51 protein-coding genes and 3 pseudogenes (1 of these 54 running past the window's edge) are annotated in these 57,671 nt (G+C 32.1%); 18 read left to right on the top strand and 36 right to left on the bottom strand.

The window, feature by feature from the left end; translation table 11 throughout:
- From proB to P5P89_RS18955, 8 genes are all read right to left on the bottom strand, one after another.
- A protein-coding gene (proB, locus tag P5P89_RS18990) for a glutamate 5-kinase (protein WP_278009720.1) crosses the window boundary here: on the bottom strand, positions 1–100 show its start. It extends 662 nt beyond the left edge of the window; 100 of the gene's 762 nt are visible here — the first part of the coding sequence; it begins with the start codon at positions 98–100; its stop codon lies off the left edge, out of view.
- Between the two features lie 95 nt (positions 101–195).
- Positions 196–1,389: a glutamate-5-semialdehyde dehydrogenase gene (locus P5P89_RS18985; protein ID WP_278009719.1), complete on the bottom strand. Its 1,194-nt coding sequence runs from the start codon at positions 1,387–1,389 to the stop codon at positions 196–198.
- 38 nt (positions 1,390–1,427) lie between these two features.
- Positions 1,428–2,624 (bottom strand): aspartate aminotransferase family protein, encoded by a 1,197-nt coding sequence (locus P5P89_RS18980; RefSeq protein ID WP_278009718.1) that lies wholly within the window; start codon positions 2,622–2,624, stop codon positions 1,428–1,430.
- A gap of 156 nt (positions 2,625–2,780) precedes the next feature.
- A complete protein-coding gene (gene argC / locus P5P89_RS18975) occupies positions 2,781–3,758 on the bottom strand; it encodes an N-acetyl-gamma-glutamyl-phosphate reductase (RefSeq protein ID WP_278009717.1) in 978 nt (325 codons plus the stop codon).
- A 43-nt stretch (positions 3,759–3,801) separates the two neighbouring features.
- Positions 3,802–4,224, bottom strand: a complete 423-nt coding sequence (locus P5P89_RS18970; protein WP_278009716.1) for a hypothetical protein — start codon at positions 4,222–4,224, stop codon at positions 3,802–3,804.
- A gap of 38 nt (positions 4,225–4,262) precedes the next feature.
- On the bottom strand, positions 4,263–5,456 hold the full coding sequence (locus tag P5P89_RS18965) for an argininosuccinate synthase (RefSeq protein ID WP_223678069.1): 1,194 nt from the start codon (positions 5,454–5,456) through the stop codon (positions 4,263–4,265).
- 62 nt (positions 5,457–5,518) lie between these two features.
- Entirely contained in the window at positions 5,519–6,157 is a 639-nt protein-coding gene (locus P5P89_RS18960) for a GNAT family N-acetyltransferase (protein WP_223678068.1), read from the bottom strand.
- 467 nt (positions 6,158–6,624) lie between these two features.
- Positions 6,625–8,895 carry a M1 family metallopeptidase gene (locus P5P89_RS18955; protein WP_278009715.1) on the bottom strand — a complete coding sequence of 757 codons (2,271 nt, stop codon included), beginning with the start codon at positions 8,893–8,895 and terminating at the stop codon, positions 6,625–6,627.
- 185 nt (positions 8,896–9,080) lie between these two features.
- Between P5P89_RS18955 and P5P89_RS18950 the strand changes: the two genes are divergently transcribed.
- Positions 9,081–9,932 (top strand): aldose 1-epimerase family protein, encoded by an 852-nt coding sequence (locus P5P89_RS18950; RefSeq protein WP_278009714.1) that lies wholly within the window; start codon positions 9,081–9,083, stop codon positions 9,930–9,932.
- A gap of 71 nt (positions 9,933–10,003) precedes the next feature.
- On the opposite strand, the gene P5P89_RS18945 is transcribed toward P5P89_RS18950, so the two are convergent.
- From P5P89_RS18945 to P5P89_RS18925, 5 genes are all read right to left on the bottom strand, one after another.
- Positions 10,004–10,846 carry a DUF2911 domain-containing protein gene (locus tag P5P89_RS18945; RefSeq protein ID WP_278009713.1) on the bottom strand — a complete coding sequence of 281 codons (843 nt, stop codon included), beginning with the start codon at positions 10,844–10,846 and terminating at the stop codon, positions 10,004–10,006.
- 71 nt (positions 10,847–10,917) lie between these two features.
- Entirely contained in the window at positions 10,918–11,580 is a 663-nt protein-coding gene (locus tag P5P89_RS18940) for an HAD family hydrolase (RefSeq protein ID WP_278009712.1), read from the bottom strand.
- Between the two features lie 72 nt (positions 11,581–11,652).
- The gene (locus P5P89_RS18935; RefSeq protein WP_163395605.1) at positions 11,653–12,369 is read right to left on the bottom strand and encodes a tRNA threonylcarbamoyladenosine dehydratase; all 717 of its coding nucleotides are present in this window, start codon (positions 12,367–12,369) and stop codon (positions 11,653–11,655) included.
- A 26-nt stretch (positions 12,370–12,395) separates the two neighbouring features.
- On the bottom strand, positions 12,396–13,064 hold the full coding sequence (locus P5P89_RS18930) for a TatD family hydrolase (protein WP_278009711.1): 669 nt from the start codon (positions 13,062–13,064) through the stop codon (positions 12,396–12,398).
- Entirely contained in the window at positions 13,064–13,660 is a 597-nt protein-coding gene (locus tag P5P89_RS18925) for a DUF1684 domain-containing protein (protein ID WP_278009710.1), read from the bottom strand. Before P5P89_RS18925 ends, P5P89_RS18930 begins: the two co-directional genes overlap by 1 nt.
- Positions 13,661–13,759: 99 nt before the next feature.
- Here P5P89_RS18925 and P5P89_RS18920 point away from each other — a divergent pair, with 99 nt between their 5' ends.
- From P5P89_RS18920 to P5P89_RS18905, 4 genes and pseudogenes are all read left to right on the top strand, one after another.
- Positions 13,760–14,977 carry an MDR family MFS transporter gene (locus P5P89_RS18920; RefSeq protein WP_278009709.1) on the top strand — a complete coding sequence of 406 codons (1,218 nt, stop codon included), beginning with the start codon at positions 13,760–13,762 and terminating at the stop codon, positions 14,975–14,977.
- A gap of 162 nt (positions 14,978–15,139) precedes the next feature.
- Positions 15,140–15,511, top strand: coding sequence for a BlaI/MecI/CopY family transcriptional regulator (locus tag P5P89_RS18915; RefSeq protein ID WP_278009708.1), 372 nt, complete (start codon positions 15,140–15,142; stop codon positions 15,509–15,511).
- Between the two features lie 7 nt (positions 15,512–15,518).
- Positions 15,519–17,242, top strand: a pseudogene (locus P5P89_RS18910) (M56 family metallopeptidase).
- Positions 17,243–17,323: 81 nt separating this feature from the next.
- On the top strand, positions 17,324–17,464 hold the full coding sequence (locus P5P89_RS18905; protein ID WP_278009707.1) for an SsrA-binding protein: 141 nt from the start codon (positions 17,324–17,326) through the stop codon (positions 17,462–17,464).
- Position 17,465: 1 nt separating this feature from the next.
- On the opposite strand, the gene P5P89_RS18900 is transcribed toward P5P89_RS18905, so the two are convergent.
- The 4 genes from P5P89_RS18900 to P5P89_RS18885 all read right to left on the bottom strand — a co-directional run bounded on the left by P5P89_RS18900 (position 17,466) and on the right by P5P89_RS18885 (position 22,385).
- On the bottom strand, positions 17,466–17,981 hold the full coding sequence (locus tag P5P89_RS18900) for a DinB family protein (protein ID WP_278009706.1): 516 nt from the start codon (positions 17,979–17,981) through the stop codon (positions 17,466–17,468).
- A gap of 12 nt (positions 17,982–17,993) precedes the next feature.
- Complete coding sequence (locus tag P5P89_RS18895) at positions 17,994–20,579, bottom strand: phosphoenolpyruvate carboxylase (RefSeq protein WP_278009705.1); 2,586 nt, start codon at positions 20,577–20,579, stop codon at positions 17,994–17,996.
- Between the two features lie 94 nt (positions 20,580–20,673).
- The gene (locus P5P89_RS18890; RefSeq protein ID WP_007805990.1) at positions 20,674–21,153 is read right to left on the bottom strand and encodes an Lrp/AsnC family transcriptional regulator; all 480 of its coding nucleotides are present in this window, start codon (positions 21,151–21,153) and stop codon (positions 20,674–20,676) included.
- Positions 21,154–21,230: 77 nt separating this feature from the next.
- Positions 21,231–22,385: a M14 family metallopeptidase gene (locus P5P89_RS18885; protein WP_278009704.1), complete on the bottom strand. Its 1,155-nt coding sequence runs from the start codon at positions 22,383–22,385 to the stop codon at positions 21,231–21,233.
- A gap of 81 nt (positions 22,386–22,466) precedes the next feature.
- Here P5P89_RS18885 and P5P89_RS18880 point away from each other — a divergent pair.
- From P5P89_RS18880 to P5P89_RS18855, 6 genes and pseudogenes are all read left to right on the top strand, one after another.
- Positions 22,467–22,872, top strand: a pseudogene (locus P5P89_RS18880) (helix-turn-helix domain-containing protein).
- Between the two features lie 299 nt (positions 22,873–23,171).
- Positions 23,172–23,836: pseudogene (locus P5P89_RS18875) on the top strand (spermidine synthase).
- Positions 23,837–23,842: 6 nt separating this feature from the next.
- Positions 23,843–24,520 (top strand): peptidoglycan DD-metalloendopeptidase family protein, encoded by a 678-nt coding sequence (locus tag P5P89_RS18870; protein ID WP_278009703.1) that lies wholly within the window; start codon positions 23,843–23,845, stop codon positions 24,518–24,520.
- 6 nt (positions 24,521–24,526) lie between these two features.
- On the top strand, positions 24,527–24,997 hold the full coding sequence (locus P5P89_RS18865) for a hypothetical protein (RefSeq protein ID WP_278009702.1): 471 nt from the start codon (positions 24,527–24,529) through the stop codon (positions 24,995–24,997).
- A gap of 16 nt (positions 24,998–25,013) precedes the next feature.
- Positions 25,014–25,538, top strand: coding sequence for a hypothetical protein (locus P5P89_RS18860; protein ID WP_278009701.1), 525 nt, complete (start codon positions 25,014–25,016; stop codon positions 25,536–25,538).
- A 48-nt stretch (positions 25,539–25,586) separates the two neighbouring features.
- Positions 25,587–26,057 carry a nuclear transport factor 2 family protein gene (locus P5P89_RS18855; protein ID WP_278009700.1) on the top strand — a complete coding sequence of 157 codons (471 nt, stop codon included), beginning with the start codon at positions 25,587–25,589 and terminating at the stop codon, positions 26,055–26,057.
- Positions 26,058–26,132: 75 nt separating this feature from the next.
- Here the strand turns inward: P5P89_RS18855 and P5P89_RS18850 are convergent, their stop codons facing one another.
- The 6 genes from P5P89_RS18850 to P5P89_RS18825 form a co-directional block, all read right to left on the bottom strand.
- Positions 26,133–27,395 (bottom strand): nucleoside permease, encoded by a 1,263-nt coding sequence (locus tag P5P89_RS18850; protein WP_278009699.1) that lies wholly within the window; start codon positions 27,393–27,395, stop codon positions 26,133–26,135.
- 66 nt (positions 27,396–27,461) lie between these two features.
- Entirely contained in the window at positions 27,462–28,154 is a 693-nt protein-coding gene (cmk, locus tag P5P89_RS18845; protein WP_278009698.1) for a (d)CMP kinase, read from the bottom strand.
- 35 nt (positions 28,155–28,189) lie between these two features.
- Complete coding sequence (locus tag P5P89_RS18840) at positions 28,190–28,789, bottom strand: murein L,D-transpeptidase catalytic domain-containing protein (protein WP_278009697.1); 600 nt, start codon at positions 28,787–28,789, stop codon at positions 28,190–28,192.
- Between the two features lie 9 nt (positions 28,790–28,798).
- Positions 28,799–29,803 carry a type IX secretion system protein PorQ gene (gene porQ, locus P5P89_RS18835; protein WP_422851769.1) on the bottom strand — a complete coding sequence of 335 codons (1,005 nt, stop codon included), beginning with the start codon at positions 29,801–29,803 and terminating at the stop codon, positions 28,799–28,801.
- A gap of 204 nt (positions 29,804–30,007) precedes the next feature.
- Complete coding sequence (locus tag P5P89_RS18830; RefSeq protein ID WP_278009696.1) at positions 30,008–31,108, bottom strand: BT_3928 family protein; 1,101 nt, start codon at positions 31,106–31,108, stop codon at positions 30,008–30,010.
- A gap of 84 nt (positions 31,109–31,192) precedes the next feature.
- On the bottom strand, positions 31,193–31,735 hold the full coding sequence (locus P5P89_RS18825) for a DUF1599 domain-containing protein (RefSeq protein WP_223682850.1): 543 nt from the start codon (positions 31,733–31,735) through the stop codon (positions 31,193–31,195).
- Positions 31,736–31,887: 152 nt separating this feature from the next.
- Here P5P89_RS18825 and folP point away from each other — a divergent pair, with 152 nt between their 5' ends.
- Positions 31,888–32,712, top strand: a complete 825-nt coding sequence (folP, locus tag P5P89_RS18820) for a dihydropteroate synthase (protein WP_278009695.1) — start codon at positions 31,888–31,890, stop codon at positions 32,710–32,712.
- 165 nt (positions 32,713–32,877) lie between these two features.
- Positions 32,878–33,348: a hypothetical protein gene (locus P5P89_RS18815; protein ID WP_278009694.1), complete on the top strand. Its 471-nt coding sequence runs from the start codon at positions 32,878–32,880 to the stop codon at positions 33,346–33,348.
- On the opposite strand, the gene P5P89_RS18810 is transcribed toward P5P89_RS18815, so the two are convergent.
- A complete protein-coding gene (locus P5P89_RS18810; protein WP_278009693.1) occupies positions 33,338–34,153 on the bottom strand; it encodes a M48 family metallopeptidase in 816 nt (271 codons plus the stop codon). The two genes, P5P89_RS18815 and P5P89_RS18810, sit on opposite strands and share 11 nt — an antisense overlap.
- 325 nt (positions 34,154–34,478) lie before the next feature.
- Here P5P89_RS18810 and P5P89_RS18805 point away from each other — a divergent pair, with 325 nt between their 5' ends.
- Both P5P89_RS18805 and P5P89_RS18800 read left to right on the top strand, forming a co-directional pair.
- Positions 34,479–36,638, top strand: coding sequence for a tetratricopeptide repeat-containing sensor histidine kinase (locus P5P89_RS18805; protein ID WP_278009692.1), 2,160 nt, complete (start codon positions 34,479–34,481; stop codon positions 36,636–36,638).
- 17 nt (positions 36,639–36,655) lie between these two features.
- Positions 36,656–37,297 (top strand): response regulator, encoded by a 642-nt coding sequence (locus tag P5P89_RS18800; protein ID WP_278009691.1) that lies wholly within the window; start codon positions 36,656–36,658, stop codon positions 37,295–37,297.
- A gap of 109 nt (positions 37,298–37,406) precedes the next feature.
- On the opposite strand, the gene P5P89_RS18795 is transcribed toward P5P89_RS18800, so the two are convergent.
- The 9 genes from P5P89_RS18795 to P5P89_RS18755 all read right to left on the bottom strand — a co-directional run bounded on the left by P5P89_RS18795 (position 37,407) and on the right by P5P89_RS18755 (position 50,541).
- Positions 37,407–38,390 carry a hypothetical protein gene (locus P5P89_RS18795; RefSeq protein ID WP_278009690.1) on the bottom strand — a complete coding sequence of 328 codons (984 nt, stop codon included), beginning with the start codon at positions 38,388–38,390 and terminating at the stop codon, positions 37,407–37,409.
- A 292-nt stretch (positions 38,391–38,682) separates the two neighbouring features.
- On the bottom strand, positions 38,683–39,339 hold the full coding sequence (locus tag P5P89_RS18790) for a hypothetical protein (RefSeq protein ID WP_278009689.1): 657 nt from the start codon (positions 39,337–39,339) through the stop codon (positions 38,683–38,685).
- Positions 39,340–39,732: a hypothetical protein gene (locus P5P89_RS18785; protein ID WP_278009688.1), complete on the bottom strand. Its 393-nt coding sequence runs from the start codon at positions 39,730–39,732 to the stop codon at positions 39,340–39,342.
- A 276-nt stretch (positions 39,733–40,008) separates the two neighbouring features.
- Positions 40,009–41,178: a hypothetical protein gene (locus tag P5P89_RS18780; protein WP_278009687.1), complete on the bottom strand. Its 1,170-nt coding sequence runs from the start codon at positions 41,176–41,178 to the stop codon at positions 40,009–40,011.
- Positions 41,179–41,928: 750 nt separating this feature from the next.
- A complete protein-coding gene (locus P5P89_RS18775) occupies positions 41,929–43,758 on the bottom strand; it encodes a tetratricopeptide repeat protein (RefSeq protein WP_278009686.1) in 1,830 nt (609 codons plus the stop codon).
- 89 nt (positions 43,759–43,847) lie between these two features.
- Positions 43,848–44,897 (bottom strand): hypothetical protein, encoded by a 1,050-nt coding sequence (locus tag P5P89_RS18770; protein WP_278009685.1) that lies wholly within the window; start codon positions 44,895–44,897, stop codon positions 43,848–43,850.
- 188 nt (positions 44,898–45,085) lie between these two features.
- Positions 45,086–45,358 (bottom strand): T9SS type A sorting domain-containing protein, encoded by a 273-nt coding sequence (locus P5P89_RS18765; protein ID WP_278009684.1) that lies wholly within the window; start codon positions 45,356–45,358, stop codon positions 45,086–45,088.
- Between the two features lie 251 nt (positions 45,359–45,609).
- Positions 45,610–48,207: a T9SS type A sorting domain-containing protein gene (locus P5P89_RS18760; protein WP_278009683.1), complete on the bottom strand. Its 2,598-nt coding sequence runs from the start codon at positions 48,205–48,207 to the stop codon at positions 45,610–45,612.
- 144 nt (positions 48,208–48,351) lie between these two features.
- On the bottom strand, positions 48,352–50,541 hold the full coding sequence (locus P5P89_RS18755) for a glutamine synthetase III family protein (protein ID WP_278009682.1): 2,190 nt from the start codon (positions 50,539–50,541) through the stop codon (positions 48,352–48,354).
- Positions 50,542–50,969: 428 nt separating this feature from the next.
- Between P5P89_RS18755 and P5P89_RS18750 the strand changes: the two genes are divergently transcribed.
- From P5P89_RS18750 to P5P89_RS18740, 3 genes are all read left to right on the top strand, one after another.
- A complete protein-coding gene (locus tag P5P89_RS18750) occupies positions 50,970–51,986 on the top strand; it encodes a glutamine synthetase beta-grasp domain-containing protein (RefSeq protein ID WP_071636940.1) in 1,017 nt (338 codons plus the stop codon).
- Between the two features lie 213 nt (positions 51,987–52,199).
- Positions 52,200–53,168: a TerC/Alx family metal homeostasis membrane protein gene (locus tag P5P89_RS18745; protein WP_278009681.1), complete on the top strand. Its 969-nt coding sequence runs from the start codon at positions 52,200–52,202 to the stop codon at positions 53,166–53,168.
- 65 nt (positions 53,169–53,233) lie between these two features.
- Positions 53,234–54,934: a T9SS type A sorting domain-containing protein gene (locus tag P5P89_RS18740; protein WP_278009680.1), complete on the top strand. Its 1,701-nt coding sequence runs from the start codon at positions 53,234–53,236 to the stop codon at positions 54,932–54,934.
- Between the two features lie 64 nt (positions 54,935–54,998).
- On the opposite strand, the gene P5P89_RS18735 is transcribed toward P5P89_RS18740, so the two are convergent.
- The 3 genes from P5P89_RS18735 to P5P89_RS18725 all read right to left on the bottom strand — a co-directional run bounded on the left by P5P89_RS18735 (position 54,999) and on the right by P5P89_RS18725 (position 57,456).
- Positions 54,999–55,508, bottom strand: coding sequence for a hypothetical protein (locus tag P5P89_RS18735; RefSeq protein ID WP_278009679.1), 510 nt, complete (start codon positions 55,506–55,508; stop codon positions 54,999–55,001).
- Positions 55,509–55,596: 88 nt separating this feature from the next.
- On the bottom strand, positions 55,597–56,463 hold the full coding sequence (locus P5P89_RS18730; RefSeq protein ID WP_278009678.1) for an alpha/beta hydrolase: 867 nt from the start codon (positions 56,461–56,463) through the stop codon (positions 55,597–55,599).
- Positions 56,464–56,583: 120 nt separating this feature from the next.
- A complete protein-coding gene (locus P5P89_RS18725; RefSeq protein ID WP_278009677.1) occupies positions 56,584–57,456 on the bottom strand; it encodes an AraC family transcriptional regulator in 873 nt (290 codons plus the stop codon).
- Positions 57,457–57,671 lie beyond the last annotated feature (215 nt).

Here is a 57,671-nt window from a genome sequence, read left to right as displayed (position 1 = left end):
TCTGAACTCCAAGATCTTCAATCTTTCCCCGTGAAATATGATTGGTTTCTTTGGTTAAAGTATTACTCCCTATTTTTAATAAAATCCGTTTTTTAGCCATTTTTTCTAAAAGATGCTAAGGTTCTAAGACGCTGAGATTCTAATTTTTCAGAATTTTCAAATTATCTAATTGCCTCAATTTTCACATTATCTCACTTACCTAATCTGTCCTTCTCCGTAAACGTACCATTTATTGGTTACCAAATGCTGTAAACCAATTGGACCTCTTTGATGTAATTTATCGGTACTGATCGCTAATTCTCCGCCAAGGCCGAATTGCCCGCCGTCTGTAAAACGGGTTGAGGCATTTTGGTAAACCGCTGCTGCATCTATCGATTCCATAAACTGTTTGGCCACTTCATTATCTCTTGTAATAATCGCTGCAGAATGACCTCCGCAGTATTTATTAATCATATCAATAGCATGATCCAGAGAATCGATGGTTCCGATTACTATTTTATAATCTAAAAACTCCTCGTACCAAATATCTTCGTTTTGAAGTGTTTTGGTATTTTCGAAATTTGCTAAAGATTTATCTACAATAACTTCCACTTTTACTTCTATTAAAGCTTCAATCAGCATTGCTGTGAAGCCTTCAAAATTGGGTAGTTTAGAATCTATTAAAACTTTATCCAAAGCATTACAAGCCGATATTTTAGCTGTTTTAGCATTTAAAATTACTTTTAAAGCCAAATCTGTATCTGCTTTTTCATGAACGTAAACAAAATTATTTCCTCGTCCGCTTACAATAACTGGACAGGTGGCATGCGCTTTTACAAATTCAATTAATTTTTCTCCGCCTCTTGGAACTATTAAATCGACTTTTTGAGTTGGTTTTTCTAAGAAGGCCTGAGTTTCTGTTCTGTTATAATTCAGATATTCCACCCAGTCTTTCGAAACTCCGTTTTCTTCTAAAGCTTTGTGCCAAAGGCTTACGATTTTCAAATTTGATTTTAATGATTCTTTTCCTCCTTTTAATAAAATCTTATTTCCGGATTTAAAAGCAATTCCACCAGCTTCAATTGTGACATCTGGACGAGATTCATAAATAATTAAAATCGTTCCGAATGCCGCCGTTTTATTTATGACTTTTATTCCATTATCATGCGTAAAATGAAAACGCTCAACGCCAACAGGATCTTCCTGAGAAGCCAATTGGTTTAATGATAAAATCATTTCGTCGACTTTTTTATCATCTACTTTTAGGCGTTCTTCCATCGCTAAATCTGAGCCGTCGTAATCGGCAAGATCTTCCTGATTGGTCAAGATAATCTGACTCCGCTCCTGCTCGACCAGCTTTGCCATAGACCGCAAAACCAGATTGCGTTTTTCAATTGATAATGGATTCATAATTTTGTAGTTGGTTGGTTGTTTTTTGTTGTTTCTTTTTATCGAAACTTATTGATCCCTAACAAGTTTTGGAAACCTGTTAGGATAATTGTGTGTTTAGTTTTTAATTCTTCTAAACTTTCTTTTAAGGCTTTTACAAACGTATCAATATCAGTTTTTTTCACAGTTAATGGAGGTAAAATTCTCAATAGATTTTTATTGTTTGCGCTTCCTGTAAAAATGTGTTTTTCGATAATTAATTTCTTTCTTAACGCTGCTACATCAAAATCAAATTCTAATCCAAGCATTAATCCTTTTCCTTTTACTTGTTTGATGCCGTCAACTTCTTTGATTTTCTCTAAGAAATATGCATAAACTTCGTTTACATTCTTTTGTAAATCTAATTTTTCAATTACATCAAGAACTGCAATTCCTGCAGCACAAGATAAATGGCTTCCGCCGAAAGTAGTTCCTAATAATCCGAAACTTGCTTCAAATTTTGGAGAAATCAAAATCGCTCCAACCGGGAAACCATTCCCCATTCCTTTTGCAACTGAAATAATATCAGCATTAATTCCGTGATGTTGAAACGAGAAAAATTTTCCGCTTCTTCCGTATCCTGACTGTACTTCGTCTAAGATTAAAACCACATCGTGTTTTTTACATGCTTTTTCCAATGCCTGAAAAAATTCCGTTGTTCCTTGGTCTAAACCTCCAACTCCCTGAATTCCTTCAATAATTACAGAAGAAACATCTCCTTTTGCTAATTCCGCTTCAACTAATTCGATTTGGTTTAGAGGTAAAAAAGTAACTTCCTGCTGTGCATTAATTGGCGCAACAATCTTTTTATTATCTGTAACCGCAACAGCTGCAGAAGTTCTCCCGTGGAAAGAATTATGAAAAGCCACAACTCTTGATTTTCCGTTATGGAAAGAAGCTAATTTTAAAGCATTTTCGTTTGCTTCAGCTCCAGAACTGCATAAAAATAATTCGTAATCTTCTAAACCAGAAAGCTTTCCTAGTTTCTGAGCCAATTCAACCTGCAAAGGATTCTGAATCGCATTTGAATAAAATCCTAAGTGATCTAATTGGTTTTTCAATTTAGCCACATAATCCGGCTGTGTATGTCCGATGGAAATCACTCCATGTCCGCTGTATAAATCTAAATATTCTACTCCTTTGTCGTCAAAAATTGTGCAGTCTACTGCTTTTACTGGAGTAATGTCATATAATGGGTAAACGTTGAATAAGTTCATTTTGTTTTGTTTATTTTGTTTCAGGTTTAATGTTTCAGGTTATCCGCAGAACGTGCAACTTGAAACTTTAAACTGAAAACTAGTTTATCTTTCTTTATATTTTTCAGGTTACGTAGAGAACTTAAAACCTGAAACTAAAAACTTGAAACTAAAAAATTAAAATCCGCTTGGTTTCAAATGTAAACCTGTGGTTTCTTCCAATCCGAACATTAAATTCATGTTTTGGATTGCTTGTCCTGAAGCACCTTTGGTTAAGTTATCTATAATTGATGTTATGAGAACCCGGTTTCCTTTTTTCAATAAACTAATGATACATTTGTTCGTTTGAACCACTTGTTTCATGTTGATGTTAGTAGTTGTAACGGTTACGAAAGGCTCATTTTTATAAAACTCTTCATATTTTTCAACTATTTGCTCCAAACTATCATCGCATAACGTGTATAAGGTTGCGAAAATTCCTCTTGGAAAATCTCCTCTATTCGGAATAAAAAGCAATTCACTGTCAAAATCATCCTGCAACTGAACCAAACTTTCTGAAATTTCACCTAAATGCTGGTGTTCAAAAGCTTTGTAATGCGAAAAATTGTTGTTTCTCCAACTGAAATGAGAAGTTTCTGAAAGACTTACTCCTGCTCCTGTACTTCCTGTTGTTGCATTAATATGAACATCATTATTCAGCAACTTGTGCTCTGCTAAAGGCAATAACGCCAACTGAATAGCAGTTGCAAAACAACCTGGATTGGCGATGTAATTTGCTTTTTTAATTTCAGATTTATTGATTTCTGGCAATCCGTAAATGAAATCTTTTCCTTCGAAATGAGCGTCTTTATTCAATCTGAAATCATTTCCTAAATCAATGATTTTAGTATGACTCGCAAATTGATTTTCTTTCAAAAATGAAATTGATTTTCCGTGACCTAAACACAAGAAAACAACATTCACATTCGGGTTTATTTCGGCTGTAAAATTCATTTCAATATCGCCCATCAAATCGTGGTGCGCTACAGAAAGTGGTTTCCCGGCGTTTGTTGTACTGTAAACAAAATCTAATTTGGCATTTGGGTGATACATCAGGATTCTAATTAATTCTCCTGCTGTATAACCTGAACCACCTATTATTCCGATATTGATCATAATTTTATTTTTTAAGATTCTATAAAGAAATCTTTTGTTTTTATTATTCTGCAACAATAAATTTAGCAGATACAAACTTTACATAAAATGCCTTTATCTGTTCAGGACTCAGTAAATTTGTCTCATGAGGAGAAACAACATCATATACTTCTGTATAACTAGAGTTAGCACCAATATGAATATAGGAGTCTTCATCAATAATTTTTTTTATAGGTGTCAATACTACTCCGTTATAATCCAATGTTATAGAAGCTGTCCCTTTAATCGCTAGCTTGTTTGGGTTGGTGAATTTTATATTATATCTTAAACGAGAAGAGCCATTACCTGTGTCAGCAGTAAATTCAAACAAAACAACTTCGCAAGTAATTTCTTTTAAAGTCTCATTATCAGATGATTTTACGTCATCACTTTCACAAGCTAAAAACAATAAAAGAATTGGAAATAAAAAAAATACTTTTGCTTTCATAAATTAAGTATATATATCTAAAAATACCAAACAACTAACTATTCAAATTTTTCATTATTTACAGATGAAAATATATTTTGAGCATTTCCTAAAATCTTAATAAATCCTTTTGCATCGTCTGATGTCCAGGCATTGTTCATTTCTCCATATTGACCGAAACCTGTATTCATCAAATCATTTTTAGATTCGATTCCGTCAAGCGAAAAATGATATGGTTTTAATGAAACAGTTACTGTTCCGTTTACTGTTTTTTGAGTGTCTTGCAGGAAAGTCTCAATGTTTCTCATAACAGGATCTAAAAACTGACCTTCGTGAAACAACATCCCGTACCAGTTTCCTAATTGCTCTTTCCAATATTGCTGCCATTTTCCTAGAGTATGTTTCTCTAATAAATGGTGCGCTTTGATGATAATTAATGGAGCAGCAGCTTCAAAACCAACTCTTCCTTTAATTCCGATAATCGTATCTCCAACGTGAATATCTCTACCAATTGCATAAGCATTTGCTAGTTTTTCAAGTTTTACAATATTTTTTTCAGGAACATCTTTTTTACCATTCAATGCAACTAATTCTCCTTGTTCAAAATGAAGTGTTACTTTTTCTTCACCTTCTTTTTGCAATTGTGAAGGATAAGCTTCACTTGGTAATGGCTGTCCTGAAGTTAAAGTTTCTTTACCTCCAACACTGGTTCCCCAAAGACCTTTATTGATAGAATATTGTGCTTTTTCCCAAGAATAACTTACACCGTTTTTTTGAAGGTACTCTACTTCTTCTTGTCTAGACAATTTTAAATCTCTAATTGGTGTAATGATTTCGATTTCTGGAGCGATAGTCTGAAAAATCAAATCAAAACGGATTTGATCGTTTCCTGCACCTGTGCTTCCATGTGCGATGGCACTTGCTCCTACCTTTTTAGCATATTTAATTGCTTCAATAGCTTGGAAAACACGCTCTGCACTTACTGATAACGGATATGTATTGTTTTTTAATACGTTTCCGAAAATCAAATATTTTATAGCTTTATCATAATATTTGTCTACGATTGTAAGGTTTGCGTGTTGTGCACTTCCTAATTCGTAAGCTCTTTTTTCAATTGCTGATAATTCTTCTGCGTCGAATCCTCCTGTGTCAACAAGAACAGTGTGAACTTCGTATCCTTTTTCATTTTTTAAATATTTCAAACAATACGAGGTATCTAATCCTCCGCTATAAGCTAATACTACTTTTTTCATTTTTTATAATTTAGGCTAATACTTTCGTATGTAGCAGTTTGAGATTTCTTTTAATTAGTTTTTTAGGTAAATAAAACAGATAAAATTTTATTTAAAAATAAAGCTTGTTTTATTTTTTTTAATCTTTTCAAAACAGCCTCGTTAAAAGGATGTCTTGGCGGATCTTTTGGCTTATCTTTTGGATCATATAACATTCCGGTACACAAGCACATTTTATTTTCTTTACTTTGAAGAATCGGAAAGTTGGTACATGTTTTACAGCCAGCCCAAAAACTTGGGTCTGTTGTTAATTCTGAGAAAGGAACTGGTTTATAACCTAATTCAGAGTTAATTTTCATAACCGCCAAACCAGTTGTAATACCAAATATTTTAGCGTTTGGATATTTTTTCAGGGAATAATCAAAAACTTTTGATTTTATTTTTTTAGCCAAACCTAAGTTTCTGTAATCCGGATGCACGATTAAACCTGAGTGTGCCACGAATTTTCCGTGCTCCCAACTTTCGATATAACAAAAACCTGCGAATTTTTCGTCTACAAGAGCAATCATCGCATCTCCGTTAGACATTTTTTTCTGAATGTATTCAGGAGTCCTTTTAGCAATCCCTGTACCTCTTAACAAGGCAGATGATTCTATAGTATCGCAAATTTCCTGTGCGAATTTGAAGTGTTCTTCCTGAGTAACAACAATAGATATCTTCATTTCAGTAATTGAAGTTTAGCGTTAAATATTAAAACGTATTGTTTGGTTTGAAATTCAAAAAACAAGCTAATAAAATCAAGCACAACAGAAGTAACACCTTCAAGATCAAAAAGTTGACTGAGGTCTTTTATAAAAAAATAAATACTTTTGGTATGTGTTTGCCCGATGGACAACTTAAGTGATTTCAAAATAAAAATGAATATAAATAAATACGCGACGAAAAACTCTTTGAATACTATATAGATAGCATCCGTACTTCGGGAGAAGTACCAGGTGAGATTGTCCGTGACAAAGAAGTTGTATGTAAACTTATTTTATTCATCGGTGCAAAAGTACACTATTTTTTTATTTACAAAACCATTTTTTAAAATTCTAACATTTTTTTAATGGAATGTTATTTTATGAAACAAAAAAAGTCCGATAGATTAGCATAAACCTATCGGACTGAATTATTTAGAAATTTTATTTTAATTTTTAGTAAATGGAATTACTTGCCCATTACCTAAAATAGTCATATCAAAAGCTGTTTTTGCTTCATTAAATTTAAATTTTAAACCTGCTGCATTAGATATAAAAGTATCCTTTTCACCTGCTACAGGTTCAACCGTAAACTTAGGAAAATTTGTAATTTCAACATTTAAAACATTATTCTTTTCAGTTAATTCGATTTTTAAAGGCGCATTTTTTGTAGAATAAAGCCCCAAATAACCATCCAGGATAATATCTTTTTCAACTTTTCCTTTTCCAGCCGTCCAAACATTATTACTTACGTTATTATCCGGAAAAGCATGATCAGGATCTAAAGTTATACTTTCTATTTCCTCTGTAGAATTATGTTTGAAAGACCAGTCATTATTGCGCTGCCAAATTTCTACAGGTAATTTAACTCTTGCCACTTTTCCGCTTTTTGTTTTTACATCCAGAACAATAGGCATTGGCATTTTGTCTAAGTTGGAAACATTCATGATAACTCCTTTTGCAGGATCATTTTTTACATATTTAATCCAGTTAATTGACTGATCAAAACGCCAGTTATTTACATACCAGCTTCTCCAGAACCAGCTTAAATCTTCACCGGCAATATTTTCCATGGATCTGAAAAAATCATCAGGCTGAGGGTGTTTGTAAGCCCATCTTTGGATATAAGTTCTAAATGCAGTATCAAAACGCTCTTTTCCTAAAATCTGTTCTCTCAAAATAATTAAACCTGCACTTGGTTTAAAATAACACAGCATCCCAATATTAGCTTCCTTCATATTGTCAGGAGAACTCATAATGGTTTCTAAGTCTGGTCTTGTAAAGGGCTCTGCCATTTCGTGTAAATCGGTAGGCTTTTCTTTATATTCACCATTATTAAATGCTTCAGTACTCAATAAATTTATAAAAGTATTGAAACCTTCATCCATCCATCCGAATAATCTTTCGTTTGAACCCACAATCATTGGAAACCAGATATGGCCAAACTCATGATCTGTAACTCCCCATAAATCCTGACCTTTTGATTTCCATCCACAGAAAACAATTCCCGGATATTCCATTCCTCCCTCATTTCCTGCGACGTTTGTAGCTGCAGGATAAGGGTATTCAAACCACTGTTTCGAATAATGCTCAATTGATGCTTTTACATACTCTGTAGAACGACCATAACCGTCTTTACCCGAACTTTCAACAGGATAAGCCGATAGGGCCAACGCTTTTTTGCCACTTGGAAGATTAATTTTTGCTCCGTCTAAAATAAAGGCCGGGGATGAAGCCCACGAGAAATCTCGGGCATTCTTAATCTGATAATGCCATGTTTTTTCAGTATTTGTGTTGGTGGCATTTGCTTCGGCTGCGACTTCTTCTGCAGAACGAATAACAACCGTTTTATCGCTTTGAGATGCTTCTTTATAGCGCTTAAATTGCTCCGCCGGCAAAACTTCTGCACCATTTAACAATTCACCTGATCCGACAACATAATGATTAGCCGGAACTGTAAGTTTGACATCAAAATCACCATATTCAAGATAAAACTCAGAAGCCCCCAGATATGGTGCTGTATTCCATCCTCTTACATCATCATACACACACATACGTGGATACCATTGAGCTATAGTAAATATTTTTCCGTTTTTGGTTTCCAATACTCCCATTCTGTCAGACCCTTCAAACGGGGCAATAAACGAAAATTCTATTTTTATTTTTACAGAACCTCCCTTTGATGCTAATTCCTGTGGAAGAAAAATCTGCATTCTGGTATCTGTAATTATATATTTCGCTTCAGCCTCTGTTTTTTTCTTATCTCCTAAAGTTACTTTAACTGATTTTATTTTATTTCCTCCGTCAAAAATTTGCCCCTGTGCTCCATTACGACTTCCTGTTAAAGGTACAACTGCATTTCCACGTGAGTCATTTTTGAATAAATTCTGATCTAAATTCAGCCATACGAAAGAAAGTTTATCCGGACTATTATTTGTGTATGTAATTTCATCGGTACCGACTATTTCATTTGTAGTAGCGTTTAATTTTGCCGTAATCTGATAATCTGCCCTGTTTTGCCAGTATTCAACACCTGGCTGCCCGCTTGCTGAACGGGTTGGGGTACCATTTTTTGTGTAAAAATGCGGTGCGAAGGCATCATGATAATTGTAATTATTAACTGGATTTCCTGCTGTTACCGGTGCCTGCTGAGCAGTAACAGAATAAATTCCTACAAACAAAGCCGTTAACAATAAGGCTTTAGCGAATTTTCTTTTCATATTTTATACCTGTTTATATAGCAAATTAATGAAAAAAAATACTATTCACAGAGAAAACTCAAAGCTTATATTCAATTTTAGCAAAATATTATTAAAAAAGTAATTTAAATCATTTCTCTGTAAATTAAAATTTATAAGAATTATATTTACATTATAAAGGTTTAATCTCACTTAAAAATATCATTTTGGATACAACAATCTTAAATAAAGCACTAAAAGCTTCTATAAAACATGCTGGAGCTGAATTATTTTCATTAACAAACGATCAAAATAAAGAATACATGTGGAATGGAGACCCTAATTATTGGCCGAAACATTCTCCTATACTTTTTCCAATTGTGGGAAGCTTAAAAAACGAAACTTATACATTTAATAAAAAAGAATATCGCTTACTAAGACATGGTTTTGCCCGTGATATGGAATTTCAATTAATTGAAAAAACAGAATCATCTGCCACATTTTCTTTATCCCATGATGAAGGAACACTTGAGAAATACCCTTTTAAGTTTGAATTGCAGATTATTTACAAACTTGAAGGAAATAAATTAAATATTGGATACAAAGTAATCAATAAAGAAGCAACACAAATTCCTTTTTCTATTGGAGCCCATCCTGCCTTTGCCTTACCTGAAAATTTTTCAAACTACAGTATTCAATTTGAAAAAGAAGAAAAACTGGAATATTCACTTCTTGAAGATGGATTAATTTCTAATACTAATCAGATTTTAGAATCTTCAAATAATACAGTTCGATTACATTATAAATTATTTGAAAATGATGCTTTGGTTTTTAAAACCTTAGAATCAAATTCTTTAACTATACTTGAAAACTCAAAACCATATATTAAGGTTGATTTTAAGGATTTTCCAAGTTTAGGAATCTGGACTAAAGAAAATGCTCCATTTATTTGTATTGAACCTTGGTTTGGTTATTCTGATACACTTGAAAAATCAGGAGATTTATTTAAAAAAGAGGGAATACTGATTCTTGAAGCGAATCAAAGTTTTAATACTTCATTCGATATAGAAATCTTTTAATTAAAAACAATAAAAAACCCATTTTGAGATGAAACAAAATGGGTTTGTACTTTATTATTTTGTATTGCGGATTATCTACTCCATTCTGAAATACTATCCTTGTTCATTTTTACATAATCCTGATTATTCGCAGCTTCTGCAGATGCTAAAGAAATTTTGGCTGTTTCAACTGCTCCCGCTTTATCACCTTGTCTAGCCTGAATTAATGATTTTAATCTTGTAAGATAATAAGGTTTATCAGTACTCAATTCTAATGCTTTATCTACATACTCTCTTGCAAGAATCATATTGCCATTTGACTGGAATAAATATTGGGATGCAGCATAATAATCATTCCATGTTGGACCGGCCAAAGTTTTTTGAATGCTGGCATTAGCTATTTTGGCAGTAGGGACTTCAAATTTCAAGGCCACATGGGAGTTTTCCCAGGCTATTTCCAAATATCCTGAATTTTGATCCAGATTATTAATTCCTATAGTAAAAGTTTCAACAGGAGTTGGCAATGCATCTTCTTTAACAGTTGTTCTCAATGCCACGTAAGCATCGCTCCAGTTTTCAGGCAATCCCCAGTTATCAGTAGAAAGGTAAAAAATTATTTCCCAGCTTTCTATTTTTGGGATAGTATAAATTGCATATTTTCCTTTTTTTAATGTCTTACCATCAATAACAACGTCATCACCAAAATTGATTATTGTATTTTCATTCGCACCTGTTCTCCATAATTTTCCAAACGGAACCAGATTACCAAAAACAGCCCTGCCTCTGGCACCTGGTCTCGAATAGGTAACTTCAACATCTGTTAATCCAACGGTTTGTTTAATATACCCTTTTGGACTAGCCTGAGGTGTTCTTATTTGTGCTTCTGTAGCAAGAGGCGCTAAAATAACGGCTAAAGCAATAAGTAGTTTTTTCATTTTCTATAAGTCAATTTGTTTTTTTCAAAATTACGAATTCAAAAAAGGACAAAAGTTAAATTTTACTTAATTCAAACACTTAACTGTGATATTTTGAAAGCATCTAACTCATTAAAGTGATTAATAATAATATTCGCTTCAGATAAATCCTGTCCTTCTGAATTCACACTTCTATACCCTACACAGAAAATACCTGCTCCTTTAGCTGCTTTTACTCCATTTGTACTGTCTTCTATTATGATACAATTTTCCTTAGGAGCAATAGATAAGGAAGCGGCATGCAGGAAAATAGCCGGATTTGGTTTTGATTGCGGAAAATCTTCACCACTTACAATAGCAGAAAAATACTGATGCAAATTAAATCGGGTAAAAACACGGTCAATAGTTACCTTTGAAGCAGATGAAGCTAAAATTAACTGAATTCCGTTAGCGTACAAATTTTTTATTAAATCCTCTACCCCTTCCAATAAATACAAATCTTCTTTGGTATCAAAAGCATCATTAAAAATACTTCTTTTCCTTTTGATCAAATCCTCAACACCATCTTCTATTGTTGGAAAAAATCCTTTTAATGCCTGAAATGTATTTCTGGTTGAAAATCCTGTAAATGAAGTATACATTTCTTCCGAAACTTCAATATTTAATTCTGAAAATTGTTTGTAATAAGCATAACGATGAACGGGTTCTGTATCCACAATTACACCGTCCATATCAAAAATTACTGTTTTAATCATTTTATTAAGCTACTAAGGTTTTAGATTCCAAGCAATTTGTTTTTTATTATCACTTAGATCCTAAGCATTAAACTATTCTTTTTTAAGCAAGTGACGTATTACGGTCTCTGCGGCGTGTAAGCCAAATAAAGCAGGGATGTAACTATTGGTTCCGTAAAATGATTTTTTAAAATTTTTACCATCTGTCATTCGTAAACTCTTTTTATCAGGAATCTCAGGAGAAAAAACTACTTTTAACTTATAAATTTTTTCTGCTTTTAACCGGCGTCTAATTGTTTTTGCAAATGGGCAATAACAGGTTTTTGAAATATCCCCAACTTTTACTTTTGAAGCCAGCATTTTCCCACCGGCTCCCATACTGCTTATAATTTTTACTTTTTTACGTTTTGCAGCAAAAATCAAATTTAGCTTCGGTGTCACACTATCAATACAGTCCAAAACATAATCAAATTCTGGGGAAACGATTTCAAAAGCACGTTCCGGTGATAAAAATTCCTGTACGCGGGTTAACTTTAGTTTAGGATTAATATCCATCAGTCGGTCACTTACAATTTTAATTTTTGGTTCCCCAACAGTTGAATGCAAAGCAGGCAATTGTCTGTTTATATTTGTAATATCAACAACATCTCCGTCAACTATAGTCATATTACCTACTCCTGCTCTAGCCAAAAATTCAGCTGCAAACGATCCTACCCCTCCTAAACCCACAACCAAAACATTGGCATTCTGCAGGTTATCTAATCCTTCTTTTGTAAATAAAAGCTCGGCTCTTTCTGTCCACTCTGCCATATACTCCTTTTGTTATTTTAATTTGTTTACTTCTTCGTTTCAGAATGATTGATTCTGAACACATCTTTATAATTATTTGAGATTACTGCTTGTAATTCTTGATTTTTTAATTCTTTATAATTTGAAGCTAATTCATAAACCTCTTGAATATTTTCTTCAATTGTGTCTGTTTCCAAAAAGAAGCGATCATTTGGTATATTTTGAAAAACTGTTTTTAAATCCGGATTTCGTAATAAAAATTTTCCAAACGAAAGATAAAACCCTTCCTTAACAAGCTGATTCGCAATCTGATGACTCTTTGAAAAACCATGAATGATCATCGGAACCGAAATATTCAACTTCTTTTTTATTGAAATCACTTCCTGATATGCTGCAACACAATGAATAATTACTGGCTTTTTATATTTTTCTGCTAAAAACAACTGCTTTTCAAAAACACTAACCTGCTGTTTAAATGGAATTTCAATTAGCTTATCCAGACCGCACTCACCAATGGCCAGACAATTATATTCTTTTAATTTTTCTTCAATAATTTTTAAGTCGGCATCAATTCTGCCTTCAACAATGTACCATGGATGAATTCCAATAGAATAAAACGGAACTGAAACATCAAAATCCTGCGGATATTGATTCACCAACTCTAAAACATCAGGATTATTGGTAAACTGATGCGTATGAAGATTGAAAAATTTCATTAATGAAACGTTTTTACACCAGCCTTAATGGCAATATTTAAATCATTTTCCAATGGAACAATTGGGCATGAATATTTATGATTATAAGCACAATAAGGATTATAAGATTGATTAAAATCGATTTCGATTGTATTTCCTTTTGGAACTTCCAGGTCAATATATCTTCCTCCAATGTAACTCTCTTTGCCACACGTTAAATCTGAAAAAGGTAAAAACAAATGATTTTTATACTTATCTGATTTAGAGAGTTCCACATCCTGATAAACATTCAATTGTAATGCAACTCCATCAATTGTAAAGAAAACCGTTCCATATTTAATGTATTTCGGTTTTCTTGAAGTTGATGTTTTCATTTCAAATGCTTTTTCATTTTTAGCTTTTACCAGTTTTGCTTTCACAAAATATTTACTGCTTATAGGATAAAAGTCAAGTGATTTAAACGTTTTCAAATCATTAGCCATTAATGGGCTGGTTTTTGCATCTGCATATTCCGCATTAATAGTCTTCTGAAATTTTTCAGCATTATTTTTATTGAATTTAACCTGACTATAAGTCCAATTAAATACCAATAATAAAATAAGTACACTATTTTTCATTATAGAAATTTTGCACAAAAATAGTTTAAAACAAACAAAGCAGCAACCGCTTCACGTTACAAAGTTTCCTAACTTTGTTGAAAATAACTTCTTTTTATAATGTTAAAAAACGCTTTTCACCATTACATCAACAATTTCAGAGGATTTAGAAGAGAAATATGGATACTTGCTATTATTACTTTTATTAATCGTGCAGGTACAATGGTATTGCCTTTTTTATCAAAATATTTAAAAGAAGACCTTCATTTTACTTATAATCAGGTTGGGTGGATTATGGTCGCATTCGGATTCGGATCTATGCTGGGATCCTGGCTAGGAGGAAAATTATCCGATAAAATAGGATTTTATAAAATCATGATTTTTAGTTTGTTTACAACTGGAATTTCTATGTTTTTGATTCAATATATTACTAGCTTTTTCGGACTTTGTATAGGGATGTTTTGTTTAATGGCTATTGCAGATATGTTTAGGCCTGCCATGTTTGTTTCACTTGGTGCATATGCGAAGCCTGAAAACAGAACCCGAGCCTTAACATTAGTGCGTCTGGCAGTAAATTTAGGTTTTGCTTCGGGTCCGGCTTTAGGAGGCCTGATTATCATGGGAATAGGATATCAGGGGCTTTTTTGGGTTGACGGACTTTCCTGTATCATTTCGATTTCAATCTTTGCTTTACTTGTAAAAGAAAAGAAAAAAGTGACATATGAAGATAAAGTTGAAAATTCGGCAGAAACAAAATCGGTTTTTAAAGACAGGATATTTTGGGTTTTCTTATTTGTGAGTTTTGTTACCGCTATGATCTTTTTCCAGCTTTTTACTACCTTACCACTATATCACAATGAGAAATTTGGTCTGACAGAATTTCAAACCGGTCTTTTAATGACCTTAAATGGCTTGCTGATTTTTGCATTAGAAATGCCTACTGTCGGATTTTTAGAAAGAAAAGCTTCACCAAAAATAAAAATCATTATCTGGGGGTCTTTTATTATGTCACTAAGTTTTTTTCTATTATTAATTAATATTTGGGCAGGAATCCTCGTGATTAGTATGATTTGTATTTCGATAGGAGAAATCCTTGCTTTTCCTTTTTCTAATGCCTTCGCATTAAGTCGTGCTCCCCGAGGTCAGGAAGGACAATATATGGCACTTTATACCATGAGTTTTAGTTTAGCTCATATCATCAGTTCAAAAGTGGGTTTTGAAATTATTACACGATTTGGATATCAGGTTAACTGGTTTTTCATGGCCAGTATTGGTGTGATAGCAACCTTTTGCTGTTTATGGATTAAGAATGCTCTTATTTTAGAAAAAACTTCATAAAACAAAACTTTTACAAATCACTTTATTTCAAGTTATTACATTAAATTTGAAATAGCTTTTCTTTTTAAAAATCAATAATAAACTTCTTTTTTAGTTAAATAACTATTTTTATAGTTGCGTAACTAAAAAAATAGTTGTAGGTTTGATTTAAAATTAAATCACATGCAAAAACTAACAAACAAGGAAGAAGAAATAATGCATATTTTATGGAAGCTGAAAAAAGCTTTCGTAAAAGAAGTACAGGCAGAAATCACTGAAGATCAGCCTCATTACAACACACTTTCAACAATCATTAGAAACCTGGAAGAAAAAGGTTTTGTCGGGCACAATGCCTTTGGTAATACGCATCAATATTACCCAATAATAAGCCTTGAAGCTTATAGCAAAAAGTATATAAAAACTGCAATTGATAATTATTTCAACAGTTCTTATAAGAATATGGTTTCGTTTTTTGCCAAGGAAGAAAAAATATCTGCTGCCGAATTACGTGAAATCTTAGCTATGATTGAAAATCCAAAAGAAGAAGAAAAATAATTATTTTATGGAAGCATTTTTCATTTATATCGCAAAATCATCCGGTTTAGTCGTATTGTTTTATTGTTCATATTATTTTTTATTACGCAAAGAAACTTTTTTTAACAGCAACAGATGGTTTTTAATGACTGGATTAGCTACTTCACTAATTCTTCCTTTTGCAGTTTATACAAAAATTGTATGGATTGATCCTATTCCTGTTTCAACAGTTAATTATCCACAAAGTTTTATCCCCCAAACTATTCCACAAGAATCATTTGAAATTAATTGGGATTATATATTTCTTTCTGTTTACTGTATTGGTTTTGTAGCACTCATAATAAAATTCGCTACTGATTTCTATAGTTTAAATTTGGTCTTAAAGGGGAAAAAATACAACAGCAGGCTGATTTTAAATTTGTTGATATATCTGAAAATATTGCTCCGTTCTCTTATTTTGATTACATCGTATACAACTCATCAATGTATACAGAAGCAGAATTAGAAAATATAATTGAGCATGAAAAAGTACACAGCGATCAAAATCACACTATTGATGTATTAGTTTCACGAGTATTTTGTGTATTGTTTTGGTTCAACCCTGTCATTTGGTTATACAAAAAAGCCATTTTACAAAACCTAGAATTTATTGCAGATAACGAAGCTGCTAAAAAAATATCAGACAAAAAAGCCTATCAATATACACTTTTAAAAATAACAACACACGAAAGCTGTGTTGCCATCACCAATCATTTTTATCAATCATTAATCAAAAAACGAATTGTCATGTTAAACAAAAATCAATCAAAAAAGAGAAACTCATGGAAGTATTATGCAATACTGCCAGCTCTGGTAGCTTTTGTATTTTTATTTCAAATTAAAACCATTGCACAAGAGAAAAAGGAAAACCAGGAAATTTCTAAAAAGCCAAATTCTGTTGATATTTATAAAATTAAAAAAAATACAACCGATCAGGAATTAAAAGAATTTACTGAAAAACTAAAACAAAATCATGATGTAGATGTTGTGATATCCGATGTTAAGAGGAATACCAAAAATGAATTAACTGCTATTAAAGTTGATATTCAAAAAGGAACAGGTGAAGATCAAACCATTCAGATTGAAGGCAATGAACCAATTAAAAGCTGTGGAATTGTTGTTACAACAGAAAAAGGATCTAAAAAAATCAATGTCATTACGGATGGCGGTATGGACAAACCAATAGTTGTTGGTGATGATCTTATCCTGAATGAAAAAAGCAGTGCCAAAATAAGTACAATAACAACCATAACACCACCTGTCCCACCTACTCCGCCTTCATTTCCAACGGGACCAATGCCACAAGCTCCGGCACCGGATATGTCAAAAATGCCAAAACCTCCTGTTCCACCTACAAATCCAAAGGACAAAGTAGCTATGAGTAAATTTAAAAAGGAAATGTCCGAATTTGAGAGAAAAATGGAAGCTTTTGAACCTGATATGTCTGCTTATGAAAAACAGGTTGAGGAAATCATGTCTAAACGTGAAGCCATTTTTGAAAAAGAAATGGAAAAATATGAAATAGCAATGGAAAAATTCAATGCTGACATGGAGAAATTTACCGAAAATATTCAAATAAAATACGGTAAAGATTCGAAGGAGTACGAAATAAATATGAAGCAATTTGAAAATGACATGAAGGTATTCGAAAAAAACATGAAACTTCATGAAAAAGAAATGAAAAAAATGGAGAAAGAAAGTCAAAAATCATAAACCAATTTAACTAAAAACACAAAAAAAGACTTTGTTAAATAGCAAAGTCTTTTTTATATCTTTGAAAAAAATTAAATAATTATGTTTAAAATATTAGCCAAAATAAACAAACTTCTTCTGCCTAGTTTTACCAAACAAGGTTTAGATTTAGCCAAAGCCAAAAAATGGCAAATGGCAATTATTGGTTATAGAGCTTATGTTACTAAGCGAGCTTTAGATTAAATTACAAATACCTTTCTGAAATCACTCTTAAATGATGATTCTGATGACCTGTAATAATAAAACCAATTGCCCTTACAGAAATTGGCGTATTCGAAGCCGTCCCCATAAATAAAAGCTGTTCTTCGTTCAGACTTTCAAAAAAACTAATAGTTGCTTTTCTTGCATTTTTATACTCAGCTAATAAACTTCCTAAAGTACGAGAATTAGCAAATGCAAATGGCACATAATCATTTTCTTCGAAACCAGGCAAAGGAGTTTTATCTCCTCTACTGATTCTTAAAGCCCGATAAGCGAAAATACGCTCTGTATCAATCATATGAAGGACAATATCCTTTATTGTCCATTTCCCTTCCGCATAACGATATTCTAATTTATCAGCCGGAACATCTCCTATAAAGTTAAGCAGCTGTGGCAACCCTTCTCTTAAACCATCTAATAATGTTTTATCATTAGCAGCTTTTATATAAGTTGCATTAAAAACAGAATATTCATTTGTTGATAAACCTGAAGCTAACATACATCAATTAATTTAAGCCGAATTTCTACTTGCATTTGTATTTCCGAAAAGAGAGCGTGTTACGATTTTTTCATATACGTTTATCAAATCCTGATTGGCAGTCTTTTCTTTATTCAATTCATTAATTCTTAATAAAGCATATTGCTGTATTGTCAACAATGGCAACACAATACGCTCTCTAATTTGAATTGATGCTTTACCATCTGGATAATTTTCCATAAGTGTTTTATGCCCCGCTATTTTAAGCAAAAGACGTTCTGTTTCTTTGAACTCATCATAAATTATCTGCCAGAATTCACCAAATTCAGGATCTTTTCTCATATAAGCAGTCAGTGGTAAAAATGATTTCGCCAATGACATCATACTATTCTCTAAAAGTGTTTTAAAGAATAATGAATTATGATACAAATCACTTACTTTATCCCACTGGTTAGTTTCTTCAAAATGTTTTAAAGCAGTACCTACTCCAAAGAAACCAGGTACATTTTGCTTCAGTTGACTCCATGAACCCACAAAAGGAATTGCTCTTAAATCAGCAAAATCTAATTGTTCCGACTTACTTCTTTTGGATGGACGGCTTCCAATATTAGTTTTAGAATAGTATTTTAAAGTACTCATCTTTTCTAAATATGGAATAAATTTAGGGTGATTTTTAAAACTTAAATATTTTTCATATCCTAAACCAGCCAACTGAGTCAAAATTGCAGTTTCATCAGCACTCAGTTCGTTTTTATCTTTACCAAAAACCTGATTTGTTACTCCGGCACTCAATAAATTTTCGATATTGTAACGGCAGGAATCTAAAGTTCCAAAATTAGAACTAATCGTTTGTCCCTGAACCGTAATCTGAATTTCGTTGTTCTCGATTTTAGGTCCTAGCGATGCATAGAATTTATGTGTTTTACCACCTCCACGTGCAGGAGGCCCTCCACGTCCGTCAAAGAAAATAGCCTGAATGCCGTATTTTCTGGATATTTGTGTAAGTTCAATTTTTGCCTGATAAATACTCCAGTTTGCCATTAAATAGCCACCATCCTTTGTTCCGTCTGAGAAACCAAGCATTATAGTCTGCTTATTCCCACGGGATTTTAAATGCGCCGCATATTCCGGATTTGTATACAACTGCTCCATTATTGAATGTGCATTTTGTAAATCATCAACCGATTCAAAAAGCGGAATAATATCAACAGTTGGATTTTCCCAGTTGTTTAAGCGAATCATAGCAAAAGTTTCCATTACATTCAATGCACTTTCATTATTACTTATGATGTAACGATTTGCCCCAAATTCACCATTATTCTCCTGAATCGTTTTGATAGCCTGAACAGATTCTAAAGTTAGTCTGGTAATATCGTTTTCAAAATCAGCCGGATTTAGATCTCCTTTTACTTTTGATAAGACAATTAATTTTTCATTTTCAGACAAGTCGAAATAATTTTCCGGGAATATTTTTGAATCTGAATTTAAGTAATAATTTACCACATCATGAAAAACAGCATTGTGAATTTTACTGTTCTGACGTATATCTAAAGTCGCAAAATGAAAACCAAACAAATTAATTTTAACCAATAAAGCCTCTAATTCATCTAAATATAAAGACTGATGTTTTTCGATAATTATGGCTCTTATTTTATTTAACTGAGTAAGCAACTCTTCTAAAGTGATATAAATTTCACCTTTAGAATAAAAAACCGATCTATAAAGTTTATATTCAAGTTCTGCAACCAAAGTATCTACACCTGAAAAAGTTAACTTTCTTTTTAAGTTACGCATTTCAACATAGTAACATTTCAAAATTGAAGTGCGCAGACGCTCAGCAACTTTCAATGTGATATCGGTGGTCACAAATGGATTACCATCACGATCTCCTCCTGGCCAGAAACCAAGTTTTATTAATTGATTTTGAATAGCATCTCCCTGAAGAATGTTTTTTTGCAAATAATGCACTATCTCTCCTGCTGTCTCGTAGAATACATTTTCCAAATACCAAATCAAACTTACTGCTTCATCATACGGATTTGGTTTTTCATTTTGGATAAAAGGAGTCTTTCCTAACTGCGCCAACAGTTGTTTGATTTTTAATAAATCGTTTTGTCTGATCGCTTCAGTCAAATCATTTATAATCCCAAGAACCGGTCCCGGATAAAATTGTGTTGGATGCGCTGTTAAAACAGTTCTGACATTGAAATTTTCAAGAAAGTCGATTAATTCATCATCTTTTTCCTTTGCGTCTGACTTTTCTTTAATATCACGAAGAGACCCCCGTCCTTCCATATTATTTACAACAGGAAAAGCAGCGTCTTCAATAGCATCAAACAATACGATTTGACGTTCGATATACTGAATAAAACGAAACATTAAATCAATCTTTTCTGTCTCAGAAGCGTTATTCAAAAATTTATTTGAAAAAAAATCAAAAATTTCTTTCGGAGTTTCCTGTTTTTTAAAACCTGTTTCGCATGTCTCTGTAAACAAAGGAAGTAAAACTCCGGTATTATCAATAGAATCGAAGGGTAATGTTATAAAAACACTATTATAAATGTGATATTTAGAAAGAACATCCTGATTGAAACGTTCAATTTTTGGTAACGTGTACATAATCCTTATTATAGTTGTTGGTTATTTAGTCATAAAAAAACCCCAAGAAAAACTTGAGGTTATATTTTATTAATATAGCATTCAAGAAAAGATATTACATATTTTTAAAAATAGTATGCATCAAACGCTTCTTATCATTAATACTTTCTTCTAGTGAAATCATTGTTTCAGTTCTGTAAACTCCTTCGATATCATCAATCATGAAAATAACTTCTTTAGCATGCTTAGTATCCTTAGCTCTGATTTTACAGAAAATATTAAATTTTCCTGTAGTTACAGAAGCTACAGTCACAAATGGAATTTGATTAATTCGCTCTAATACAAATTTTGTTTGAGATGTATTGTTAAGAAACACACCTACATAAGCAATAAATGAATACCCTAGTTTATCATAATCTAAGGCTAATGAAGATCCCATTATAATTCCGGCATCTTCCATCTTTTTTACTCTGACATGTACAGTTCCTGCCGAAATCAACAATTTTTTTGCAATGTCAGTAAACGGAACTCTCGTGTTGTCTATTAACATATCTAAAATCTGGTGATCTACTTCATCTAAACGAAATTTACTCATAATTCTTTAATTAATATTACTAATTTGTATTACAAAGTATAAAAATATATATAAAAAACAACAAATTCACATAAAATTTAACTTTTTATCAGTCCGTTAACAAATTTAACGTTTTTATTTAAATAAAAGTTTGCTTTTTGATCTGGTTTCGGAAAATTGGTAAAATCATCTGAATATGCAGCGCCTTTTGCATCATAGACATAATGTCCAAAGAAATTTTCTAACTCCCCTACTTCAACTATATAAGCATTAAACTGAATCTTGCCGTCAATCAATTCTTCTTTGTATTGTGCGACAAAATTCGTAATAATTTCGATACCATCATAATTTATTTTGACATTTTTATACATAAAATCATAAAAAACCACTTTATTTTGTGAAATATTCAAATAATCATTAATCCTATTATTAACTATATCGTTTTCGAAAAGTGCTTTAAAACTGGTAATAAGCGAAAAGAATATAAATTTTCTGGTAACCTCTCTTGAATAATCATTTTGAAAATGACCTGCTTCGAATAAAATTGTTGGAACCCCCAAATACTGAAAAGTATCCCCTATACAATTTATATTGAATGAATCATCAAAACGCCCTACCTGTCCAGGTATATATTTTTGCAGCTCATCATTAATCACAGCAATTAAATTAATTGCCTTTAACCTATTCTCGTTTATTTCCCTTTCCTCATTATAAGAAGGAGCCAAAAACGATACGGTAGCCGGTTTCCCAGTTGTACCAGCTCCAAAAATAGTACGCTGATCATGAAGATTAAAACAAAAATGAGGATTAAAATTTTCAAAAACCTCACGCAAAGCCCTGCTTTCAGGCTGAGTTAGGTTTTTAGAATCCCTGTTCAGGTCAATTTCATTAGCATTGGCACGAGTATACAATTCTGCTCCGTCAGGATTTAATATTGGTATACAGCAAAAAGTAAAAGCTGAAAGCATATTTTGTGCAAACTCTGAACCATTATTCAAAACATTAATAAAGTCAAACAATGCTTTAGTAGTTGTACTTTCATTTCCATGCATTTGCGACCAAAGATAAATCCTGGTTTTTCCTATACCAATTTGATAAGTATGTATAGGCTTACCCAAAACTGATTTCCCAACAACCTTAACCTGATTGTTCGTATTGATTCTTTCTAATATTGGCTGAATATGTTCTAATGTCAAATAACGACCTTCGATCGACGCTTCTTTGTTTTGATTAAATAATTCTTCTAAATTCATGGTGCTTGTTAATTAGTTTACAAAAGTAAATATCTTTATTTTAACAATTGTAAAAACAGAATTTTAAAAAAACAGTTTGCAGTGCTAAACATAGATGAATTTGTAAAAAAGATTAGAAACTGTAATGGATTATTACAGTTTAAACGCATCAGCCTTTGCAGATAAAATTGGTATTCAGCGTTCAAGTATGTCTCATCTCCTATCAGGAAGAAACAAACCTAGCTTAGATTTTGTGATGAAAATTTTAGAAGTCTTCCCGGAAATAGATTTGTACTGGATTTTGACGGGAAAAGGAAATTTTCCAGAAAACAATAATGAAACTTCTGCAGCATTTACACAATCATCTGAATTTAATGGTGAAGAAAAAAAAGAAACCGAAAATTCTTTAGCAATCCAAAACCTGAATTTGAATTTCGAAGATAAAGAAATTGAAAAAATCGTGCTTTTCTATAAAAACGGAACATTTAAAACGTATTCAGCTAAGTAAAAAAGTTAAATGCATTTACTTAATTCATTTCTTCAGCAGCATTGATAATAAAAAATCTTCCATCCAAAACAAATGTAATAGTGTAATCTTTATTAAGCCTTAAGAAAATCCAATGACTCACTTACTACATTTCTGAAATCCCTAAATATAAATCATAATTTATTTCAGCATTTCAATCCAACTATTTTCCAGCTCATTAGCTCTGAAAAAGGAAGTTTATACCATTATCTCTTCATCAAAATTTAAATATACTGTACAGAATAAAAAAATTAATGGTAAATTTGGTAAAAGTGCAAAAAATGATTCGAAAAGTATTTAGTTATTTAATACCAATTAAAATATTTCAAAAAAATCATCCCGTAGTAAAATGATTGAGGTAACATGGGCAAATGGTGAATTGGTTTTGGATTCGGAAAACACCAATTATTCTTACGGGAGTTTACAGCGAATATTAAGATATGGCTTAAGGAATATTGGCTTTAAAACAATTCAGGAAATGAATCACATCTTGGTTTTAGGAGTTGCCGGCGGAAGTGTTATAAAAACACTGATTGATGAAATTCAATTTAGAGGTAAAATAACAGGAGTGGAAATTGATGCAGATATGATTCAGATTGCTAATGAATACTTTAATCTTTCTCAAATTAAGCAATTAGAAATCATTATTGATGATGCTTTTGAATTTGTATTAAAAACTAAAAACCAATACGATCTCATTATCATTGATGTTTTTGAAGATACTAATATGCCCAACTTTTTATTTGAGCGTTTTTTTAGCGAAAGGGTTTTATCTCTATTAAAAAAACAGGGATTTGTCCTTTTTAATACTATGATACTAGATGAAAAACATAACATTAGAAATCGCAAATATATTTCAGAAATTAACGCTGAATTATATTCTACTAAAATGCTGCCTCGTGTAGAGCAGCACAACGAATTAATTATAATTGAAAAAGTTGCTTAGTCTATTATGAACTCTCTTTGCTCTGTATTAAAAAATATCTCCCCTGCTAAGATTATTGACTCTAGTATTGATTATTCAAAATATGTAACTTTAGACTTATCTCTAAATAACCTGGATTTAACCGAAAAAAAATCGGGGAATTCAGATGATTTTGAAAAATACATTAATGATTATTTAAAAAAAAATAATGCAGAAGTAGCCTTCGGCGGTTACATTGAAAAAAGAAATTTGTATCAACGAAGTTCCATTTTTAAAAGCGATATGATTTCGGAACGCAATATCCATCTTGGTATTGATTTTTGGATAAAGGCAGGAACACCCGTTTTAGCAGCTCTGGATGGAAGTATACATAGTTTTAAAAACAACATTGGATTAGGTGATTATGGCCCGACCATAATTTTGGAACATGAAATTGAAAATCAAAAATTTTATACTTTATACGGACATTTATCGTTAGAAAGTTTACAAAGGATTAGTGTTGGGGATTTTTTTAAAAAAGGAGAACATCTGGCAAACATTGGGAATTCTGAAGTAAACGGAGATTACGCTCCGCATTTACATTTCCAAATTATTAAAAACATAGAAGATTATTGGGGCGATTATCCTGGTGTCTGCAACAAAAATGATTTAAATTTTTATATAGAAAACTGCCCCGATCCCAATTTTTTATTAAAAATAATATAAATAGTTATGAAGAAAGCAGGATTGATTATATGTTTGTTGCTATTAATAGGCTGCAAATCTAAAACAGTAAGCAGAAATACTGAAGATCTAAAAATTAAAAAAGTTTTAGAAACAGAAATAAATTCAGGTCAGGAAAACAAAGCTTATTCATTAGGAAAAAGAGTTCTTGAAACGTGCAATACATCAAAGTTCAAACCCTTTAATGAAACAGAAGTAACAAAATCAGTTATGGAGAACACAACTGAAGAACGTTTAACTAAGACTTGTTTAAGATTTCGACAATACTACGGAAGCTTTATTGATTTGAAATTAGAAGGTGTTTATAAATCTAAAAACGAAACCATCTATCGATATCGCGCTTTGTACACAAAAAAGGTCGCCAATAAAGAACTCCGTGTTTTTGTAAACGAAGAAAATTTAATTTCTGCTATAAAATCAATGGACTGGGATGAAAAATTTGACACTAACGCTAATTAAATAACTAGATACACTTATGACTTTAAAATTATCCTTCATTTCGTTTCTTTTAATTTCATTTTTTACGAATGCACAGCAAACCATAAGTGTAAAAGGTTCAAAACCCTTTCCTGCAACTGAAAGTTATACTTTTATTTGTGAGAAATATATTCTCACAGGAGAAATAGAAGTACAGATAGCCAAAACTGATAAAGGCGGAATTCTAAAATTAACGATCGCGACAGGAAATGATAAAACCAAAATTTCAGGAGGCGTATATGTTGATTTAGTCAATGCTGATGTAATTGCATGTGTGGATAAAAATGTTAAAGAGAGTGAAGAAGGAAAAACTACTTCTTACTATTATTTTACTCCTGCAGAATTTTTGAAATTAAAAAAAACGGATATTTATGCCATCAGATTTATACTTACCGGTAATGCTGATACTTTTGGAAATCAGACAGGCTATTTTACAGCAGTGAACAGAAAAAATTATTTTTCGACTGCTTTTGACCAATCGAAAAAAACTTTTGACACCGCTGCAGCAATTAGTCTTTTATAAGTTATCAAACCAAAAAAAATCTTACTTTTATAGTCTAATTTTGTTATAATGAATCCTAACGAGAACTTAATTGCTAAATTTTATACTGCGTTTGCAAATGCAGATGCTAAAACGATGAGTGAGTGTTATCACCCTAATGTACATTTTATCGATCCAGCCTTTGGTCTTCTAAAAGAAGAACAGGTGTCTAAAATGTGGAAAATGTTGCTTTTAAAAAGTAAAGGAGATATTAAAATCGAATTTTCAAATATAAAAGCAGATGAATTTTCCGGATCTGCCCGATGGGTTGCCACTTATAAATTTAGTAAGACAAATCGAAAGGTAGTTAATCAGGTTTCTGCTGAATTTCTTTTTCAGGATGGATTAATTATCAAACATACCGATAATTTTGATGTATGGAAATGGTCGAAACAAGCTTTCGGAATTACCGGATATTTATTAGGCTGGACAGGATTTTTCCAAAATAAGGTAAGAGAACAGGCGCTGCTTTCACTTAAAAAATTCCAAGAGGCTCAATAAAAATCTTATTTTAAATTATAAACAAATAATCCCACCTAAAGAAGTGGGATTATTTGTTTATATATTTCTTTCTAATTAATGTTCTAAATTTTCCAGCTCTTTTGGATCATGTTTGTATTTAAATAAAATTGCAAAAGCTATTGCAATTACAAATGCATAAGCAGCAAATGAAAACCAGACACTTGGCCATTGAATTTTATTAGCAATAGTAAAATAACTTACTGTACGCCCTGCCATTTCACCTCCAATTATGGCTCCTACACCATTTGTCATTAACATAAATAAACCCTGAGCACTTGACCTAATTTTACTGTTTGTTTGTTTTTCCACAAATAATGAGCCCGAAATATTAAAAAAGTCAAATGCCATACCATATACTATCATCGATAATATCAGGAAAATAACTCCGGAACCGGGATTTCCTATTCCAAATAAAGCAAAACGCAATACCCAGGCAATCATACTAAAAATCATTACCTGTTTAATACCGAATCGTTTTAAGAAAAACGGAATGGTCAGGATAAAAAGAGTCTCTGAAATTTGGGATAACGAAATAATAAAAACAGAATGTTCAACCCCAAAAGTACCTTTATATTCAGGATTAGAACCAAAATCTCTTATAAAAGTATCACCAAACATATTTGTTATTTGTAGTGCTGCACCTAATAACATTGCGAAAACGAAGAATATTGCCATTTTCTTCTGCTTAAAAAGTACAAAACTATCTAAACCAAATTTACTCGTTAATGACTGATTACTATTTTTGTTTTCAGCAGGTACATCGGGCAAAGTAAAACAAAAAAGTCCTGTAATAATCATTGATACTGAAGCAAAAACAAACTGAAGTGTGTTTGATTTCCAATCAGTCAGATCCGTTACCCACATAGCGATTATAAAACCTACTGTTCCCCATACCCGGATTGGAGTAAATGTTTTTTGAACATCAAAGCTAAATTTATTCAGAACCGCATAGCTTACAGAATTATTTAATGCAATAGTCGGCATATAAAAGCAGCTTGTAGCAAAAATAACCCAGTACATCTCTGTAGAATTAGTTGCTCTGGTAGCAAAATATATTGCAATTCCGGCAATAATGTGAGAAATCCCCAATACCTTTTGAGCACTCAGATACTTATCCGCAATAATACCTAGTAAAGCCGGCATGAATAAACTCGCCCAGCCCATTGAACCATATGTTCTTCCAATCGATAATCCAATACTACTCCCTTCTAAAGGACCAAAAACCTGTCCCATATACCCTCCTAATGAAATCAACCATATTCCCCATACAAAAAACTGGAAAAAATTCATGATTGTAAGTCTTAGCTTTATATCCATAGTAGTATTTGTCTATTAAATAAATGAAGCGGTAAAACTACCATTAAAAATGAAATCTACAAAGAATTAAACAGTTTTAACAACTTCGTTTACCAACTCTAAAACTGCTGCAAATTGTTCTTCTTTATTTAAATAGGAATTATCAATTTCTATCGCATCGTCAGCAATTACTAAAGGAGAATCTTCACGGTGCGTATCTATGTAATCTCTCTCGACAACGTTTTTTAAAACCTCTTCATAAGAAACATTATCTCCCTTTTGCTGCAATTCGTTAAAACGTCGTTGTGCACGGGTTTCAGCGCTGGCTGTCATGAATATTTTAAGTTCTGCTGTTGGAAAAACTACTGTTCCAATATCTCTTCCATCCATTACAATAGCCTTGTTGGTTCCCATTTCCTGTTGTTGCTCAACTAATTTTGAACGAACTTCAGAAACTTCAGCAACTTTACTAACAAAACTGGAAACTTCAATGGTACGAATTTGTTTTTCGACATTTTCACCGTTCAGGTAAATTTCGGCAAAGCCTAAATCAGCATTGTATTTAAACTCTAATTGAATTTTAGGAAGTGAATCAATTAAAGCTTTCTTGTCAAAAAAATCGGCTTTAATAAAATTGTTATTCATTGCATAAAGAGCAACTGCACGATACATTGCTCCGGTATCAACATAAACATAAGCAAGTTTACTGGCCAATTGTTTTGCTAAAGTGCTTTTTCCGGTTGATGAAAAACCGTCAATAGCAATAGTAATATTTTTCAAGTTGGTAATTTTAGTTAAAATAATTTTATTATGTATTAATAATAAATATCTAAAAGGATGTTTGATTTTGAAGAATCAATGATTTTTTCAATTCTTTTAAAAAACTGTTCGTTCACCATTGGGCAACCATGACTACGGCTGATGTAGTGATCCTGTTCATCGTATGGAACAGCCGAATAATGATGTAAGACAATCGCTCTTTTGTATGCATTACTATTTGTTTCATCCAGTCCGGATAATCGATATGCTTTTCCAAACATTCCATTGTAATTACTTCCAATAGCATACCTTCCTAATGAAGTGCAGTTTGAATTAGGTGCATTGCTAAACTTCAAGTCTCCTTTTATTCCGGTTTCAGAACCACATCCATGAGCTACAAGTCCCTGATCTATTATTTTATTATTTTGAAGATCATAAACGAAAAAACGATTTTTCCCGGATGGAATTCTCATATCAACAAAAAAAGCAATTTTAGAATTGTATTTAGAATTAGCTTTCAGCATTGATTTCATTTCATCAATTCTAAAATTAATTCTTTCTATTTCCATGCTATTAGGTTCATCTTTAAAGTAAGGTTTTGAACTGATAAAAGCACCTGATACTATTAAAACTAAAATCAAATTAAATATTCTCATTTAAAATCATTATTGAAGATTAATATTTAAACCAAAAAGACTTGTATTTGCTGCTAATGTATATTTAGAATATGAATAATTAAATTTTAATCTATTCATTTTTAATCCAAAACCTAATGAAACTCCTGAAAAATTACGCTGTTCTTCAATTCTTAATTCTTCACCTCTTCTAAAATTATAACCTACTCTAATATTGAATGCTTTTTTAGGAAAAAGTTCTACTCCAAAGACTACATGTCTTAAAGCATTATTTACAAAGGAGACTTTCTCCGGCTCAGATGAACCATCAATATTACCTTGTCCACGTACAGGGTTAGAAAAAGAAATATTCCATTGCTGTAAATTTTCCAGAGACAAATGCCATCTGATAGGCACATGATCCAATTCTTGCGAAACACCCGCAATAATTTCCAGCGGTAATTTTTCTTTTATTCCGGAATAAGTAGTAAACTGTGTTCCTATATTTCGTATTGCCAATGCCCAGTTTACATCATTTCTTTCATCAATGAACAAAAAACCTAAATCTAACGCACCACCAACGGAATTGTAACTTTCTAAAGTGGATGTTATCAATTTTGCGTTTGCACCAATATGTATGTCTGTATAGGGAATATTGTATGCATAACCTACCGAAAGAGCTCCCTCACTTCCGGTAAAATCTGAAGTAGCCTGACCATTTTCATCATATCCTTCAAAAGTACCGTAATTTATATAGCTGATTCCGGCGTAAAATGTCTGCAAATGTCTGTCGTAAGTATAGGCATAAGAAGCTGTTCCATAAGAAGCTTCCCCATAATAATTGCCGTAATTCATTGCCAGATGATTGTCCATATCTGCATTTAAAGTTGCCGGATTAAACATGACCTGATTAACATCCTCGTCGTAAATTGTAATCGATTTTCCTCCTAACGCCGCCTGCCTTGGTGAAGTTGTCAAATTTAAAAACTGATAGGCATATCGCCCACCAATTTGTCCATAAGACAGAGAAAAATTCACAAACAAAAAAAACAAAATATTTTTTTCAACATGTATGTTAAGAGCTAGTCTTTATCAGAACGAAAATATGGAGATAAAATTATAATTATGAAACATAAAAATTTTAAAATATAACTTAAAATCTACCTATATTTTGTAATTCCGAACAAAATTACAAAAAAAGAAATTCCAATAACAATTTAATTATGAAACATTTATGAGCATAAATTCGCTTTTCTTACATTATAACTTTAATTCGTCAATATCATTATAATGCACTTTTTGAACGATAATACCATTTTGAACCACCACAATGCTTGGATTGGCCCTTTCTATTGTTTTTAAAGCAGTGGCATCACAAAAATAGAAATCAATGTTTAAGCCGTATTGCTTTTTAGTTTTTGCAATCATTTCGTCATTTGAAGCGGTCATACCAATTACTTTATACCCTTTTGCTTTTGCCTGAGTATTTAGCATTTCTAGCTGTTTCATGCCGTCAGGACTTGATAAAGCCAAATCATATGTTACAAACATCAGTAATTTTGGTTCTTTTAGTAACTCTTCTTTATAATCTGACCCATCTTTAGTCATTGTAAAATCATGAATGGGAGGCACATACCCTTCCGTAATTACCTTATCTTTTCGGTCAACAAAAGTCGCTCCCTCAGGGATATTCATTAAATCTTTTTCAGTAAATTCCTTATCAACACCATTTACTTTATAGATAAAAATCATTTCAACTACAGATTTAGGGGCGCCTTCAGGAATCTCCATTCCTTTTTCGATATTGGTTCCTACCTTATAAGGACGAAAATCTTTGATTGGATTATGATTTAAAACCCACACTGCCATAAAAGCACATAAAACAACACTTAAGTAAACTGCAAAATTAGTTTGCGGTGTTGAAAAGAATGGTTTTATTAATTTCTGATTAAAAAATAAAATCAAAATAAAAAATAATAAAACGACATCTTTTGTGAACGATTCCCAAGGTGTCAAATGCAATGCGTCACCAAAACAACCGCAATCTTTTACTACATCAAAATAAGCAGAATAAAAAGTCAAAAAGGTAAAGAAGACTATTAAAACCAGTAAGCTCCAAATTGTCGTTTTTGTTTTATATCCAACCAACAACATTACTCCTAAAACTACCTCTAAAATCACTAAGAAGATAGCTAATCCTAATGTAAAAGGAGCTAAAAACGGCATATTAAAAACCGGTTCACTAAAATATTCGGTTAATTTATAAGAGAAACCAACAGGGTCATTCAGTTTAATTAATCCGGAAATGATAAAAAGTACGCCGACAAATATTCGGGAGAATTGGGTAATGATGTTTTTCATAAAAATATTAAATTTAAAAATCCCATTTTCAAACTCCAAATTCCAATTTTAAACTTGGGATTTAGAATTTAAATTAGAGGAATTTTATTTATTGATAGGATTTAGTATTAAGGCAAAGACAGCATAATTAATCATGTCCTGATAATTGGCATCAATGCCTTCAGAAACTAATGTTGCCCCTTTATTGTCTTCAATTTGTTTTACACGAAGCAGTTTCTGAAGAATCAAATCGGTTAATGAACTGATTCGCATTTCACGCCAGGCCTCACCATAATCATGATTTTTGGCTTCCATTAAATCTTTAGTCAGTTTAACTTTAGCATCATACAACTCAGTTGCTTTTTCAACGTCAAGATCAGGCTGTTCAACAACACCTAATTCTAACTGAATCAGTGCCATAATCGAATAATTTATAATTCCGATAAATTCCCCTTTTTCATCTTCATCAATTTTTCGAATTTCATTTTCCTGCAAACTCCTGATTCTTTGTGCTTTTATAAAAATCTGATCTGTTAATGATGGCAGTCTTAAAATACGCCATGCACTCCCATAATCTTTCATTTTATTAATAAATAACGTACGGCAAATCGCAATGACATTATCAAACTCTTGAGAAGTATTCTTCATTTATTGGTGTATATTTGCTAAAATTTGTTCAAAAATAAGGATTAAATTAAATAGTTTCAAGTTTAAGGTTTTCTTTGTTTCAAGTTTTTTCTAAACAAATTGTTAATCCCGCAACCTGAGGCTTAAAGCTGAAAAAATAAAACTTAAACAAAATGTTTATTAACTGTAAAGGCCGTTTGATTGATTTGTCGATTCCGAAAGTAATGGGAATTTTGAATGTAACTCCAAATTCTTTTTTTGACGGCGGAAAATATAAAAACGAGTCAGACATTATTTCACAAATCGAAAAAATGTTAACTGAAGGAGCTGATTTTATTGATATTGGCGCTTATTCAAGTAAACCAAGTGCTGAATTCGTTTCTGAACAACAAGAAATTGAACGAATTATTCCTGCTATAGAACTGATACTAAAACACTTTCCTGAAACATTATTATCAATAGATACTTTTAGAGCAGAAGTGGCAAAAGCAAGTATAGAAAATGGTGCCGCAATTATAAACGATATTTCGGCAGGAGAATTAGATAGTAAAATGTTTGACGTAATTGCGCACTTCAACGTTCCTTACATTATGATGCACATGCGTGGAAACCCGCAGACCATGCAAAACCTGACACAATACGATGATATTGTAAAAGAAATGCTGTTTTATTTCTCTGAAAAAGTATCTAAAACAAGAAGTCTGGGTATCAATGACCTGATTCTGGACCCTGGATTTGGTTTTGCTAAAACAACAGACCAAAATTATGAAGTGCTGCAAAAAATGGAACTCTTTAATCTTTTAGAATTACCGGTTTTAGCAGGTGTTTCAAGAAAATCAATGATTTATAAAACTCTGGATATTACTCCACAGGAAGCTTTAAACGGAACAACATTTCTAAATACGATTGCTTTAACAAAAGGTGCGAAAATTCTTCGTGTTCATGATGTTAAAGAAGCTGTTGAATGTGTGAAGCTGTTTAATAAAATAAATTTATAAAAAAATGAAATACTTTATTATACTTTTTGTTTTTGTTCTTTTTTCATGTGAAGAAAAAAAGACGTCTTATTACCAAAATCAAATATTTCGATTGTAACAGATGTACAGGATCACTCACCAATTTATATTTTCTTTAAAACCGAAGGTAAAGATACAATCGCTGAAGTGAACCGAAAAAACAGTATTATTTCAACCAATTGGATTTTCAATATTGACAAACGCCTGCCTTTAAAATTAGTAATTCCTCAAGTTATAAAACTTCAGGAAAAGAAACGTGCAGACAGTGCCCATAAAAATGAAAAGGCGCAGAATTATTATTCCTACGCCGATTCTGTTGGGAAGAATTTAGCTTTTTTACCTTTCACTAAAGTGTATTATAAAACAAAAAAGTCAACTGAAAATGATAAAGTCATTTTTCGCTTTAGAAAAATGAACAATATGGTATCAATTGACAATACTGCTATTCCGAAATCTGAAATTTTAAATTTTATTAATAGAATGGATTACTCTGTAAACCCCAAAATTGTCTTACTATTTGACAAAAACATGAGCTATGAGGAATACATCCAAAATAAAATCCTGATTCAAAAACTTATTTACGATTTCAATAACGATCAGGAAGAATTTATATTCTGATAATCCCCACTTTTGCAGCTGTTTCCCTTGCCTGCGGAATTAAAGATTTAAGGTTGGCAATTCTGGTAGCATCTGAAGGGTGCGTACTTAAAAATTCAGGAGTTCCTGAACCTCCCGATTTAGCAGACATTCTGGTCCAAAATGCTATAGAGTCATCCGGATTGTAACCTGCTATTGCCATAAGAGTTAATCCAATCTTATCCGCTTCGCTTTCATTGCTTCTACTAAAAGGAAGCATCACCCCTACTTCTGAACCTAACCCATAGTACTTTTGCCACATTGCCTGATTCTCGGCACTTTGGCTTCCTGTAGCCACTGCAACACCAACTGCTCCTAACTGCTGCAATTGTGCCGCACTCATTCTTTGGGCACCATGGTTTGCCAAAGCATGAGAAACTTCATGCCCCATAACTGTTGCCAAACCCGACTCATTTTGTGTAATTGGCAAAATACCTGAATAAACTACAATTTTGCCTCCTGGTAAACACCAAGCATTTACTTCTTTATTTTCGACCAACTTATACTCCCATCTGTAATCTTTAAGATATTGTGACTGCCCTAAGTAAGTCAAATATTTTTCAGCTGCCGCTTTGATTTTATAACCAACAGTTTCAACTCTTTTTGCATCAGCTGTTCCTGAAATTACTTTATTCTCCTTAAGAAAAGTATCATACTGCTGGAAAGATGATGGAAATAATTCACTATTAGAAACAAAGTTTAAATCTTTTTTTCCAGTAATAGGATTTGTTGCACATGAGTAAACTAATAGTATTACAAAAGTCGATATAAATAAATGTTTTTTCATGATAAGTATGTTTTTATTACCGTAAAATTAATATCATTCTAATTTTTAATATTATAAAATTCATAACAAAATTACTATAATTTTAATTTTTTTTGGTTCTATTAAACTACTTACATAACTGACATTGATCTGATTTATTTAACTAATTGGGCGTATTTTTTTACATAAAAAAGGATGATTTAAATCCATTTGTGTTAAATTTAGCTGCTTAGAAATAATGAATTTTAAATTATAACGAACAGAAATACAACAACATAAGTTTTTTATTACGTAACCTCATCGCATGATAACCAGTTTCAAATGTCATTTTTTATTCATTTTTGTTATGCTGCCATTCTGTTTGTGTGCACAAATTGACGGAAATAATAAAAAATCTTTTTCGAATGTAAAAAAATCACCTGAAGCTGAAGAAAAAAAAGCTGTTATGGCTTCTTACAATTTATACAACAGCGGAGAGGAAAAAAAAGCACTTAAAAACGCTAAGATTCTTTTAGAAAAAGCTAAATATCCATCTAATACAGCCAGCCTTATTTTATTACAAGCTTACTATTATAATAAAAGAGCCCTATTAGATTCATCGATTTATTATACAAATCGGGCATTAAAATTCCATACAAAAATTGGTAACGACTCGCTAAAGAACAGACTTCTTTCTCTGGGATATAATTTAATGGGGCAGATTTATAAAAAGAAAGGCTTATTTGAGGTAAGCAAAAAATGGCATCTGAAAGGTCTTCAGGCATCCCAAAAATATAAAGAAAACAATTTATATTACACACACCTGCATGGATTAGCCAGTATTTACAAGGCTTTAGGAGATAATGCCAATGCTTTGAAGTCCTATAAAGAATGCTTAGAATATAAAAAAGATGATGAGATACGCTTAGGAAGTTATATTAATCTAGGGGATATATATTCAGATTCAAAAGATTATGATAAGGGTAATTATTATTACAATCTAGGAAAACAACTCAGCGAGAAGACCAGCAATCAGCAGGCAAAAGCAGTGATTGCGCTCAGTATTGGAACGAATTATCAATTACAGCAAAAAATGACTGATGCATTAAAAATGTACCATGAAGTAATTTCCATTGCTGATAAAAATGAATTGAACCAGATTGGCTTAGTTGCCCGTGGCAATATCGGCGATACCTATATTGATTTAAAAAACTACTCAGAGGCAAAACTAATTTTTTCTGACGCTCTTCAAAAGTCCATAGATTTTGGTTATTTAGACAACCAGATTAATTTTTATGATGAGCTTAAAAAAATTGCAGTTTTAGAACAAGACTACAAAAGTGCTTTTGAATACCTGACAAAATCTACTAAAGTAAAAGATTCTATAAATAAAATCCAGAAGACCAAAGAAATCAACGAACTGGAAATCAAATACAAAACTGCGCAGAGAGAAAAAGAAATCAGGTTTTTACAATTTGACAACACTACTAAAAAGCTCAAACTCGAAAAACAGCAGGAAGCTATTGAGAACATGAACCTTCAGGAAGAAATTTCTCAAAAAATAACCGAAAATACCATATTGTTTTTTCAGAATTCGTCTCAAAAAAAACTAAGCGAAATATCTTTGCTAAAAAAAGATCAACAATTAAAATCATTACAAATAAAGCAGGAAAAAGAAACCAGGCTACTGACTATTTTTGGCTTTCTTATTGTGCTAATTCCTATCATTGGGTTATTACTGCAATATTACAAACGACTCAAAACGCAGCGTTTATTAAATACCCAACAAGCTGAAATAAGCACTCAGAATATAAATAATCTTCTAAAAGATCAGGAATTAAAATTAATTAAAGCCTCAATTAGTGGTCAGGACAACGAAAGACAGCGGATTTCTCAGGAATTGCACGACAGCATTGGTGGAAATTTGGCTGCAATAAAACTTCAGTTAAATCATTTAGTAATTTCCAGTTCGCCAAAAATAAAAAATCTTACTGCCTTATTAGATGAAACATATGATCATGTTCGAAATTTATCGCATACATTGATTCCGAAAAAATTTGCACACCATAAATTTTGTGAAGTTTTAGAATCTTATTTTAAAAATATTGGTGAAGCGAGTACTATTAAAACCGATTTCACAGTATATCCTAAGAAAGAAATAGACGCCTTACATGAAGAAATACAGATCGAAATTTTTAAAATAATACAAGAACTTTTGACCAATACAATTAAGCATGCAAAAGCCTCAAAAATGGATTTACAGCTTAATCTTGTCGAAAATCTGCTTAATATTTTATTTGAAGATAACGGAATTGGATTTAATCCTGAGAATTATAAACCCGGAATTGGTATTCTGAATTTAGAAAACCGAATAATCCAATTAAATGGTACTTTTATAATGGATTCAAAATTTAAAAGAGGCACCATAGCAAATATTGAAATTCCCATTTCATCAACTCACACAGGAAATGAAGCAAAAAAAGGAATTAATGTAAAAAAACAACTTGATAACCTGACTAAACTATAACCCAAGCTATAATATCAATGGAAAAATTAAAACTCATTATTGCTGATGACCACACTATGTTTTTACAAGGAATTGTATCCCTGATTGAACATGAATCCGGAATTAAAATAATAGGCAAAGCAGTGAATGGTATTGAGGTTTTGAATATTTTAAAAATTCAAAACGCAGATATGGTAATACTTGATATCAGTATGCCGGAAATGGACGGAATTGAATTAAGCAAAATTTTAAAAAAAGAATATCCTTTTATTAAAATTATAATTGTTAGTACACATAGCAATGCCAAAATAATTTCAAGATTAATCAGAATTGGTGTGAATGGCTACTTACTTAAGAATGCAGAAAAATCTGAATTATTGGAAGCAATCTATAATGTAGCTGCCGGACAAAATTATTTTTCTGAAGAAGTAGAAGAGCAATACCACAATAACAGCCAAAAAATAGAAAAACAAATTTCAAACCTGGTCGAATTGAGTTCACGTGAAAAAGAAATATTGATTTTAATTGCGCATGAATACAATACGGCCGAAATTGCAGAGAAAACTTTTATCAGTTTAAATACGGTTAATACACACAGACGTAACTTATTATCTAAATTAAATGCTAAAAATACTGCCGGACTGGTAAAATATGCAGTTGAAAATGGTCTTGTTGATTAAAGATCGATTTTTTGAGTTTTGTATTAATCATTTAAAACCAATTGGCTTACAATTGATTTTAAATGATTAAAATTCAGTTTTTTTAACTTCAGATTTTATAAAAATTTGCTTATTTTTTTACCACAAAAATGCCTAATGCCCTTTCGGAATTTGTTCCGTCAATTAACAATATTTCTTCATTATTTATCCAAATTTTTGCTTTAGAATTTTCACTTCCGCAAATAAAAAAAATATCATCAACTATAGTAATGTCATCAGCATTACTAGATGTAGACCCTGGACTATTGATAAGTGGCGTTGCAACATTATTCTTCCAATAAACAGCACTTGAAATTCTGTTGCCACTAATTGCTCCTACTGCATAAACATCATTATTATTCAATTGCAAATCCTTAACATACACACCTTTTCCATTTTCTATTGAATATTTTACGGGAGTGTTATTTTTCCAAAATATAGTATTTCTAATATCTGTAATTTCATAACCTGCAACATATACATTATCACCCTGTACACCAATAGCATTTAACATCCCATTATCTACAACCGGATTTGCTATATTATTTTTCCAATACAAAGCGGTAAAATCGTAACTGAACGAACTTTGTGACTGGCCTCCTGCAACATAAACATCAGCACCTTCAATGATAATCTTATTTGCTATTGATCTACCGTTGTTATTTCCTAAAATTGTTTTTATGCCGTTTTTCCAATAACAGGCAACAATATTATTCGATCCGGCCACATAAACATCGTTTCCTATTACTTTTATGTCATTAGCTTCATCCCCTTCAGGTAAATAGGTAACCACACCATTTTTCCAATAGCAAGCTTTATTTTCGATCCTCCCGGAGATATAAACATCATTATTTACTACTACAATAGCGGTTGCCTCACTTCTAGAATCAGGTGTCAATTCTGTAGCTACGCCATTTTTCCAATACATGGCAGTCGTTGATCCATTGGTTAAATCTTTTACACCTACTACATGGATTGTATATTTATCTTGTGTTGATTTTTCTGTTGATTCATCGTTAGTACAACTGCCCAGAATTATTGTCATTACTAATAAAATGTGTTTTAGATTTTTCATGTTGTCTGATTTATAATTTTTTAGTATTTATTTTTTATCTTTTATCTTTTAAATCACAACAAAGTCTTAGCAGAAATAGATTACAGCATGATAAAGACTTGGCAATTCTAGAGATTCTTACTCCTATCCTATATATTTGAATGCAAAAATATATCCTGAAGAAATGTTTTAAATCATCATAAATAATGATTTACCGTTTTGTACTTAATGATTTATCATGAATAGAATTTAAAAAAAGCCATTCTGAATTTATCAGAATAGCTTTTGTACTTTAAAATTGAAAAGAAATGTGCTACAAAACGTTCTCAATCTCTTTTTTGAGTCTTTCTTTTTCTTTATGTGGAAATTTGTAGCCCGCACTTACAGTGATTTGCAGTTCTTTGTTTTCTAAAATTGCAGAATCCGCTTCAGCTATCGAAATTTTGATGTTTTCTATATTTTCTGCCACGGCTTTTTTTCCTAATTCGTCATTTGTCAGCGATTCAAAAATTGATGGAAGGAATTTAATAGTATCTAAAACCAGTTTTCTGTTTTCTTCAGGATAACTATCTAAAATCAGATTGATTTTAGACGTAATCCCTTTTTCTAAGTCTTCTTCAACTTTTTTGGCTGTACGTTTTAATTCTAACTCACTAATTGTAGCATTAGGTTCAAGTATTCTTAACGTTTCATTGGCGTCTATAAAGCTTATCGCTGCCACCTGAGATCCGGAAACTAATGTGATTTCAGGTTTTGGATCCGAATCTGGAATTCCCATCACCATTAATAGTTTTTCAGGTTGGGTTCTGTCATAACCTATGATACAGCCCCGAATGAGGTTTCCAGTATGCAATACCAGTTCAATCTTAGGCAAACTGTAAACATCATCTGCTCTGTCGGCAAAATCAGCAAGTTTTATAAACCAGCCTGGAAATTCTATGAAAAGATTCTTTTTATAAGACGCAATCATTTACAGCATCTTTTCTACGTAATCAGCAATCTGCGAATCTGTTTGTGCACTAAAAGACGTCTGAACTAATTGAAGCGTCAGATAAAGAGTATTGTCGTTTAATTCCATTTTCACTTCATCATTATTTTCTGTGTTAGTCAAATGGATTGTTGTCATTTTTTCTTTTAAAGCTTCTTTTCCCATATCATCAGCACATATTTTTTTAACGAATGATTCCAAATCATCGAAAATAATATCTAATCTTTCAAGCGGATATTGATTAAAAGCTGTAAAAGTATTCCAGTCAATATCTACTTTGATATCATACCCTGCCTTCTCTTTAAGCTTTGCCTCAAATTCAGGAAGTTTTTCAACTTTAATTGATTCTGCTAAACGTTTTTCTGCTAATCCCATGAGTTATTTTTTAGTTGATTATAATTTTATAATGCAAATCTAATTCTGAGTTTTTTAGTAACGCTCACTAGAAATAATGATTTTACTTTTAACCAACAGCAAAATTTATTAAAGAATACTTTTAGAATATTAATAACGAACGGATTGATCTAAAACCATTTTTAATTATAATGAAAGACAGCGAAATAGTGAATTACATATGAAAGTGATGCAGAACTACTCAATAGCTACATCCTAAAAAATATGTTGAGTATTAATTAAAACAGCGTAAAATTTTTATTTTTTGGTTCTGTAATGCAGCATATTTTGATAAAAATCTCCTTCATTACATTTTTCAAAATCACGTGCCATTACCAAAAAATTTTCTGTTTTTGTAAAAGATTTTGAAAAATCGAAATGCATTAATCGTTTGCAAACCCTTAAATAAGTATCAAATACGTGTTTTTCCCACATCATAAATGCTTCTTCCTCTTGTGATGGAATATTTTCGCCATAGGAAGTAGTAATCAAATAATTTGGCTGAATAGCAAGTGGATAAAAATCAATATTAATTGGATTCGGTTCTTCATTCTCAGAAAAATATTTCATATCAGGCGAACTGTACAGTTCAAATAATTCCTTATCCTGAAAATTTCCATCTATTTCTGAAGTTATTCCGAAAGCAATTGTTGGCGGAAAAGGTGCCTGCATGGAGTATTCAAATAATATGCAATAAACAGGTTCTTCTATTTTGACTTTTTCAATAATCTGATCTGCAATATTTTCTACCAGAAATGTTTCTAGTTCTGCTAACGCTTCCTCAATATCTTCAGTCGAAACCGTGGCATCAAATACAACACGGATTCTTCCGTCTGAAGCTGTTTCTGTAATCATTTTTAAATTTTCATGATTATCAAAAGTCAATTCACCAATGCAATAATGATCGTATTCAGGCCATTCCAGTTTATAACTTTTAATGATTCCGTTTTCGCAAGTATATGTTTTTAGCGAAATACCATATTCTGTACATTCTATAAACTGATCTGGTATTCCATTTTTAAAATAGAGATAACTCAGATTGGTTACTTTTATGTTCTCTTTATTTTGATATACCGAAAAACTTTTGTGATGCTCTTCTGTGTATTCATAAAGGGTACTATAAAAAATACCTCCGCCATAATGTTCCCTTTTAAGATAAGCTTTACTGTTTTCAAAATTGATTTTATACTCGTATAAATCATCTGTTTCCGGATCAAAATCCTCTTCAGATTCAATTGTCAGTTTTACATCCTTTGCTAATACATTATTGGTCAATTCTGCAAAATAAGGCTGGATATCGTAAAGATTATATTTTGACTGAATCGTAATTAGATTTTCATCTGCTAATACATCGATCTCTTTTTCTATAAACGTATCAGCAATTTGATTAAATTCTTCCTGTATTTTGGCGTATAATTTATTGTGCATCTTTATTTGATCTCAAAGGTATTCTGTTTTCCTAATTTCTTCCTTGACTCTTTCTTAATAAATAGTTAACGCTTCATTCGGTATTTTATTTAGTTTTGACCGGTTTAGTTGAGATTATAGTACTAATTTTCTTTTTTTATTGATATCAATTGGCATCTCTTTCTTTATTTTCAGGACAATCTGCTAGTATCACATTACAAAAAAAATTTGACACCCCATTTAAATAAAGATGCAAATACAACGATTTTGTCTCACTGTTGCTAAATATTTTAAATTTATCTGTCAAACTTTTTTCCTGTTATTCTATAAATTTCTCAAAAGGAAAAGAAATTTCTGCTTCATAACACTTATTCGATTGAATTCATTATTTTTTTGGTACAAAACCAATAAATAAAATCCAAAATCAACATTTCTAAAACAATGAATATAATTAAAACAAAACCAGATAAGGCCAGGTCTAAAAACGGATTTATTATCCTTAAAAGACGGGAAATATTTTTTTTAAATTTTTATGAAAATAATTGGCGCTTACAGCAAAGAAATACATTGAATAAAATTGTGCTTTTCGTACCCAAGAAATATTAAGATGCTATTACTAATGGTAAAATAATATTTATCAGTAATTCATCTAAATTAAAATAGACCGGGTTTACGTTTTTATATAATTTGTATCCTTTCATAGCAGATATTCATAGTGAGTCAAATGTATTATTATTGACTTTTTTAAACATCACTATTTGTAATGATTTTCTATAAATAACGTAATCCTTTACTTTCTAAAATTGCATGCAAGGTTGGTGATTCGTGCCCTAATTTTTTGGATTTTTCAGCAGCTTCAAATGCTTTTTTAGGCCGATTTAATTTACAGTATATTTCGGCAAGATTACAAACATACATACCATCTTTTGGATTAGCAAGAATCGCTTTTTCAAAATATGATAATGATTGATCATATTTTAATTCCAGATCATACAAACACCCGTAATTGTTGTACATGTGTGCCAATGCAGCAGGTTCATGTTGGGTTTTAGCAATAAAATAATCCTGTTTGGTGTAACAGGCTTCAAATCCTTCTTTGTACCATAATAATCTTACCTCCAAAAAATAAGCAAAACCATATCCCGGGTCGATTGCTTTAATAGTGTCGCATTTTTCCTGCGCCTGATCGTATTGTTTGCTAGCAACCAAATCCCATGCTTCCTTATATAAAGCACGTTTTTGCTGATCTTCATCGATATGCAGAAGATGGTCTGTCATGTCTTGCTTACGGTCGTTTCTGATATTAATTTTCCAATTATTAAACATCACAAATTTGTCGCCTGACCTGATTGTGAATTTTAAACCTGTTTCTGTCAAATCTTCAAAAACAAGTTCAAAAGAAACAGGACTGCATTCATTTCCGCTCTCGATTTCTTGTATACAGTGATAAATTTCCTGTGTATTGATGTATAGATTAAGCCAGTCATACAAATAATTTCCTCTGTAAACAATTCCGATTTCTTTTGGCAAAAATCGAAATTCAGGCATATCCAATTCGGCTATTTCAGTTTTGTATTTACTGAAAGAAACATCAAAAACATCTAAATAATTATTGCCTTTCAGACCTGAAATATGCATACTCCAGTTAAACTTTTTGTTTTGTATTAGAAAACGTTCTTCAATTCCGTTAGATGATTTAATTTTTTCTATCAATTCTTCAAAAGCTTTTGGCGTGCGATAATAATCTTGTAAATCCCTATAGATTTCTATTTTTTTATTTCGTTCTTCCTCAGAAATAACTGTCGGAATACTTTCCGGAAGATCGATTAAAACCCCATCAACATTAAAAATCCTAATTCCGCCATTGGCATGAATATGCAGATTTAACGGTTTTGATTTTTTGCCTCTCAAAACTTCTGAAACATTTGTTGGATATTTTTCCTGTTCGATAACCATTTTTTCAAAAGGAAAAGGTACTTCAATATCATAATATTTATCTTCAATAATAGAATACCAGGAGATAAAAAGTACATCTGCATCGAAAGGTAAATGCATTAAACCTCTAAAAGCATCTTTTCCCAGATAATTCCTAACGCTATTATCATCCATTTTTTTTAATTCCGCATCCGAATAGAAACAATCAGGCTTTTCTAATTTGATATCCGACATAGTACGTTTTACAGTATTGACAAACTGTATCGTATCAATAACAGTAAGCAATTCCCTGTCATGATGCACTGTAAGGTAAATTTTTATATATGTTCCTGCATTCTTTGTTTCTTTATAATAGTATCGGCTGTATTGAAAAATATAATATAAAAGAGGAATTCCTAAAATAATTGCTAACCATAGATAAAAATACATTTTATTGAAAACGTCTGTTTTTTGATATTTAACGAGCGCAAAAACTCCATAATCCATAAATAAAAAGAAAACAGAAACTAATGCAACCCGAATTAAAAAATCCAAAGTAATAGCTGTGGATGATTTACCAAAATAATAGAAATAGAAACTTCCGATAAAAGAAATAATTACATTAAAAATCACAGCCAAAGCTATACCAAAAAAGTAAAGCAATCCATAGGTAATAATAGAAGCCATGACAATCACCGCTATCGGAAAAGCGAATTCTGTACTAAAATAAACTTCTTCTGTTTTTTGATAAAAACTGTAGTTTTTTTCATTTTCAATTATTTGATTTCAATATAATTATCCGGATTTTCAATTATAGGTTTTCGCGTTGGTTCAAAAGAAGCCTGAATTTCAGTCTTTATTATTCCCGTTTTTTTGTTTACTGTGTATTTGCCAAACGAATACTCATTTTTAATATCAATAAAATAATCTTCTTCACCTTCGTAAATTGTATTTTCAAAATTAGCTGAAAAATCTCCAAATTTTTTCTTTATAAAGGCAACTGCTTTTCTATCATTTTCGTTTACAATATAAAATTCCGATTTAAAAAAGTCATCAAATGGTAAAATTTCAGCTGTATTTACATTGACTATCACATCATAAGAAAAACGTTTTTCAGGATCGGTACTAAAAGGAATATATCTTATAATTCTTTTAAATTCAACGAATGTGTTTTTACTGTCACCTAAAACCTCAGCTTCATAATCATTAAAATTCCATTTTAATAACAGCTGCCTCTTATTCAATAAAGCAACAGCCATATCAATAATTTCTTTTTTTGAAATTTCATCTCCTCCAGAAAGTTTTACCTTTTCTTCACGGTCATAAGTAGATTCAAAAACAGGTTTTACCTGAGGAACAGAATACGTGCCTTGCAAAAAAACCGATTTGAAACCTGTTTTTTTGTTTATAAAAAACTTAATGAGTGAATTTTTAGTGCTATTGCTTATCCAATAATGGTCTTCATTTTCCGTGATAGTTATGTTTTTTTCTGGCTGTTTTGGCAAATAAGTTTTACTTTTAATAAAATCAAGTTTCTTTTTATCATCTTCAGTTGGAATATAAAAAGTAAAATTAAACATTGAATCAAACGGAAAAACTTGTTTTGTAATTAAGTTAACTGAAATGTCATAATATTGATTTTGCTCTGCATTTAAAGGACTAAAGCGAAAATATCTTCTAAATTTTACTATTGTTTCTTTACTGTTTTGCCATGCAGTACTTTCAAAATCATCAGCATCAATTACCAATGAAGGCTGCTTTTGCTTGAGAATTTCCAGTGCCAATTCAATAATTTCTGTTTTGCTTTTTGCTTTTAATTCCTCCATAGTATATTTCGTTGAAGGTTGAGCCAAACAACTAACCGTGTTAAAAAACAAAACAGCCTTCATTAAAAAAATATTCTTTACTTTCATTCACTGAAGCATTAACACTTAGAATTTCAACATGTTAGATAGCTTTAAAAAATCCTTTTAAATTTATTGACCTGATTGATATGTCCATTTCTTAATAAATTCTAATTAATGATGATTTTTCTCCTGGCTGTTTTATCATCCTTTTCCAAAACAATGAAATATGTACCTTTCAATAGCTGGGAAAGATCAATTAGATGGTCTTCCTTATTGGTTAAAATCACAACTGTTTTTTGTAATTGACCCAACATATCATAAACTGTAATTTTATCGAGAAGAGCATTGCTTATATTCAATAATCGGCAAGAAGGATTTAGATGCACAACCGTTTTCTCAAAAAACAAATCATTTGCTTCAGAAACATAATTTTCAGGCAAATCTTTTTTAGCATATTGCCCATAACTGCAAACACTTAAACAAAGAAAAAAACGAGTAAAATACTTTTCATTGAATAAAAATTATATTGAGTTTATTATAAAAGAAACTAACCTTAAGATTCTTAGTCATTTTAAGCAAAAATAATTTTTACCCAAACGAAAAGAATCACTATAAATAATGATTTTATGTCTTATAAAACGAGCTACCTAAAATTATAGATAGCCCGTTTTGACATTTTACCGTAAATGTTTTAATCTTTAATCAGTTTCGACACGTAGGTATTTTTATCACTGATCACTTTGACAAAATAAAGTCCCTGCGGTAAACTAGATACATTGATTTTTTCAATATTGTTTTGAGATACAAAAGATTGCTTTTTAACTGTTTTTCCTGTTGAATCTGAAATAATAACTTCAGAAATTGTTTCATTCAAAGCAGAAACAGTTAATTCATTTGCTACAGGATTAGGATAAAGCTGAACATTCTCTTTGATTTTTGTGTCCGGCTCATTAGTAGTTGATGAATCATCTGTTTTGCCCGGTTTTAAACCATTTAAAATAGCATCAATAATTTCTGCTTTTTGTTCTTCTGTAATTCCGGCAGCATTGGCAGATTTAGACGTGGTATTAAATGTTAACTGATAGGTAAAACCACTGTCATAACAATCACATTCCGGTGTGTACATTCCAATGATATACAACTTATTGTTTGCAAAAGTATAACCGGAAAAAGTAGTGGTAAGATCCCATGTTGTTGGCGATGAAGTTCCGGCAAAAGGAGGCAGATTACTTCCAGAGTTGTTTCCGTGGGCAAATGTACTCCAGTCAATCACAATAGAAGGATATGAAGTAACCTCGGCTACATACCAGTGGTATTTTCTACAATCACCTTTAATACTGTCATCTGACGTTGCGATACTATTAACCGATGCAATAATCGCATTGCTGGTTCCATTGTGCTGTACCGTAATCGCAAGCCCAGGATCTCCCAAAGCACCTACATAAATATCATCAATTGCTAAGTCATTTCCGTCACCATTACCCGTTTCATCAAGATAAATTCGAACGGTTTCGCTGGTTCCTGTTGCTGTAAAAACCAGATCTGCATTTTGCCAGTCGCAGGCATTAGCAGTTGCCATATTTACTGTAAACACAGCTGAAGTTGTACTGCCTGCTTCTAATCTGACTTTCGGAAGAATATCAAAAGTGCATTGTTTCATGTTTTTGAAATTAGCACAAAAACGGTATTTTTCTCCTCGTCTTAATCCGGTTATTGTTTGTTCCCAAATTACAGAAGAACCAGTTTGCTGTGTTTTTCCGTTCACTGTCAGATATTTGCTGTTTGATGCATATACTACAGGATCAGCACAAAACGAATGATCAGTTACTATTGCTCCAAAAGCCGCCGCAGTATTTGTTACGTAGTATTGTCCCGGATAAGTAGTTGGGTCAAGAGTATATGAACTTGTAAAGCCTGAATTTCCAGCTTCAAAGTTACCGTTTACAACCAGATTTTCTGAATCACAGCAATAAGCCCCTAAATTATTGATACAAAAACAGATGTCATTATCAAAACCTGCTGTTTGTCCGTATTGTACCCCTAAAACAGGATTTGCAGAATACTGAACAACTGTTTGTACGTTTCCATTCAAGTCAACTAAATTAAAGGTCAGTTTTGCTACTACATCGTAACAAGTACCGGGTGTCTGGTTTGGAAAATCCGTTGCAGCTACATCAACTGTATAATTGGAGCCTGAAACTGTGCTGGCGGATATGCTGTTCAGCATTGTTCCGTTTTGATAAATCTCAAAACTAATCTGTACATTGGTTGCTGCTCTGGGAACAGTAAATGTGCCATTAAAAGTTTGCTTCGGATTTATACAATCATGTCCTTTTAAATCTAAATCAATAACTCCTTCAGAAGTATTTTTGCATGCTGTACAAGTATCATCAATGTAGGTATAGCCGTTATGACCTCCGGCAGAACAATCAGAGTTTATAAACATAATTACCACTTCCCTGCCAATATGACTTGACAAATCGAGATAAGCACAACGCCAGTCTCTATAGTACTTGATTCCTTCACCAGGAGTATTAGTAGCACTGATAAAAGGATTCGATGGAGCCGCAATATCTACCATTTTATCAACAGTTACTCCGGTCATATCGACCGCTTCAGCGATAAAAAAGACTTCAGAACCATTTACACTTCCATCTGGATTTGAATGGCTTTTATCCATTACCATCGCATATTGAAAATAGTATTTAGCATTTGCTGCTGTTACCACAAAACGCTTGGCAATCCCTTCTGCACTATAACCCGGCTGATCATTTCCTAAACGAATTGATTGTGTACCAGTGGAACCCGGTGCTGTTTTAGACATTGAAAATGAAGGAGTCGATGCTAATAAAAGTGCATCTGTACCTGTTGTTTCGATTGAAGTAAAATTTTGTCCGGATGCTGTACCCGTAAAAGGCAATGCTGAAACGCCTGGATTAAGTGTTAAGCCGTTTTCAATAGGAAGTGTTGTAACTCCGTGTTTGAGGCTCAATCCGGTCCATCCGCTGTAACCACTTTCAAATCCCGAATTAACACAGGGCTCTTTAGATAATTTTATCTTCTGTAAAATAGACTGAATTTGTGTGGAAGATTTAATCGAAGGTTCAGATTGGTTTTTAATAAATTCATCAATATTTCTGGTTTTAACTTCTTTGGTCCAGCTTACATCATATTCATAATGCAATCTGACATTTCTGACCGTTATTAAGGTGTCCTGATATTTCTGTGCAGAAACAGATCCTGACATTAAAACGAGTACTGCTGTAATAAGACGTACAATTGTTTTCATAGTAAAATATTTTGAGGTTAATAAAGTTGTAAACACAACTCTATATCAAATTAAACTTACAATTGTTACCCCTCTAAAATCAGAAATAAAAAAATGCCTTTCCGAAAACCGGAAAGGCATTTCAATAATACAATCAATTATTTTTTATTTCGTAAGCAGAAGCTCTCGGTATTTAGTCAGCGTCCAGCTTTCATCATCTACCAATAATTCAAGCTTATCACAATGATTACGAATATCTTCAAAATATGGCTTCACTTTATTACAATAAGCCTCAGCCATTTTTTGCGCATCTGTTAAATTATTTGCTGTTTTTCTTTCATTAGTCATCGCCTCCACTTTTGAATTGATGCCTTCAATATGACCTGAAATTTCTTTAATCAGAATGATTTGTTCTTTGGCAATAGTTTCGAATTCTTTACCAAAAATTTCTTTCAGTCCTTTTACGTTTTCAATTAAAGTATTTTGATAACGAATTGCTGTTGGAATGACATGATTTCTGGCAATATCACCTAAAACCCTGCCTTCAATCTGAATTTTTTTAGTGTATTCCTCCAATTCTATTTCATAACGGGCTTCAGCTTCAACATGATTCAAAATGCCTAATTCTGCAAATAACTCTAAGGCCTGTTTAGAAACTTTGGCTTTAATAGCTTCCGGTGTAGTTTTAAAATTGCTTAAACCTCTTTTCGCAGCTTCTTTTTCCCAGGCATCGCTATAACCGTCACCTTCAAAAAGGATTTTTTTGGACTCTTTTATATATTCTCTCAAAACATTGAAGATTGCTTCGTCTTTTTTCAAACCTTTCGTATCGATTAAAGTGTCTACTTCAATTTTAAAGTCCTTTAATTGTTTCGCTACAATAGCATTTAAGGTTGTCATTGCATTCGAACAGTTTGAATTTGAACCTACTGCCCTGAATTCAAATTTATTTCCTGTAAAAGCAAAAGGAGATGTTCTGTTTCTATCGGTATTATCCAAAAGAACATCCGGAATTTTACCCACAACATTCAGTTTTAAATCGGTTTTTTCTTCAGGAGATAATTTACCCGTCGTCACACTTTCCAGTTCAGTTAAAACTTTGGTTAACTGCTCACCAATAAATACCGAAATAATAGCCGGTGGCGCTTCATTTGCCCCCAACCTGTGATCATTACTGGCTGTTGCGATAGAAGCTCTAAGTAAAGTTTCATAATCGTTAACTGCTTTTATAGTATTAATAAAGAACGTTAAAAACTGTAAATTGCTCATTGGTGTTTTACTCGGACTCAATAAATTAACTCCTGTATCAGTTGCCAGTGACCAGTTATTATGTTTTCCTGAACCATTTACACCTTTAAATGGTTTTTCGTGGAATAAAACTTTAAAATCATGACGCTCTGCTACTTTTTGCATCACATCCATCAATAAAGAGTTATGATCCACAGCAAGATTGGTTTCTTCGAAAATAGGAGCCAGCTCAAACTGATTTGGAGCAACTTCGTTATGACGCGTTTTTACTGGGATTCCCAACAACATACATTCCTGTTCTAAATCTCTCATGTACGTTAAGGCACGTGTTGGAATAGATCCGAAATAGTGATCGTCTAATTGCTGTCCTTTTGCAGAAGTATGTCCTAACAATGTCCTTCCCGTCATCATTAAATCAGGACGGGAATTGGCCAAAGCTCTGTCAATTAAAAAATATTCCTGTTCCCAGCCTAAAGTAGCCGTTACTTTTTTTACGTTTTTGTCAAAATATTTACAAACCTCTGTCGCTGCTTCATCCATAGCTGATAAAGCTCTTAACAACGGAATTTTATTATCTAAAGCTTCTCCTGTATATGCAATAAATACGGTAGGAATACATAAAGTTGTTCCGTAGATGAAAGCCGGTGAGGTTGGATCCCAAGCCGTATATCCTCTGGCTTCGAATGTATTTCTGATGCCACCGTTCGGGAAACTTGACGCATCTGGTTCCTGCTGCACCAATTGTGCTCCGCCAAATTTTTCTACAGGATCACTTCCATCATACGATACATCAAAAAAGGCATCGTGTTTTTCTGCTGTAGTACCGGTAAGCGGCTGAAACCAGTGTGTATAATGGGTAACACCTTTAGCCAAAGCCCATTCTTTCATCCCCATGGCAATATAATCGGCCAGTTTTCGGTCTATTTTGGTTCCGTGCTGAATAGCATCCCTCACTCCTTTAAATGCATCTGAAGTCAAATACTGCTTCATTGCTTTCTCATTAAAAACATTTGCCCCGAAAATAGTTGACTTTCTGTCAATTTCCTCAAAATGTACAGGCTTTCTTGATGAAGCTTCCTGCAAGGCCTGAAAACGTAATGTTGACATGTATATAATTTTAAAAATTCGTAATAATTTGATTAAAAATACAAGGGACAAATATAAAGAATAAAAAAGCCTTTTTTAACTATAACTTTTAGATTTTTGAAAAGCATTTTAGCAACAAAAGGTACGTTTTGCAAAGAATTTCGAAATGGTTTTGAAAAAATATAACAAAACATACGAATATTACTAAAGAAACAAACAATTTTTCATAATTGTAATGAAAATTAATTCAAAAAACGCACATGTTTATTACGAATTTATTTTTAAAACATTAAAAAATTGCTATTTTTTAAATATACCCCATACAAAATTGCGCTTATGTAAAAAATTATATCTATTGAAACAAAATGCACCCCCTAATTTTTACGGCTTGAAAAATAAATCTATATTTGACCCAGCGAAAAAAACAAAAAAAATAAATTTATATTATTATGGCTAAAATTAAGTTAGAGTACATTTGGTTAGATGGATATGAACCAACTCAAAATCTTAGAAGTAAAACTAAAGTTGAAGAGCACGAAAATTTCAAAGGAACATTAGAAGAACTTGGAAACTGGTCATTTGATGGTTCATCAACAAGACAAGCTGAAGGTGGATCTTCTGACTGTTTATTAGTTCCTGTTGCAATTTATCCTGACCCAACCCGTATCAACGGATGGTTAGTAATGTGTGAGGTTATGTATGCTGACGGAACACCACACCCTTCTAACGGTAGAGCTACTATTGATGATGATAATGATGATTTCTGGTTTGGTTTCGAACAAGAATATTTCATTATGGATACTAAAACTTTATTGCCATTAGGTTTCCCAGTTGGAGGTTATCCAGCACCACAAGGTATGTACTACTGTTCTGTAGGTGGAAAAAACACTCACGGAAGAAAATTAGTAGAAGAGCATGCTGATTTGTGTATCGCTGCAGGAATCAACTTTGAAGGAATCAACCAGGAGGTTGCTTGTGGACAATGGGAATTCCAATTATTCGCTAAAGGTGCTAAAAAAGCAGGTGATGAAATCTGGGTTGCACGTTACTTATTAGATCGTTTGACTGAGAAATATGGTTACTATATTGAGTACCACCCAAAACCACTAGGAGATACAGACTGGAACGGTTCAGGTATGCATGCTAACTTCTCTAACAATGTATTAAGAACATGTGGAGATCAGGCAACTTATGAAAGAATCTGTGAAGCTTTCCGTCCTGTAACTGCTGAGCACATCGCTGTTTACGGAGCTTACAACGACCAACGTTTAACTGGTAAACACGAAACTGCTTCTATCCATGATTTCTCTTATGGAGTTTCAGACAGAGGATGTTCTATCAGAATTCCTTTGATGACTGTTCAAAAAGGATGGAAAGGATGGTTGGAAGACAGAAGACCAGCTTCAAACGGAGATCCATACAAAATTGCTGCAAGAATTATCAAAACTGTTAACTCAGCACTATAATTCAAAGCTTAATTTATATTCACAAAAGTGCCATCAATACGATGGCACTTTTTTTATTCATAAAATCGAATGATTTACAATAGCTAAGCTTTAACAATCTCCATTAAATAAAGGTTTTTAGTTAAAAATCCTGAAGTTAAGTTTAACCTAATTCCTTTCTTAAGTTAAACTTCAACACTTATCTTTGTATAAACCCTAAAAAAATAACAAATTATGATAGTCTGGATCATTTTTTTACTGGCCGTAGTTTTTATTCTTGCCTTAGATTTAGGAGTCTTCAATAAAACACCACATATTATTAGTACCAAAGAAGCAAGCAAATGGACGCTGATTTGGGTTACACTATCTTTTCTCTTTTCAGGAGTGATTTATTGGCTTTATACCACAGATTATATTGCAAATCCCGATAATCTAAAGCCTGCGGTGGCTTCAATGAAGTTTATTACAGGTTACTTAATAGAACTTTCTTTAAGTGTCGATAACATTTTTGTAATCGCCATCATTTTTGCTTCTTTCAAAATACCGCAAAAATACCAGCATCGTGTATTATTCTGGGGAATTCTGGGTGCAATTGTTTTCCGCGGATTAATGATCTTCTTTGGTGTAATGTTAATTAATAAATTTACATGGACTACTTATATATTTGGAATTTTCCTGATTTTTACCGCTATAAAAATGCTCTTCTCGGGCGAAGATGAAGATTTTCAGCCAAAAGATTCTTTCGTATACAAAGCTTTAGGAAAAATTATTCCGATTACCTCAGAAACTGAAGGTGAAAAATTTTTCATTGCCACTAAAACGGCAAAAAAAGCCGCTACGCCATTATTTGTTGCCTTAATTGTAATTGAAGTTATGGATGTTTTATTTGCCGTTGACAGTGTTCCGGCAATTCTGGCCATTACATCTGACCCATTTTTGGTATTTAGCTCTAATATTTTTGCCATTTTAGGATTGCGTTCTATGTACTTCTTTTTAGCCAATATGCTGGCAAAATTCAGTTATCTGGAATACAGTCTGGTAGCTATTTTAGCTTTCGTAGGATTAAAAATGCTGCTGCACGATTATATTCAAGTTCCGGAATGGGCTTCTTTAGGATTTATCGCCCTATCACTTTTAGTTGGAATTTTGGTTTCTTTGAAATTTGGAGAGGAAAAAGAATTGAGTGATTTAGATGAGGAATAATTTATAAATAAAAACTTAAAAATTAGATACAAAAAGTAAGATTAAACATTATTAATAAACTATTTTTGCCTCATTATAAATTATTAAATTTCATTATGAGAAAAAATTACGTTTATTTCGTTTTGTTGCTCTTACTAAACATTTCTATGTTTGGGCAAAAAGTTACACTCACACCAACACTTGTAAATGGCGTTGCTTATAGTAGCGGCGCAATTAATTTAGGATCGTTGTCAACCTCTTCCGTTTCATTGTCTGTAGAAATTAAAATCCCAACAAACGCCAGTGTTGGAGATCAGGGTACAATAAAAATTTATTTTTCAAAAGATAATGCATCAGGATCAAATATTGCAAACGGTGGTGATGGAGGATCAATATATATTGGTGCCGGAAACGTTACCACCAGAAGCTTCAGTATAAAATTGTATTCTGGCGATTTTAATACTTCGGGAGGATATATTTATGCTGAATATAAAACTTATTCAGGAGTAGCTTATAAAAGCTCTAATATATCAGTCAAGAAAAATGAAACATCAACTACTCCTACAACTCCAACAATTCCAGAATCTTCCGACAGTTATTTCCAATATATACCATATGGAGGTTTCCCAATATTACCTGAATTTAATAATAATTTTGTTAATGCTGAAAATATAGAGTCGCAAGTATGGGTAGATGAAAATGAATTTGAATATAAAAGTCAAACAAGTAATCGAATATATAAATATACTACCCTAAGAGAAAAAACAACTTTTAATGACGGAAGAAGTCCTAACTATAGTAGAGTGATAAAGGCATCACCTTCAAATTTTTACGGAACTTCTACATTAGTAGACAATACAATTGTAGGCAATCAATACCTAACAAATGATGAAGCTCCTAAAACTATAATTGGCAATCAAGCAACTAAAACTGAAGGAACAAGAGGTCAACAAGTGACTACTAACTTAACAAATTATCAATGGCAATCTAGAATTAAGTTTCCCGCTCAATGGTCTTATTTTAAGTATTATTTTACTGAGTCTAAATACAATTGGGTAGATATAACTGGAGCCACAGAAGCTAATTACACTCCAGCTAAAACTGAACAAGCAATGGAATATAGAAGATTAATCCTTGAAGAAAAATATGCTCCACAAACAAAATATAGAAAGTCCGCAGCAAGTAATGTTGTAAATATAATACCTCTTGGTAATAACAGCATAGAAAATATAATTTGCTGTGATCAAACTATAGCTGTAGACAAAGTAGCAACTCCAATAGTAGGAGATTATCAACAATTTGTTCAATGGCAGATTTCAAATGATGGTATAACTTGGGAGGATATTTTTGGAGCGAATTCAAAAGATTATTTACCCATAAAAAATCGTACTTATGGATTAACCGACACCCAAACACAATTTTACAGAAGGATTTATTATGATTATGCTGTTCAACAAAAATATTGTTCAAGCAATATTATTAAAATAATTTTTGAAATCCCACATAGATCTTATAATGCTGAGTTTATAAAAATATATCCAAATCCAACAACATCAATTTTAAACATTGAAAACACAAATACATCTACATCACTATCCCAAATAACAATTATCGATGAGACAGGGAATACATTTGTCCCTATTAGCAATTCTTTAATAAATTCAAATCTAGCCCAATTAGATGTTTCAAATTTACCATCAGGAATTTACTTCGTTAACATACAGCTTATTAGATCAGGAAGAGGAGCGGGAAGAGATTCTGCCCAAACAAAATTCATAAAACAATAAAATATGTTCATAAAAAAAGGAAATCTTTCGATTTCCTTTTTTTATGAACAGTTATAAATAATTCTTATTTTACAATTTTAACATTACTATCATCAATATTGTAAGCTTTTATAACAGAGTTATAATCGCTAAAATCCACAGATTTTTTTGATGTTAAATTATTTCCAGCCCCAGGAATAATCACTATTCTAAATGTTTGATTTAATCTCAAATTAGTATTAACCGAACCTAAATCATCTCCTAACATAAAAATATCTACATCAAATCTGGAAAATTCAAAATTGTAACTAAAATCGTAAGCCCCATTATTGTCAAATGCGATTTCACGTAAAGGGTTCCAAACTTTAACGCCGTCTTCTACAGCTACTAATCTATAAACTAAAACCATATCACCTGGAAAGATCTCAGGATTCAAATCGTATCTAATTCTATATCCATTACCAGAATTAAAATTATAACCTTTTACCTCTATTACTTCGCTAATTGTGTCATTGTCTATATCATTATCATCATCCGAGCAACCAGAGAATGCAAATAACCCAACAACTGCGAAAAGTGTCAATATCTTTTTCATATTTTTTAAATTTTAAAGTTTATACTTAAAGGTATTCCAAAAATCAAACCAAAAAAAACTTTTAACGCATTCTTTCGGAATATTTTACTTACTTTTTTGTAATCTCCTGATTTTTAAGTAGTATTTTATTAAAAAATAATACATGATACGGCAATGCATTTTCCCAATATTCCCAGGTATGTGCGCCGGGTCTTTCCGTATAATCATGTTCTACCTTATTATATACCAGTCTTCTGTGTAATTCTTTATTCGGTTCTATCAAAAAATCGTCTACGCCACAGTCAATAATTAGTGGCAGTTTATTGACTTTTATTTTATCAATCATATTTAAAACCGCGTGCTGCTCATACATTTTTATATCATTACTCTTATCACCAAAAACAGGCTCAATCAATTTAAGAACCTGAGCAGCAGAATCACGATTTAGCATTCCACTCATATCAACAGCACCACTCATGCTTCCGGCAGCACAAAATAAATCAGAATTTCTGGCAGACAGATACAATGCCCCATGACCTCCCATAGAAAGTCCGGTAATGACACGCCCGTTTTTATTAGCAATCGTCCTGTATGTTTTATCCACTTTCTGAATCACTTCTTTAGTTACAAAGGTTTCAAACTGGCTTCCTTTATTCACCGGACTATCGATGTAAAAACTAAACGTTTCGCCTTCGGGCATTACAACTATCAGATTATATTGGTCTGCTAAATTTTTTACAAGTTCTTTATTTGGCGTATTTTTCAGCCAGTCACCAAAATGTCCGTAAGCACCGTGCAATAAATACATGACAGGAAATGTTGTTTTGCTTTTAGCATACGAATTAGGCAGTACAACAGCGGCTTTATAGGTTTTGTTCATTGCCGTACTGGCAACTTCGAGCGTATCTACTTTAGCAGCATAAGAACTTCCAATACCGAGTATACAGACAAAAAGCAGTATTTTAAAATGTCTCATAGTTTTTTATAGTTTTAAGTTTTTTATGAATCATAAATATAAATCTTTAAGTTCAAAAAAGGCATAAAAAAACCATCAGCTAAATTGATGGTTACGTTTTATACGCTATAAAATGAATCTTTACATAATCGTAGCCCTGTGCTCCTGTCTGTATTCTGAAGCACTTTTGCCTGTATATTGCTTAAAGGACTTACTGAAATGACTGAAATTATTAAATCCGCTTTCATAACAAACCTCATTTATACTAATAGGTTTTTCTGCCAAAAGCTTAGAGGCATGAACCAAACGGTATTCATTTACGAATTCGGTAAAGGTTTTATTGGATATTTTTTTAAAATAACGACAAAAAGATGGTGTAGTCATACTCACCAGTTTCGAAATCTCATCTACAGAAATAGGCTCCTGAAAATGATCTTTTACATAACTAAAAACTACATTCATCCTGTCATTGTCCGTCACCTGCATTTCCATCAGGAATCCGTCTGCATTTAAAATGGTATATTCTTCAGAAGATGCCAGATCTTTTAAAATACTTAAAAGAGTCAGAAAACGCTCAAACGGAGATTTATTCTCCATCAATTCCATTCTGGTTCCTATTATTTTTTTTGTTTCGCCACCAAATGCAATTCCGGCTTTAGCCTGCTCGAGCAGTTTTTGAATCTTTTTCATTTCAGGAATACCAAAAAATTCATTTCCTAAAAAATCCGGTTTAAAATGAATCACGGTTTCATCTTTATTTCCTGTTTTTTCGTTTGTAAAACCGCAATGTGGCAAGTTTGAGCCTATTAAAATCAGGGAACCATTCGTATAATAAGAAATATGGCTTCCTATCTGCCTCTTCCCTGCACCACCGTTCACAAAGACAATTTCAATTTCGGGATGGTAATGCAGCAGGTGCGATTTACTATTTGTCTTATGCGCATGTTTGGTATAGGTAAAAGAACTTCCGTATGAGTTTGATATTATCTCAAGAGCTGGGGCAATTGGTTTCATTTCTCAAAGATTAAATAATAAAAACAAAATTAACAAAAATACCTAAAATAATTCAAATTTTAACCTACAACGCTTTCGTAAATGAGAATACAGCATTGAAACCTCCAGACCTTATTAGGCAGAATCTTTTACACGTAAAGTGATTCAGCATCAAACAATTAGACTCTTAATTTAAAACTAAAGTATGAAAAAGATTTTAAAATACCTTAACCTTC

The organism is Flavobacterium gyeonganense, from assembly GCF_029625295.1.
Classification (GTDB): Bacteria; Bacteroidota; Bacteroidia; order Flavobacteriales; family Flavobacteriaceae; genus Flavobacterium; species Flavobacterium gyeonganense.
Note: the sequence above shows the minus strand (reverse complement) of the source record. Positions and strands in the feature narration are given on the sequence as shown.

Bases quoted from the DNA above. Each gene is read 5' to 3' on its own strand.
- P5P89_RS18985 (WP_278009719.1), bottom strand. From the start codon at position 1,389: ATGAATCCATTATCAATTGAAAAACGCAATCTGGTTTTGCGGTCTATG.
- P5P89_RS18980 (WP_278009718.1), bottom strand. From the start codon at position 2,624: ATGAACTTATTCAACGTTTACCCATTATATGACATTACTCCAGTAAAA.
- argC (WP_278009717.1), bottom strand. From the start codon at position 3,758: ATGATCAATATCGGAATAATAGGTGGTTCAGGTTATACAGCAGGAGAA.
- P5P89_RS18970 (WP_278009716.1), bottom strand. From the start codon at position 4,224: ATGAAAGCAAAAGTATTTTTTTTATTTCCAATTCTTTTATTGTTTTTA.
- P5P89_RS18965 (WP_223678069.1), bottom strand. From the start codon at position 5,456: ATGAAAAAAGTAGTATTAGCTTATAGCGGAGGATTAGATACCTCGTAT.
- P5P89_RS18960 (WP_223678068.1), bottom strand. From the start codon at position 6,157: ATGAAGATATCTATTGTTGTTACTCAGGAAGAACACTTCAAATTCGCA.
- P5P89_RS18955 (WP_278009715.1), bottom strand. From the start codon at position 8,895: ATGAAAAGAAAATTCGCTAAAGCCTTATTGTTAACGGCTTTGTTTGTA.
- P5P89_RS18945 (WP_278009713.1), bottom strand. From the start codon at position 10,846: ATGAAAAAACTACTTATTGCTTTAGCCGTTATTTTAGCGCCTCTTGCT.
- P5P89_RS18940 (WP_278009712.1), bottom strand. From the start codon at position 11,580: ATGATTAAAACAGTAATTTTTGATATGGACGGTGTAATTGTGGATACA.
- P5P89_RS18935 (WP_163395605.1), bottom strand. From the start codon at position 12,369: ATGGCAGAGTGGACAGAAAGAGCCGAGCTTTTATTTACAAAAGAAGGA.
- P5P89_RS18930 (WP_278009711.1), bottom strand. From the start codon at position 13,064: ATGAAATTTTTCAATCTTCATACGCATCAGTTTACCAATAATCCTGAT.
- P5P89_RS18925 (WP_278009710.1), bottom strand. From the start codon at position 13,660: ATGAAAAATAGTGTACTTATTTTATTATTGGTATTTAATTGGACTTAT.
- P5P89_RS18920 (WP_278009709.1), top strand. From the start codon at position 13,760: ATGTTAAAAAACGCTTTTCACCATTACATCAACAATTTCAGAGGATTT.
- P5P89_RS18915 (WP_278009708.1), top strand. From the start codon at position 15,140: ATGCAAAAACTAACAAACAAGGAAGAAGAAATAATGCATATTTTATGG.
- P5P89_RS18905 (WP_278009707.1), top strand. From the start codon at position 17,324: ATGTTTAAAATATTAGCCAAAATAAACAAACTTCTTCTGCCTAGTTTT.
- P5P89_RS18900 (WP_278009706.1), bottom strand. From the start codon at position 17,981: ATGTTAGCTTCAGGTTTATCAACAAATGAATATTCTGTTTTTAATGCA.
- P5P89_RS18895 (WP_278009705.1), bottom strand. From the start codon at position 20,579: ATGTACACGTTACCAAAAATTGAACGTTTCAATCAGGATGTTCTTTCT.
- P5P89_RS18890 (WP_007805990.1), bottom strand. From the start codon at position 21,153: ATGAGTAAATTTCGTTTAGATGAAGTAGATCACCAGATTTTAGATATG.
- P5P89_RS18885 (WP_278009704.1), bottom strand. From the start codon at position 22,385: ATGAATTTAGAAGAATTATTTAATCAAAACAAAGAAGCGTCGATCGAA.
- P5P89_RS18870 (WP_278009703.1), top strand. From the start codon at position 23,843: ATGAACTCTCTTTGCTCTGTATTAAAAAATATCTCCCCTGCTAAGATT.
- P5P89_RS18865 (WP_278009702.1), top strand. From the start codon at position 24,527: ATGAAGAAAGCAGGATTGATTATATGTTTGTTGCTATTAATAGGCTGC.
- P5P89_RS18860 (WP_278009701.1), top strand. From the start codon at position 25,014: ATGACTTTAAAATTATCCTTCATTTCGTTTCTTTTAATTTCATTTTTT.
- P5P89_RS18855 (WP_278009700.1), top strand. From the start codon at position 25,587: ATGAATCCTAACGAGAACTTAATTGCTAAATTTTATACTGCGTTTGCA.
- P5P89_RS18850 (WP_278009699.1), bottom strand. From the start codon at position 27,395: ATGGATATAAAGCTAAGACTTACAATCATGAATTTTTTCCAGTTTTTT.
- P5P89_RS18840 (WP_278009697.1), bottom strand. From the start codon at position 28,789: ATGAGAATATTTAATTTGATTTTAGTTTTAATAGTATCAGGTGCTTTT.
- P5P89_RS18830 (WP_278009696.1), bottom strand. From the start codon at position 31,108: ATGAAAAACATCATTACCCAATTCTCCCGAATATTTGTCGGCGTACTT.
- P5P89_RS18825 (WP_223682850.1), bottom strand. From the start codon at position 31,735: ATGAAGAATACTTCTCAAGAGTTTGATAATGTCATTGCGATTTGCCGT.
- folP (WP_278009695.1), top strand. From the start codon at position 31,888: ATGTTTATTAACTGTAAAGGCCGTTTGATTGATTTGTCGATTCCGAAA.
- P5P89_RS18810 (WP_278009693.1), bottom strand. From the start codon at position 34,153: ATGAAAAAACATTTATTTATATCGACTTTTGTAATACTATTAGTTTAC.
- P5P89_RS18805 (WP_278009692.1), top strand. From the start codon at position 34,479: ATGCTGCCATTCTGTTTGTGTGCACAAATTGACGGAAATAATAAAAAA.
- P5P89_RS18800 (WP_278009691.1), top strand. From the start codon at position 36,656: ATGGAAAAATTAAAACTCATTATTGCTGATGACCACACTATGTTTTTA.
- P5P89_RS18795 (WP_278009690.1), bottom strand. From the start codon at position 38,390: ATGAAAAATCTAAAACACATTTTATTAGTAATGACAATAATTCTGGGC.
- P5P89_RS18790 (WP_278009689.1), bottom strand. From the start codon at position 39,339: ATGATTGCGTCTTATAAAAAGAATCTTTTCATAGAATTTCCAGGCTGG.
- P5P89_RS18785 (WP_278009688.1), bottom strand. From the start codon at position 39,732: ATGGGATTAGCAGAAAAACGTTTAGCAGAATCAATTAAAGTTGAAAAA.
- P5P89_RS18780 (WP_278009687.1), bottom strand. From the start codon at position 41,178: ATGCACAATAAATTATACGCCAAAATACAGGAAGAATTTAATCAAATT.
- P5P89_RS18775 (WP_278009686.1), bottom strand. From the start codon at position 43,758: ATGGCTTCTATTATTACCTATGGATTGCTTTACTTTTTTGGTATAGCT.
- P5P89_RS18770 (WP_278009685.1), bottom strand. From the start codon at position 44,897: ATGGAGGAATTAAAAGCAAAAAGCAAAACAGAAATTATTGAATTGGCA.
- P5P89_RS18760 (WP_278009683.1), bottom strand. From the start codon at position 48,207: ATGAAAACAATTGTACGTCTTATTACAGCAGTACTCGTTTTAATGTCA.
- P5P89_RS18755 (WP_278009682.1), bottom strand. From the start codon at position 50,541: ATGTCAACATTACGTTTTCAGGCCTTGCAGGAAGCTTCATCAAGAAAG.
- P5P89_RS18750 (WP_071636940.1), top strand. From the start codon at position 50,970: ATGGCTAAAATTAAGTTAGAGTACATTTGGTTAGATGGATATGAACCA.
- P5P89_RS18745 (WP_278009681.1), top strand. From the start codon at position 52,200: ATGATAGTCTGGATCATTTTTTTACTGGCCGTAGTTTTTATTCTTGCC.
- P5P89_RS18735 (WP_278009679.1), bottom strand. From the start codon at position 55,508: ATGAAAAAGATATTGACACTTTTCGCAGTTGTTGGGTTATTTGCATTC.
- P5P89_RS18730 (WP_278009678.1), bottom strand. From the start codon at position 56,463: ATGAGACATTTTAAAATACTGCTTTTTGTCTGTATACTCGGTATTGGA.
- P5P89_RS18725 (WP_278009677.1), bottom strand. From the start codon at position 57,456: ATGAAACCAATTGCCCCAGCTCTTGAGATAATATCAAACTCATACGGA.